This window comes from Candidatus Halobonum tyrrellensis G22 (assembly GCF_000495475.1).
Taxonomy (GTDB): Archaea; Halobacteriota; Halobacteria; order Halobacteriales; family Haloferacaceae; genus Halobonum; species Halobonum tyrrellense.
The window spans coordinates 1-56,339 of sequence record NZ_ASGZ01000020.1; the positions used below are offsets into that span (position 1 = coordinate 1).

53 protein-coding genes are annotated in these 56,339 nt (G+C 71.6%); 21 read left to right on the top strand and 32 right to left on the bottom strand.

Going from position 1 to position 56,339, the window contains the following annotated elements; translation table 11 throughout:
• Positions 1-148 precede the first annotated feature (148 nt).
• Together K933_RS05870 and K933_RS05875 are read right to left on the bottom strand one after the other, a co-directional pair.
• Entirely contained in the window at positions 149-1,372 is a 1,224-nt protein-coding gene (locus K933_RS05870; RefSeq protein ID WP_049947649.1) for a GAF domain-containing protein, read from the bottom strand.
• 176 nt (positions 1,373-1,548) lie between these two features.
• Positions 1,549-3,384 (bottom strand): S9 family peptidase, encoded by a 1,836-nt coding sequence (locus K933_RS05875; RefSeq protein WP_023393777.1) that lies wholly within the window; start codon positions 3,382-3,384, stop codon positions 1,549-1,551.
• A 95-nt stretch (positions 3,385-3,479) separates the two neighbouring features.
• Here K933_RS05875 and K933_RS05880 point away from each other — a divergent pair, with 95 nt between their 5' ends.
• Positions 3,480-4,526, top strand: a complete 1,047-nt coding sequence (locus tag K933_RS05880) for a glycosyltransferase family 4 protein (RefSeq protein ID WP_023393778.1) — start codon at positions 3,480-3,482, stop codon at positions 4,524-4,526.
• 402 nt (positions 4,527-4,928) lie between these two features.
• On the opposite strand, the gene K933_RS19470 is transcribed toward K933_RS05880, so the two are convergent.
• Together K933_RS19470 and K933_RS05890 are read right to left on the bottom strand one after the other, a co-directional pair.
• Positions 4,929-5,222: a hypothetical protein gene (locus K933_RS19470; RefSeq protein ID WP_080509205.1), complete on the bottom strand. Its 294-nt coding sequence runs from the start codon at positions 5,220-5,222 to the stop codon at positions 4,929-4,931.
• A gap of 88 nt (positions 5,223-5,310) precedes the next feature.
• Complete coding sequence (locus K933_RS05890) at positions 5,311-6,396, bottom strand: M42 family metallopeptidase (protein ID WP_023393780.1); 1,086 nt, start codon at positions 6,394-6,396, stop codon at positions 5,311-5,313.
• Positions 6,397-6,581: 185 nt separating this feature from the next.
• On the opposite strand from K933_RS05890, the gene K933_RS05895 reads away from it, so the two are divergent.
• A complete protein-coding gene (locus tag K933_RS05895) occupies positions 6,582-6,842 on the top strand; it encodes an MTH865 family protein (RefSeq protein ID WP_023393781.1) in 261 nt (86 codons plus the stop codon).
• A gap of 268 nt (positions 6,843-7,110) precedes the next feature.
• On the top strand, positions 7,111-7,740 hold the full coding sequence (locus K933_RS05900; RefSeq protein WP_049947654.1) for a J domain-containing protein: 630 nt from the start codon (positions 7,111-7,113) through the stop codon (positions 7,738-7,740).
• 194 nt (positions 7,741-7,934) lie between these two features.
• On the opposite strand, the gene kdgK1 is transcribed toward K933_RS05900, so the two are convergent.
• The 4 genes from kdgK1 to mutS all read right to left on the bottom strand — a co-directional run bounded on the left by kdgK1 (position 7,935) and on the right by mutS (position 14,719).
• Complete coding sequence (gene kdgK1 / locus K933_RS05905) at positions 7,935-8,894, bottom strand: bifunctional 2-dehydro-3-deoxygluconokinase/2-dehydro-3-deoxygalactonokinase (RefSeq protein WP_023393783.1); 960 nt, start codon at positions 8,892-8,894, stop codon at positions 7,935-7,937.
• Positions 8,895-8,998: 104 nt separating this feature from the next.
• A complete protein-coding gene (mutL, locus tag K933_RS05910; protein WP_023393784.1) occupies positions 8,999-11,359 on the bottom strand; it encodes a DNA mismatch repair endonuclease MutL in 2,361 nt (786 codons plus the stop codon).
• Between the two features lie 100 nt (positions 11,360-11,459).
• Complete coding sequence (locus K933_RS05915; RefSeq protein ID WP_023393785.1) at positions 11,460-11,873, bottom strand: NUDIX hydrolase; 414 nt, start codon at positions 11,871-11,873, stop codon at positions 11,460-11,462.
• Positions 11,870-14,719, bottom strand: a complete 2,850-nt coding sequence (mutS, locus tag K933_RS05920) for a DNA mismatch repair protein MutS (RefSeq protein WP_023393786.1) — start codon at positions 14,717-14,719, stop codon at positions 11,870-11,872. The genes K933_RS05915 and mutS overlap by 4 nt, the downstream gene beginning before the upstream one ends.
• A 157-nt stretch (positions 14,720-14,876) precedes the next feature.
• On the opposite strand from mutS, the gene K933_RS05925 reads away from it, so the two are divergent.
• Positions 14,877-15,362, top strand: a complete 486-nt coding sequence (locus tag K933_RS05925) for a DUF6789 family protein (protein ID WP_023393787.1) — start codon at positions 14,877-14,879, stop codon at positions 15,360-15,362.
• Positions 15,359-17,200, top strand: coding sequence for a cbb3-type cytochrome c oxidase subunit I (locus K933_RS05930; protein ID WP_023393788.1), 1,842 nt, complete (start codon positions 15,359-15,361; stop codon positions 17,198-17,200). Before K933_RS05925 ends, K933_RS05930 begins: the two co-directional genes overlap by 4 nt.
• Positions 17,201-17,277: 77 nt before the next feature.
• On the opposite strand, the gene K933_RS05935 is transcribed toward K933_RS05930, so the two are convergent.
• The 3 genes from K933_RS05935 to K933_RS05945 all read right to left on the bottom strand — a co-directional run bounded on the left by K933_RS05935 (position 17,278) and on the right by K933_RS05945 (position 18,997).
• Positions 17,278-17,721, bottom strand: a complete 444-nt coding sequence (locus tag K933_RS05935) for a zinc ribbon domain-containing protein (RefSeq protein ID WP_023393789.1) — start codon at positions 17,719-17,721, stop codon at positions 17,278-17,280.
• 111 nt (positions 17,722-17,832) lie between these two features.
• Positions 17,833-18,486 carry a DsbA family oxidoreductase gene (locus K933_RS05940; protein ID WP_023393790.1) on the bottom strand — a complete coding sequence of 218 codons (654 nt, stop codon included), beginning with the start codon at positions 18,484-18,486 and terminating at the stop codon, positions 17,833-17,835.
• Positions 18,487-18,553: 67 nt separating this feature from the next.
• Positions 18,554-18,997, bottom strand: a complete 444-nt coding sequence (locus tag K933_RS05945) for a response regulator (RefSeq protein WP_161631405.1) — start codon at positions 18,995-18,997, stop codon at positions 18,554-18,556.
• 211 nt (positions 18,998-19,208) lie between these two features.
• Here K933_RS05945 and K933_RS05950 point away from each other — a divergent pair, with 211 nt between their 5' ends.
• A complete protein-coding gene (locus K933_RS05950; protein WP_023393792.1) occupies positions 19,209-20,033 on the top strand; it encodes a DUF7839 domain-containing protein in 825 nt (274 codons plus the stop codon).
• Between the two features lie 235 nt (positions 20,034-20,268).
• On the opposite strand, the gene K933_RS05955 is transcribed toward K933_RS05950, so the two are convergent.
• Positions 20,269-21,072, bottom strand: a complete 804-nt coding sequence (locus K933_RS05955; RefSeq protein ID WP_023393793.1) for an SDR family NAD(P)-dependent oxidoreductase — start codon at positions 21,070-21,072, stop codon at positions 20,269-20,271.
• 115 nt (positions 21,073-21,187) lie between these two features.
• Here K933_RS05955 and K933_RS05960 point away from each other — a divergent pair, with 115 nt between their 5' ends.
• A complete protein-coding gene (locus tag K933_RS05960; RefSeq protein WP_023393794.1) occupies positions 21,188-21,673 on the top strand; it encodes a DUF4112 domain-containing protein in 486 nt (161 codons plus the stop codon).
• A gap of 89 nt (positions 21,674-21,762) precedes the next feature.
• Here K933_RS05960 and K933_RS05965 read toward each other — a convergent pair whose 3' ends face one another.
• A complete protein-coding gene (locus K933_RS05965) occupies positions 21,763-22,608 on the bottom strand; it encodes an alpha/beta fold hydrolase (RefSeq protein WP_023393795.1) in 846 nt (281 codons plus the stop codon).
• 221 nt (positions 22,609-22,829) lie between these two features.
• Between K933_RS05965 and K933_RS05970 the strand changes: the two genes are divergently transcribed.
• From K933_RS05970 to K933_RS06000, 7 genes are all read left to right on the top strand, one after another.
• Positions 22,830-23,333, top strand: a complete 504-nt coding sequence (locus tag K933_RS05970) for a hypothetical protein (protein WP_023393796.1) — start codon at positions 22,830-22,832, stop codon at positions 23,331-23,333.
• 94 nt (positions 23,334-23,427) lie between these two features.
• On the top strand, positions 23,428-24,711 hold the full coding sequence (locus tag K933_RS05975; RefSeq protein WP_023393797.1) for a Single-stranded DNA binding protein: 1,284 nt from the start codon (positions 23,428-23,430) through the stop codon (positions 24,709-24,711).
• A 71-nt stretch (positions 24,712-24,782) separates the two neighbouring features.
• Positions 24,783-26,846, top strand: a complete 2,064-nt coding sequence (locus tag K933_RS05980) for a hypothetical protein (RefSeq protein WP_152529756.1) — start codon at positions 24,783-24,785, stop codon at positions 26,844-26,846.
• A 1-nt stretch (position 26,847) separates the two neighbouring features.
• Entirely contained in the window at positions 26,848-27,624 is a 777-nt protein-coding gene (locus K933_RS05985; protein ID WP_023393799.1) for a metallophosphoesterase, read from the top strand.
• Between the two features lie 257 nt (positions 27,625-27,881).
• A complete protein-coding gene (locus K933_RS05990) occupies positions 27,882-28,805 on the top strand; it encodes a coiled-coil protein (protein WP_049947651.1) in 924 nt (307 codons plus the stop codon).
• Between the two features lie 169 nt (positions 28,806-28,974).
• Positions 28,975-29,985 carry a S49 family peptidase gene (locus K933_RS05995; protein WP_023393801.1) on the top strand — a complete coding sequence of 337 codons (1,011 nt, stop codon included), beginning with the start codon at positions 28,975-28,977 and terminating at the stop codon, positions 29,983-29,985.
• Between the two features lie 55 nt (positions 29,986-30,040).
• Positions 30,041-31,192: a DUF373 family protein gene (locus K933_RS06000; protein ID WP_023393802.1), complete on the top strand. Its 1,152-nt coding sequence runs from the start codon at positions 30,041-30,043 to the stop codon at positions 31,190-31,192.
• A gap of 115 nt (positions 31,193-31,307) precedes the next feature.
• On the opposite strand, the gene K933_RS06005 is transcribed toward K933_RS06000, so the two are convergent.
• The 9 genes from K933_RS06005 to K933_RS06045 all read right to left on the bottom strand — a co-directional run bounded on the left by K933_RS06005 (position 31,308) and on the right by K933_RS06045 (position 37,573).
• Positions 31,308-32,069 carry a hypothetical protein gene (locus tag K933_RS06005; protein ID WP_023393803.1) on the bottom strand — a complete coding sequence of 254 codons (762 nt, stop codon included), beginning with the start codon at positions 32,067-32,069 and terminating at the stop codon, positions 31,308-31,310.
• A 130-nt stretch (positions 32,070-32,199) separates the two neighbouring features.
• Entirely contained in the window at positions 32,200-33,036 is an 837-nt protein-coding gene (locus K933_RS06010; RefSeq protein ID WP_049947652.1) for an aldo/keto reductase, read from the bottom strand.
• A 206-nt stretch (positions 33,037-33,242) separates the two neighbouring features.
• Positions 33,243-34,010, bottom strand: a complete 768-nt coding sequence (locus K933_RS06015; protein ID WP_023393805.1) for a proteasome assembly chaperone family protein — start codon at positions 34,008-34,010, stop codon at positions 33,243-33,245.
• Between the two features lie 98 nt (positions 34,011-34,108).
• Complete coding sequence (locus tag K933_RS06020; protein WP_023393806.1) at positions 34,109-34,303, bottom strand: RNA-protein complex protein Nop10; 195 nt, start codon at positions 34,301-34,303, stop codon at positions 34,109-34,111.
• Positions 34,304-34,357: 54 nt separating this feature from the next.
• A complete protein-coding gene (locus K933_RS06025) occupies positions 34,358-35,158 on the bottom strand; it encodes a translation initiation factor IF-2 subunit alpha (RefSeq protein ID WP_023393807.1) in 801 nt (266 codons plus the stop codon).
• 382 nt (positions 35,159-35,540) lie between these two features.
• Positions 35,541-35,717 (bottom strand): 30S ribosomal protein S27e, encoded by a 177-nt coding sequence (locus K933_RS06030; protein WP_023393808.1) that lies wholly within the window; start codon positions 35,715-35,717, stop codon positions 35,541-35,543.
• Between the two features lie 2 nt (positions 35,718-35,719).
• Complete coding sequence (locus tag K933_RS06035; RefSeq protein WP_023393809.1) at positions 35,720-36,001, bottom strand: 50S ribosomal protein L44e; 282 nt, start codon at positions 35,999-36,001, stop codon at positions 35,720-35,722.
• 123 nt (positions 36,002-36,124) lie between these two features.
• Positions 36,125-37,120, bottom strand: coding sequence for a radical SAM protein (locus K933_RS06040; protein ID WP_023393810.1), 996 nt, complete (start codon positions 37,118-37,120; stop codon positions 36,125-36,127).
• A 108-nt stretch (positions 37,121-37,228) separates the two neighbouring features.
• Positions 37,229-37,573: a hypothetical protein gene (locus K933_RS06045; RefSeq protein ID WP_023393811.1), complete on the bottom strand. Its 345-nt coding sequence runs from the start codon at positions 37,571-37,573 to the stop codon at positions 37,229-37,231.
• Between the two features lie 114 nt (positions 37,574-37,687).
• Here K933_RS06045 and K933_RS06050 point away from each other — a divergent pair, with 114 nt between their 5' ends.
• The 3 genes from K933_RS06050 (at position 37,688) to K933_RS06060 (ending at position 41,082) form a co-directional block, all read left to right on the top strand.
• Positions 37,688-38,359 carry a DUF6517 family protein gene (locus K933_RS06050; protein WP_023393812.1) on the top strand — a complete coding sequence of 224 codons (672 nt, stop codon included), beginning with the start codon at positions 37,688-37,690 and terminating at the stop codon, positions 38,357-38,359.
• A 147-nt stretch (positions 38,360-38,506) separates the two neighbouring features.
• Positions 38,507-39,628, top strand: a complete 1,122-nt coding sequence (locus K933_RS06055; protein ID WP_023393813.1) for a DUF373 family protein — start codon at positions 38,507-38,509, stop codon at positions 39,626-39,628.
• 77 nt (positions 39,629-39,705) lie between these two features.
• Positions 39,706-41,082, top strand: a complete 1,377-nt coding sequence (locus K933_RS06060; protein WP_049947653.1) for a geranylgeranyl reductase family protein — start codon at positions 39,706-39,708, stop codon at positions 41,080-41,082.
• 1 nt (position 41,083) lies between these two features.
• On the opposite strand, the gene K933_RS06065 is transcribed toward K933_RS06060, so the two are convergent.
• A complete protein-coding gene (locus K933_RS06065; RefSeq protein WP_023393815.1) occupies positions 41,084-41,548 on the bottom strand; it encodes an NYN domain-containing protein in 465 nt (154 codons plus the stop codon).
• Positions 41,549-41,757: 209 nt separating this feature from the next.
• On the opposite strand from K933_RS06065, the gene K933_RS06070 reads away from it, so the two are divergent.
• From K933_RS06070 to K933_RS06085, 4 genes are all read left to right on the top strand, one after another.
• Complete coding sequence (locus K933_RS06070) at positions 41,758-41,976, top strand: hypothetical protein (protein WP_023393816.1); 219 nt, start codon at positions 41,758-41,760, stop codon at positions 41,974-41,976.
• A gap of 244 nt (positions 41,977-42,220) precedes the next feature.
• A complete protein-coding gene (locus K933_RS06075; protein ID WP_080509207.1) occupies positions 42,221-44,749 on the top strand; it encodes an amino acid permease in 2,529 nt (842 codons plus the stop codon).
• A 160-nt stretch (positions 44,750-44,909) separates the two neighbouring features.
• The gene (locus K933_RS06080) at positions 44,910-46,694 is read left to right on the top strand and encodes a Na+/H+ antiporter (protein WP_023393818.1); all 1,785 of its coding nucleotides are present in this window, start codon (positions 44,910-44,912) and stop codon (positions 46,692-46,694) included.
• A 55-nt stretch (positions 46,695-46,749) separates the two neighbouring features.
• A complete protein-coding gene (locus K933_RS06085; protein ID WP_023393819.1) occupies positions 46,750-47,208 on the top strand; it encodes a DUF5799 family protein in 459 nt (152 codons plus the stop codon).
• Positions 47,209-47,293: 85 nt separating this feature from the next.
• Here the strand turns inward: K933_RS06085 and K933_RS18625 are convergent, their stop codons facing one another.
• The 9 genes from K933_RS18625 to K933_RS06125 form a co-directional block, all read right to left on the bottom strand.
• Positions 47,294-47,443 carry a DUF7557 family protein gene (locus tag K933_RS18625; RefSeq protein ID WP_023393820.1) on the bottom strand — a complete coding sequence of 50 codons (150 nt, stop codon included), beginning with the start codon at positions 47,441-47,443 and terminating at the stop codon, positions 47,294-47,296.
• A 70-nt stretch (positions 47,444-47,513) separates the two neighbouring features.
• Entirely contained in the window at positions 47,514-48,524 is a 1,011-nt protein-coding gene (locus K933_RS06090) for an isocitrate/isopropylmalate family dehydrogenase (protein ID WP_023393821.1), read from the bottom strand.
• Complete coding sequence (gene leuD / locus K933_RS06095; protein ID WP_023393822.1) at positions 48,521-49,192, bottom strand: 3-isopropylmalate dehydratase small subunit; 672 nt, start codon at positions 49,190-49,192, stop codon at positions 48,521-48,523. Before leuD ends, K933_RS06090 begins: the two co-directional genes overlap by 4 nt.
• Positions 49,189-50,616, bottom strand: a complete 1,428-nt coding sequence (gene leuC, locus K933_RS06100; protein WP_023393823.1) for a 3-isopropylmalate dehydratase large subunit — start codon at positions 50,614-50,616, stop codon at positions 49,189-49,191. The genes leuD and leuC overlap by 4 nt, the downstream gene beginning before the upstream one ends.
• Entirely contained in the window at positions 50,613-50,876 is a 264-nt protein-coding gene (locus tag K933_RS06105; protein ID WP_023393824.1) for a hypothetical protein, read from the bottom strand. Before K933_RS06105 ends, leuC begins: the two co-directional genes overlap by 4 nt.
• Positions 50,869-51,963 carry a ketol-acid reductoisomerase gene (gene ilvC / locus K933_RS06110; protein WP_023393825.1) on the bottom strand — a complete coding sequence of 365 codons (1,095 nt, stop codon included), beginning with the start codon at positions 51,961-51,963 and terminating at the stop codon, positions 50,869-50,871. The genes K933_RS06105 and ilvC overlap by 8 nt, the downstream gene beginning before the upstream one ends.
• On the bottom strand, positions 51,956-52,621 hold the full coding sequence (gene ilvN / locus K933_RS06115) for an acetolactate synthase small subunit (protein ID WP_049947657.1): 666 nt from the start codon (positions 52,619-52,621) through the stop codon (positions 51,956-51,958). Before ilvN ends, ilvC begins: the two co-directional genes overlap by 8 nt.
• A 107-nt stretch (positions 52,622-52,728) precedes the next feature.
• Positions 52,729-54,579 carry a biosynthetic-type acetolactate synthase large subunit gene (ilvB, locus tag K933_RS06120; protein ID WP_023393827.1) on the bottom strand — a complete coding sequence of 617 codons (1,851 nt, stop codon included), beginning with the start codon at positions 54,577-54,579 and terminating at the stop codon, positions 52,729-52,731.
• A 379-nt stretch (positions 54,580-54,958) separates the two neighbouring features.
• Positions 54,959-56,131 (bottom strand): LeuA family protein, encoded by a 1,173-nt coding sequence (locus tag K933_RS06125; protein WP_080509208.1) that lies wholly within the window; start codon positions 56,129-56,131, stop codon positions 54,959-54,961.
• Positions 56,132-56,339: the final 208 nt, after the last annotated feature.

Genomic DNA, 56,339 nt, shown 5'->3' on the forward strand with positions numbered 1-56,339 from the left:
CGCGCCCGCGCCCGACGCCGAAGTTGCCCCCGCCGCCGACCCGGTGGTCGGTCCCGAGGAGTCGCCGCCGTAGCCGCCCCGCCCGCGGGTCGTGTCCGCCCACGCGTCGAGCGCCGGCGCCGTGGACGCGCCGGGAGCCGACCGCCGGCTACGGCAGCGCGACCTCGTCGACGTAGACGCCGAACCCGGCGGCCTCGACCCCCGTGGTCCGGACGGGGACGAGCGTCACGGTCAGTTCCGCGTCGGCCGCGTCGGCGGTCGGCCGGCGGACGGTGGCGCTGACCGGGTCGTCCGCCCGGATCGACTCGCCGAACAGCCGGCGTTCGACGTCGGTGGGGAACGCCTCGTCGACGGGGACGCCGACGGGCGCGTCGGGGAACGACCGCTCGTAGGCCGCGTTCGCCTCGCGCACCACCGGCGGCTCGCCGCACGCCGACTCGACGTACACCGTCGGCGCGGGGAGCCGCTCGAAGAACGCGTACAGGCGGTCGCGCTCGCTCCGGAGCGCGGTCTCGCGTTCGAGTCGCGCGAGCGCCTCGGCCGCGTGGGCGGCGACGATCTCGAGGAACTCCACGTCGCGCTCGTCGAACGCCGCCTCGTCGGGGGTGGTCACCTGTAACACGCCGTACTCGCCGACGGCGACGCTCGCGACCGACGTGATGTACGGCGACTCCCGGTGGTGGGCGGGGTGGCTGTCGTAGTCGTCGACGACCATCGACTCGCCCGTCACGTAGGTTCGCCCCGCGACCCCCTCGCCGACGTCGAGCCGCACCGCCTCCTCGTCGGGGAGGAGGTTGCCGTACGGGACGAGTTCGCCGCCCTCGACGAACGCCAGCACGCACCGGTCGTACGCGAGCGCCTCGGTCACCGCGCCGACGACCCGGTCGACCACCTCCTCGCGCGACTCGCAGGCGGTTATCGCGCGGGTGTACGTGTTGAGCGCGGTGAGCTTGGTGTTCGCCTCGTCGAGGCGGTTCCGCTCGCGGTTGCGCTCGATCCGGTCGGCGACGCGCGCGACCAGCGCGTCGATTCCGTCGTCGGGCCGCACCACGCTGCTCACCGGCGAGACGGACGTCGCCTCGCCGTACGCCACCAGCGGTAGCTGCGGGTCGAGGTCGGCGAACGACGCGAGCGCGTCCGTGTCGTCGGCGAGACACACCACGCAGTCCAGTAGGGGCGCCAACTCCGCGACGTATTCGCGCGCCGTGATCCCGTGTTTCACCACGGTGTCCGCCCCGAGCGCCGCGCCGATATCGTCGGCGACCCGGTGTACCGCCTCGGGGGTGGGTGCGCCTCCCGCGTCGTCCGCGTCGCCGTCCGACTCGGAGGCGGCCGTCACGAGCACGCGGGCGTCCGGGAAACGATCCGGCATCCTCACGCTTCTCCCGCTACACGTGTATAGTTCATACGGCACCTCCCTTTTTTACACCGTTCGTCAACCGAGTTGGCTATAGTGAAACAACCCGACTCGGACGGGTCGAGGGGTGACCCGCGGCCGAGCGAGTCGGGTCGCCGCCCCGCGGCGGTCCAGGTCGCCCCGGACGCGGCTCAGACGTGTTCGTCGAGGAACTCGACGACCGCGCGGTACGCCTCGATCCGGTTTTCGAGCTTCGAGAAGCCGTGGCCCTCGTCGTCGAAGATCAGCTTCCGCGTCGGGACGTGTTCGCTCGCCTCCTCGGCGACCTGTTCGGCCTCGCCCACCGGCACCCGCGGGTCGTTCGCGCCGTGGAGGACGAACAGCGGCGCCGCGATCCGGTCGACGCTGTTGATCGGCGAGACGGATTCGAGGAACTCCCTGTCCTCCTCGAGCGAGCCGTACTCGGCCTCGCGGAGTTCCCTGCGCCAGTCGCCCGTGTTCTCGAGGAACGTGACGAAGTTGGCGATGCCGACGATGTCGACGCCCGCGGCCCACAGGTCGGGGTACTCGGTCATCGCCGCGAGCACCATGAACCCGCCGTACGACCCGCCCATGGCGACGACCCGGTCGGGGTCGACCACGGGGTGGTCGTGGAGCCACTCGACGCCCGCCTCGACGTCGGCGACCGAGTCCATCCGCTTTTCGACGTCGTCGAGGTGGCTGTACGCCTTGCCGTACCCCGCCGACCCGCGGACGTTCGGCTCGAACACCGCGTAGCCGTGCGAGAGGAGGAACTGTTTCACCCCGTTGAACGACGGGCGGCGCTGGCCCTCGGGCCCGCCGTGGATGTCGACCACCACGGGGGTTTCGCCCTCGGGCGCGTCGTCGGGCGTCGAGAAGAACGCGGGAATGTCGCGGCCGTCGAACGTCGGGTAGTGGACCAACTCGGGTTCGACGAACGTGTCGGCGGGGATGCCCGCGGTGGCGGCGTACGTCCACCGCTCGCTGTCGCCCGTCTCCGCGTCGACGACGTACACGTTGGTGTTGACCGTGCTCCCCGTCACCGTCACCGCGTAGCGGTCGCCGTCGTCGTCGAAGGAGACGCCGCCGGCGACGCCCCCGGGCAGGTCGGGGTCGGGGAACGCCTCGACCCGGTCGGCCGCCGCCAACTCCCCGGCGGTGAACTCCGTGTAGCCGTCGACGTTCCGCGAGTAGACCAGCCGCTCGGTCTCCTCGTCTATCGCCACGCCGTCGACGTTCCACTCGCCGCCGCCTTCGACCACCCAGAACTCGCCCGAGTCGAGATCCAGCCGTTCGAGTTGGAGGGTGTCGGCGTCGTGGTCGGTACAGACGTACACCCCCTCGCCGTCGGGACCCCACTGGGGGCTCGAAAAGCGGGCGGTCCCCTCGTGTGGGGTGAGGTGGTCGAACGCGCCCGACTTCAGGTCGAGCGCGTACAGGTCGTGGTCGAAGCTCGAACTCGCCCGGTGGACGAGGAGGCGGTCGTCGTCCGGGCTCCAGCCGGCGACGCTGAGCCAGCCGTCGCCCTCGTGGACGAGTTCGGCGTCGTCGCCCGTCGCGTCCCGCCGCTGGACGTACACGTCGAACACCGACTCGTCGCGGCGGTTGGAGGCGAACGCGAACCGGCTCCCGTCGTGGCTCCAGCCGCCCCAGCGGTGTTTGAACTCGGGCATCGCCGTCCACTCGGTGATCCGGCCCGAGTCGGGGTTGAGGCGGTACAGTTGCGCGCGCTCGTTGCCGCCCTCGTCCATCCCGAACGCGAGTTCGCGCCGCTCGGGCGACCAGTCGACGAACGTCACCCGCTCGTCGTAGAAGGTGTGCTGTTCGGGCCACGCGCCCGGCTCCGAGAGGCTCCACACCTGCGGCGTGCCGGTCGTGTCCATCAGGAACGCGAGCGTCCCGTCGGGCGCGAAGTCCGCCGTGTGCGCGCTCCGGATGTTGAGGTAGCGCTCGACGTCGTACCCCCGCGCTCGCTGGTCGTCGGTCGGGTCGTCCGGTTCTGGCATGCGTGAACACGCGTCCCGGGTCGGCGTAAAGCGTTCGGGTGGCCGCGCCCCGCACCACCCGGGTTTTTGTCGCCGCCACGCGACCGGGCGCACAGATGCGCGTCGCGTTCGTCTCGATGTACACCACCGACCGTCGGGACACGCCCGCGCTCCGGCGGGCCGAACGGGTCGCGGCGGGGCTGTCGGCGCGGGGCCACGAGGTGGTCTGGCTGTGCGCGCGGTGGTGGGACGGCGACGCCGACGCGTTCGACCGCGACGGGGTCACCTACCGGGCGGTGACCGACGCGGCCTCGTCGGGGTCGTTCCGGTCGAAGCTCCCGTTCGCGCTCCGGAGCGTCTCGCCGGACGTGGTGCAGGCGGTCTGCGCCCCGCCGGCGCACGCCTCGACGGCCGCCACCGTCTGTCGACTCCTCCGGACGCCGACGCTCGTCGACTGGTGGGGGGCCGACCCCGACCTCGGCACGGCGAAGGGGTACCGGAGGGCGGCGACGAAGCCCGACGCGGTGCTCGTCCCCTCGGAGGCGGTGCGGACCGACGTGCGCGAACGCGGCGCGGCCGCCGACGACGTCCACGTCGTCCCTGAGAGCGTCGACTTCGACCTGGTGCGGTCGGCCGACGCCGCGGGCGACGCCGACGTGGTGTACGCCCGCCGACTCGACGCGAACGCGAACGTGGAGACGCTCCTGCTCGCGCTCGCGGAGCTGCGCGACCGGGAGTGGCGGGCGGCGGTCGTCGGCGACGGACCCGCCCGCGCGGCCGCCGAGCGGACGGCGCGCGACCTCAGGATCGACGACCGGGTGACGTTCCGGGGCGACCTCCCGCCCGCGGAACTCGTCCCGCTGTTGAAGGGGGCACACGCGTTCGCCCAGACGGCGACCGACGAGCCGTTCGCCACGGGGTTGCTGTGGGCGCTCGCGTGCGGCTGTGTCGGCATCGTCGAGTACCAGGCCGGGTCGAGCGCGCACGAACTCGTCGAGGGGTTCGACCGCGGCAGGCTGGTCACCAGTCCGGGCGAACTCGCCGACGAGATAGCGGCCTGCGGCGGCCTCGAGCGGCGGACCGTCGACGAACGGTTCGCCGACTTCGACCACGACGCGGTCCTCGCCGAGTACGAACGGCGCTACCGCGAGACGCTCGAGTAGGCCGGCTTCGGCGGACCCCGGGGAGAGCGACGCGGCGGTCGGCCGACCGGACCGATGTCCCCTCGTTCAGTCGCAAGGATGAGCCTTATCGGAGTCTCTCCCCCCGCTTCAACCGGGTCGATACGCACGTGGACGCCCACGGCCTTTGACATGGATCGACCCTCCCCGGCGGTCCTACCCCGGGGTTCTCGTGTGACGCCCGCTCCCGAGGAGCGAAGCGGCCGTCGCCGCCCGACTCCCGGGACCTGCGTACCTCTCGAACCCGACGGCGACTGGCGGTCGGGATGGTGACGACGGCGCCACGGCTCGGCGTTCGGTCGAACGGGTAGGAAGGGTCGAGCCATCGGGACCGGGAGGTGCGGCTCCGAGCGTGCGACCGGACGCCCGGGCGGGCGGGTCGGGTTACTCCTCTTCGGGCGGTTCGTAGTCGCCGCCGTACTTGGTGAAGAAGAACGCCAGCCCGAGCGTCGCGCACATGGCGATGAACGACGCGACCCCCAGGCTCTTGGCGGAGTCGGGCACCCCGGTCGACTGGGTGGGCGCGGGCGTCGAAGCCGCGGTTTCCTCGCCGCCTTCACCGCCGCCGCTCGCGGTGCCGGTGCTCTCCTGGGCGGCCGCCGCGCCCGCGCTCCCGCTCAGCGCCGCCGCGCCGGCCGCGCCGCGGAGGAACGCCCGGCGACTCATGGCATCGCTCATGGGACGCGCTTCGAGACCCCCGAAGGTGAATCCGTCGATCGGTAATGGCGCCCCCGTCACGCGGTCTCGGCGCCGCGACCCCGGCGGCCTACAGCGTGTAGTCGTGCTCGCCCGTCTCCGTGTCGAGGAACGCGGTCAGGAGGTCGACCGTCGCGTCGACGTCGTCGCCGTTGGCCGTCTCGGTGACGGTGTGGAGGTAGCGCGTCGGGACGGAGATGGCGCCGACGGGCGTCGCGCCGTGGCTGTTCTGAAAGCCCGCGGTGTCGGTGCCGCCGGCGGGCAGCACCTCGAACTGGTGGGCGATCCCCTCGTCTTCAGCGACCGCGCGCATCCGCCGGTGGACCTTCGGGTTCGTGATCACCGACGAGTCCTTCAGCTTGATCGCCGTCCCCTCGCCCAGCCGCGTCACCTGTCGGTCGTCGTCGACGTCGGGCACGTCGCTCGCGACGGTCACGTCGAGCGCCACCGCCAGGTCCGGGTCGACGTCGCCCCCGAGCGCCGTCGCGCCGCGCAGGCCCACCTCCTCTTGGGTGGTCGCACAGAACTGGACCGTCACCGCGGGGTCGTCGAGCCGTCGGGCGGTCTCCAGCATCGCGAGCACGCACACCCGGTCGTCGAGCGCCTTCCCCGTCACCGCGTCGCCCATCCGCACCGTCGACTGCTCCATCGTCACCAGGTCGCCCACGGAGACGCGGTCGGCGACCGCCTCGGGGTCCGTCGTCCCGAGGTCGACGAACACCCGTTCGACGCTGTCGTCCTTCTCGCGGTCCTCCGCCGAGAGCGTGTGCGGCGGCACCGACCCGATGACGCCCGTCAGGTCGCCGTCGGCGGCGTGGACGCGCACCCGCTGGGCGCGCAGCACCCGCGGGTCCCACCCGCCAAGCGCGTCCAGTCTGAGGAACCCGTCGTCGTCGACGTGTTTCACCATGAACCCGATCTCGTCCATGTGGGCCGCGACGGCGACCGTGTAGTCGGAGTCGCCCTCGACGGTGCCGACGACGTTGCCCATCGCGTCGGTCCGCACGCGGTCGGTCGCGGCCTCCAGCTCCCGGCGGACCACCTCGCGCACCTGGTCTTCGTACCCGGGCACGCCGCTGGCCTCGGTGAGTTCACACAACAGGTCGAAGTCGAAGTCGAAATCGGAGTCGGAGCCGGGGTCGGACGCTTCGGTCACGCCCGCCCGTTCGGTCGCCCGGCGATTAACTCCCCGCTTCGCGGCCGTCCGCGCCGCCGGACAGTGCGGGGGCGCCCCGCACGCGCCGGCGACGCGCCGCCGGCCGGAGTCGGCGGGACGGCAACTCCGCCGGCGTTTTCCGCCGTTCCGGAACGCTTTTGCGACCGAGGGCCGGGGGAAGGCACATGACCGACGACGTGGAAGCCGACCTCCGCGCGCAGTTCACCGAGGCGTTCTCCGCCGCCGACTACCCCGTCACGAGCCAGATGGACCTCGTCCCGGCGCTCCCGAACGGGCCGGGCACGCGGTTCGAGGCGGGCGACACCTCCTTCACCGCGATGGAGATGGCGGCCAAACTCGGCTCCCACCAGGAGTTCCCCTACGAGGACGTGGAGTCGCTGGTCGACGACGTCATCGCCGGGCTGAAAGCCGAGGACATGATCTGAGCGCCGAGCCGCGACTCCCTTCTCCCGACCGTCCCCTCCCCGACGCGGACGGTGACGGCTCCGACGGCGACGACGCGACTACGGGGCGGACCGGCCGGCCCGGCGGGCGAACCGGGTGAGACCCTCGCCGACGGGGGTCGAGTCGTCGGTGTCTGCGGCTTCGACCCGGACGACGGGCACACCCGAGGCTGGGACGCCGACGGGGGTGAGCGGGTCGGTGCGGCGGGGCGGCGAGGGGTTCAAGACCACCGACCGCCAACCCCGGTTCGTGTTCGAGGAGTGGTTCGTCGGTCTCCCCGGATGGCTCACGCTCGGCGTCGCGGTCGGTCTCACCGCCTCGTTCGGGCTGGCGCTCGTCTTCCTCGCGGCCAACCGGTGGTTCCCCGACCCGCCCGCCGAGACGGGGGCGACGGTCGACGGCACGGTCCGCCGGAAGGCGGAGATCCGCGACTACCTCCGCCGGATCGACGAGCGCTACGCCGAGGAGTACGAACTCGACGGCGTCCGCGTCGCCTTCTACCTCCCCGAGCGGAGCGTCGCCATCACGTTCGACGCGCGGGCGTACTTCCGACTGAAGCGCGCGAGCGACGCCGGCGACGTCGACCCCGACCTGTTCGTCGTCCTCTGTGAACACGAGATGCCCGGCCACCAACTCGGGCGGCGACTCCCGTTCGAGGTGCCCGACGTGTTCCTCGGCGCGGACGTCGAACCGGACCCGACGACCGCCGCCTTCGAGGCGCTCGGTCTCCCCCCGGGCGCCGACGAGGACGACGTCCAGCGGGCGTACCGCGAGCAGGTGAAGGACGTCCACCCGGACCAGGGCGGGAGCCGCGAGGAGTTCACCCGCGTCCGCGAGGCGTACACGACCGCGCTCGACCACGTCGGCGACGGGACGTAGCGGCCGGTCGCGACCCCGGTTCGCTCGCGCGCCCGCGTCCGGTCCCGCTACTCCGCCGCGCCGTCCCCCGCTCCCGTTCCGTCAGCCACGCCTCCGTGTAGTCGCCGTCGCGGAACGCGGGGATGCGGATCGTTCCCGACCGGTCGGCCCGCGCCGGCGGTCGTCCGACGCCGGCGGCTCCGGCCCGCCGCGCCCTACCGCGCGATGCCGCCGCCGCGTTCGGCGACGACGCGTTCGACTTCCTCGGGCGTCACGACCGCGAGGTCGCCCGCGGTGGTGCGCTTGAACGCGGCGGTCGCCGCGCCCCACGACAGCGCCTCGGCGACGTCGCCGCCCCGGCACCGCTTGGCGAGGAAGCCGCCGACGAACGCGTCGCCGGTGCCGATGGGGTCGAGCGTGTCGGCCTCGTACGCCGGCTGGTCGTACGCCTCGCCGTCGTGGACCGCCACGGCGCCCTTCGCGCCGCGGGTGACCACGACCGTCTCGAAGTCGAACTCGTCGGCCAGTTCCCGCGCCACGTCCGTGGGGTCGCCGTCGCGGCCGAGCACCGTCTCCGCGTCCCGGCGGGCGGTGACGAGCACGTCCACCTCGGGAAACAGCGACTCGAACGCGGAGCGCGCTTCGTCGGGCGACCACAGCTTCGACCGGTAGTTGAGGTCGAGCGCGGTCCGCGCGCCCGCCTCGCGCGCCCGCTCCAACAGCGCCGCGGTCGTCTCGGCGGCGGCGTCCGACAGCGCGGGCGTGATGCCGCTGGTGTAGAGGTACTCCGCCTCCGCGAGCGCGTCGGTCGGGAGTTCGTCGACGTCGACCGTGGTGATGGCGGCGTCCGCGCGGTCGTACACCACCTTCGTCCCGCGCGGGCGCCCGCCGGGTTCGAGGTAGTAGGTGCCGACGCGGGCGTCGTCGCCGTCGTCCCACGCCACCCGGGTGTCGACGCCGTGGCCGCGCAGGCCGCGGACCACCCGGCGGCCGAGCGGCGAGCGCGCGAGTTTCGACAGCCAGACGGCGTCGAGTCCGAGCGAGGCGGCGGCGACGGCGACGTTGCTCTCCGCGCCGCCCAGTCGGACGTCGAACTCGTCGGCCGTCTCCAGGCGCGTCCCCTCCGGCGGCGAGAACCGGATCATCGTCTCGCCGAACGTGACGAGGTCGGTCATAGTATACCCCGCTCTGTGGCGGGCGAGCACAAGTAAGCCGCGGAAATCTCCCGCCCGTCTCCCCGGTCGGCTCTCCGCCGTTCGCCCCGCTCCGTCGCCCGCTGTCACTCCCGCTCGCGCCGGCCGGCGTGGCCGGGGTAGTCGCGCTCGAACCGCGCTTCGACCTCCTCGCGGCCGAACTCCACGAGCACGGGCCGGCCGTGCGGGCAGGCGTAGGGGTTCTCGCAGGCGTCGAGCGCGTCGAGCAGGTCGGTGACGCTCCCCGCGGTCAGCGCCGTGTTGCCGGTGACCGAGGGGTAGCAGGCGAGGTCGGCGAGCAGCGCGTCGACCACCTCCGCGACCGGGCGGTCGCCCGCGGCCACGTCGTCCGCGAGCGCCGCCAGCACGTCCCGGAGCAGGTCAGGGTCGAGCGTCGCGTCGAACACCGCCGGCACCGCCGTCACCGCGACGCTTCTGTCGCCGCTCCGCTCGGCGCGGAAGCCGGCGTCCGCGAGCGCCGCCTCGAACGAGTCGAACAGCGCGTCCTCCCGTGCGGTGAGTTCGAGTTCGACCGGCTCCGCGAGCGTCTGGACCGGCGCCTCTCGCCCCACCGCCTCCCGGAGGCGCTCGTAGTTCACCCGCTCGTCGGCCGCGTGCTGGTCGACCAACACCAGCCCCGCGTCCGTCTCGCAGACCAGGTACGTGCCGTCGTACTGGCCGAGCACGCGCATCGCGGGCAGCGACTCGTGGTCGGTCCGCTCGTCGGTCGTCCCGCCCGCGAGCGTCGACTGGGCGGGGGCGCTCCAGCGCTCCCCGCCCTCGCCGTGTCCTCCCTCCCCGCCGTCACCCTGTTCTCCGCCCTCGCCGTCGTTCCCGTCGGAGTCGTCGCCGGCCTGCCACCCGCGGGGCGACGGCCGGCCGTTCCACCCCCCGGCGCCCCCGCCCCGAGGGGGGTGGTCCGTCGGGCGGCCCCCGGCGCCGTCCCCGTCGCTCCCCCCGGCGGCGTCGGCCGCTCCGGCGGTCTCCGCGGTCACACCCGCCGAGCCGTCCGCGCCGTCGCTCCCGGCCGACTCGTCCGACCCGCGGGACCCGCTCGGGTCGCTCGGGCCGTCCGAACCGCTCGACTCGCCGGGGCGGCCCGGACCCCCCGACCCGCTCGGACCGCCCGGATCCGACGCCGCGGACCCGCTCCACGCGTCGAGCACCGACGTGGTCGCCCCGTCGTCGCCCCCGCCGTCGTCGCCTCCACCCCCGCCGTCGCCGTCGGTCCCCCCGTCTCCGCCGGCCGACGGCGGCTCCCGTCGGGCCTCGGCCGCCCGCTCGTGGTCCGTGCCGGCGCCGCCCACCACCTCGGGGTCCACGGCGGTCTCGTCGGGCGCCGAGCGGCCGCGGGGCGCCGACGAGCGGACCAGCCCGTGGTCGAGCAGCGCCTCGCGGACGGCGGTCTCGACCCGGTCGGTCACGCCCGCGTCGTCGTCGAACCGGACCTCGGTCTTCCGGGGGTGGACGTTCACGTCGACCGCCGCGGGCGGCACGTCGACGAACAGGGTCGCGAACGGGTAGCGGTCGGACGCGAGCTGCCCGCCGTACGCCGAGACGACCGCCGAGCGGAGGGCGCCGTCGCGCACCCACCGGCCGTTGACGAACGTCGTGAGGTACTCCCTGCCCGCCCGCGTCGTCTCGGGGTGCGAGACGAGTCCCGAGACGCGCACCTCGCTTTCGGCCTCGCCGCCGGCTCCCGACTCGGCGTCCGCACCGCTCTCGACGGGGTCCGCGCCGCCGACCGGCACCATCGCCTCGGCCACCTCGCGGCCGTACACCGCGAGCACCGCCGACCGCAGGTCGCCGTCGCCGGTCGAGGCGAACACCTCGCGGCCGTCGTGTTCGAGCGAGACGGCCACGTCGGGGTTGGCGAGCGCGTACGCCGAGACGGTCGCGTTCACCCGGTCGAACTCGGTCGCGGGCGTCTTGAGGAACTTCCGGCGCGCGGGCGTCTCGCCGAACAGGTCGCGGACCACCACCGTCGTCCCCGCGGGACAGCCGACCCGCCGCACGTCGCCCGTCTCGCCGTGGGCCACCGTCAGCTCCGCGCCCGTCTCGGCGTCCGGCGGGCGCGAGCGGAGCGTGAGTTCCGCGACGGCGCCGACGGTGTGGAGCGCCTCGCCGCGGAAGCCGAGCGTCCCGACGCCCGCGTCGAGGTCGGCGGTGTCGTCGAGTTTGCTCGTGGCGTGTCGCGCCACCGCGTCGGGCAACTGGTCGGGGCGCATCCCGTGGCCGTCGTCGCGCACCCGTACCCCCTCGACCCCGCCCGCCTCGACGGCGACGGCGACGCGGGAGGCGCCGGCGTCGAGGGCGTTCTCGACGAGTTCCTTCACGACGCTCGCGGGCCGTTCGACCACCTCGCCCGCGGCTATCTCGCGGACGGTGCGGTCGTCGAGCGGGCTGATCTCGCGGCGTTCGGGCGGGTCGCGGCGGCCGTCGCTCATCGGTCGCAGGTGGGCGCCGAGTCGTATGAATGTACCACTCCCGCGTCGCGTCCGGGTTCTGAGCCGCCGCGCTCGGGTGCGCGCTCCCCCGCCCGGCGGCTCAGAACCCGGGCGCGGGGTCGTCGTCGAGCGCGCGCTCGACCGCGTTGCCCTGCGGGCCGCTCAGCCGCTCGACGGCGGCGTCGGCGGGGAGCCACTCGTGGTCGGTGTGCTCGTGGCTCAAGCGCACCTCGCGCTCGCCGGCCGAACACGAGTAGTACACCGCGAACCGGCCGTCGTCGTCGTCGTTGCGCCACGCGAACGCGTGGACGGCGCCGGTCACTTCCGGGTTCAGCCCGGTCTCCTCCTCGATCTCGCGTCTGACGCCGGCCAGCGCGCCCTCCTCGGCGCCGAGGCGGCCGCCGGGGAGTTCCCAGCCGCCGTCGCTCGCCCGCCGGACGACGAGTATCTCGCCGCGCGGGCCGAACAGGACGCCACGCTGGCTCACCGTCGCGTGTAGGGGGTGTTCCGTCATCGGTCGGTCTCCGTGTCCGCGTTCGTCTCGGCCGCCGCCTCCGCGCTCGCGTCCGCGTTCGGGGTCGACTCCGACGCCGACTCCAGCCGCCGTTGCCACTCGCTGACCCGTCCCGCCAGTTCCAGCGGCGACGTGTCGTTCACGTCCGCCGACCGGAGTTCCGACACCACTGCGCGCACGTCGGGCGGGAGCGTCGCATCTGCCGTGTCCTCGGCCCGCCGGGGTTTCACTGTTGCGGCGCGCCCCCCGCCCTCCCCGTTCCCCCCCGCGGCGCGCCCGTCGTCGGCCGGGTTCGCGTCGGCCGCTCGCTCCTCCCGGTCGGTCCCGTTCGCCGTCGTCGTCGGTCCCGCGGACTCCCGTCCGTCCGCGCCGCCGACGAACTCGCCGGCCGAGAGGTCGAAGACGGCCTGTTTCGTCCCGGCGTCGCTGTCGGAGCCGCGCGCCTCGATGGCCTTCTCGGCTCGCAGGCGGTCCAACACCTCGTCCGCGCGGTCCACCACGGGCGCGGGGACGCCCGCCAGGTCCGCGACGTGGACGCCGTACGAGCGGTCGGTCGGGCCGTCCCGAACCCGCCGGAGGAACGTCACCTCGCCGTCGCGCTCCTCGGCCGCGACGTGGACGTTCGCCACCCGGGGGAGGTGGTCGGCGAGCGACGTGAGTTCGTGGTAGTGCGTGGCGAACAGCGTCCGCGCGCGCACCTCGTTGTGGAGGTACTCCGTCGCCGCCCACGCGATGGAGATGCCGTCGTACGTCGCCGTCCCCCGCCCCACCTCGTCGAGGATGACGAGCGACTCGTCGGTGGCGCTGTGGAGGATGTTGCTCAACTCCTGCATCTCCACCATGAACGTCGAGCGCCCCTGCGCGAGTTCGTCGAGCGCGCCGACCCGGGTGTAGATGCCATCCACCAGCGGCACCGTCGCGGCGTCGGCGGGGACGAAACTCCCCGCCTGCGCGAGCAGGACGACCAGCGCACACTGGCGCATGTAGGTGGACTTCCCGCTCATGTTCGGTCCCGTCACGAGCAGGAACCCCCGCTCGTCGTCCATCCGGAGGTCGTTCGGCACGAAGTCGGTGGTCCGCTCGACCACCGGGTGCCGGCCCGCGTCGACGGTCAAGTCGCCCTCGCCCGGCGCCACCACGTCCGGGCGGGTCCAGTCGTTGCCGGCGGCGTGCTCCGCCAGCGAGGCGAGCGCGTCGAGTTCCGCGAGCGCGCGCCCAACGTCTTGGAGCAGTTCCGCGCGGTCGGCGACCGTCCCGCGCAGGTCGGCGAACAGGTCGCGTTCGAGTTCGCCCCGCGACTCTTCGAGCCGCAGTACCGTGCGCTCGCGCTCCTCCAACTCGTCGGTGACGAACCGCTTGGAGTTCTTCAGCGTCTTGATCTCGCGGTAGTGCTCGGGCACGCCGTCGGCGGCCGACTTCCCGACCTGGACGTAGTAGCCGTCGGTCTTGTTGCGGTCGACCGTGACGTGACTGAGGCCGTGCCGGCGTTTCTCGCGGTCGGCGAGTCCGTCGAGCCACTCGCGCGCCTCCTCGTACTCCGCGACGAGTTCGTCGAGTTCGTCGTCGTGCCCGCGGGCGATGACACCGCCCTCGCCGGGCGACCCGGGCGGGTCGTCGACCAGCGCGTCGTCGAGTTCGTCGTGGAGCGCGCGCGCGGCCGCCTGGTCGGGCCGCGCGAGCGCGTCCGCGACCGGCGACTCCGCCAGCGGCGTCCCCTCGACGGCGGACGCGAGCGCCGGCAGCGTCGCCAGAGCCGCCCGGACCGCCGCGAGGTCGCGCGGACCGGCGCTGCCGCTGGTGGCGCGCGCCGCCAGTCGTTCGAGGTCCGCGGTGCCGTCTAAGTGATCGAGCAGGCGGTCGCGCGCGAGCGCCGCCGACGCGAGCGCCTCGACCGCGTCGTGGCGGCGTTCGAGTTCCGCGCGGTCGCGGCGCGGCCGGGTGACCCACTCGCGGAGCAGCCGCGACCCCGCGGCGGTCTCCGTGTGGTCGAGCGTCGACAGCAGCGTGCCGTCGCGCTCCCCCTGCATCGTCTCGGTGAGTTCGAGGTTGCGCTGGGTGGTGGCGTCGAGCGCGACCCGGCCGCCGGGGTCGAGCGTGCCCAGCCGCGTCATCGACGCGAGCACGCCCGCGCCCGTCTCGTCGACGTAGCGGAGGACGGCGCCCGCGGCGGCGACGGCGGCGTCGGCGTCAAGCCCCACCGCGTCGAGCGTCTCGCGGCCGAACTGCTCGCGGAGGCGGTGGCGCGCCCGGCCGGGCGCGAACGCCTCCGGGTCGCGGCGGGTGAGGCGCGCGTCGGTGTCGTCGCGCACCGCGGGCCAGGCGTCGTCGTCGCGCAGCCCCAGCCCGGGGAGGAGTTCGACCGGGTCGAACCGGTGGAGTTCCGCGCGCACGTCGTCGACGTCGTCGACCGCGGCCGCGCGGAACCGGCCGGTGGTCACGTCCGCGAACGCCAGCCCGTAGCCGTCGCCGTCGCGTTCGACCGCCGCGAGGTAGCGCGCGGCGGCGTCGCCCGGGTCGAGTACCGTCCCCGGCGACACCACCCGTTCTATCTCGCGGGCGTGGCCGTCGGCGGTCTCGTACTGGTCGGCGACGGCGACCCGGTAGCCCCGCTCGACCAGCGCCGTGAGGTACGGTGTCAGCTCCGACAGCGGCACGCCCGCCATCGGGTACGAGGAGCCGTGGCTGGACTTCTGTGACACCTTGAGGTCCAACTCGGCGGCAACGAGTTCGGCGTCGTCGGCGAAGAACTCGTAGAAGTCCCCACACTGCATCGCGAGCACGTCCGCGTCCGTCGACGCCTTCAGCGAGAGGAACTCCCCGACGATGCCGCCGGCCTCGTTCGACATACCACCCACTGGGCGGGTCGACCGGTAAAGCCCTGCGGGTCGACGCGGCGAGCGGCGGTCGCGGGACGTACCTGGGGATCGATACACATGTCCTAACCGCGACAGGGCTAGGGAACTGGTGTGTAGATTTTTGAACGGCGCCCCTGTGGTACGCGACATGAACAAGCCGGCGAGCGCGGTGATCGGTGGGGGGGTCGCCGCGGCGGTGCTGTCGGTGATCCTCCTCGTCGTCGACGTCGAAACCCGCTCACAGATCGGCATCTTCGAGGTGGTCGCGCGGTTCGTGGGGATGCCGGGCAGTCTCGTCTTCGGGTTCGTCCTGTTCTTCGCCGCCGGCACGTTCCTCTGGCCGCTGGTGTTCGTGGCGCTCGAATCCTACCTCCCGATCGGGCCGGACCCGGCGATCCGCGGTATGGGGTTCGGGGTCCCGCTGTGGGTCGCGTTCGTCGTCCTCGGCCGGGGTGACCTCACGGGGGCGATCCTCGTCGTGTACGCCGTGTTGACGCTGTTCGCTCACCTCGTGTACGGGTTCGTCCTCGGGGCGGTGTACGGCCACTACTCCGGCGAGACCGCCGCCCGGATGGAGCCGTTCCCCGGCGAGAAGCGTGCCGGCGAGAGCGGGGGGAGCGGGGGGAGCCGATGAGCGTCGACGCGGGCGGCGCCGTCGCGGGCGGGGTCGCGGCGCTCGTCGTCGGCGCGCTGTTGTTCGCGGGCTGGCGGTTCTCCCGCGGCCGCGTCCGCGCCGACGGGGGGACGCGCTCGCTGCCGGGCCGGCGGGTCCGCGCGGCGCTGCCGTTCGACCCGCTGCGGTGGCTCACCACCGTCAACCACCGCGACATCGGGGTCCTCTACATCTCCTTTGCGTTCGTCGCCGCGATGTGGGGCGGGACGGACGCGATGATGATCCGGACGGAACTGCTCACGCCCGGCGCGACCGTCTGGTCGGAGCAGACGTACAACGCGCTGTTCACCACCCACGGGCTGACGATGCTGTTCTTCTTCGTCACGCCCGCGTTCACCGGGATGGCGAACTACTTCGTCCCGATCCTCGTCGGCGCCGACGACATGGCGTTCCCGCGGGCGAACGCGCTGGGGTTCTGGCTGCTCCCGCCGGCGCTCGTGTTGGTGCGGGCGGGGCTGATAACCGAGGTGGCCGCGAAGGTGCTCGCGGCCGTCCAGACGTACGCCGGCCTCCAGTCGGCGGCGCTGGCTCGGCTCACGGCGGTGCTGTTCGCGCTCGAACCGCCGGCGACCGGGTGGACCATCTACACGCCGCTCGCGACCACGCTGGAGAACCCGCAGGTCGACCTGATGCTGTTGGGGCTACACCTGTCTGGGATCGCCACCGTGGTCGGCGCGGTCAACATCATCGTCACCGTGTTCGAAGAGCGCGCCCCCGAGGTGTCGTGGGCCGACCTCGACATCCTGACGTGGACGCTCGTCACGATGGCGGGCATCATCCTGTTCGCGTTCCCGCTTTTGGGCAGCGCGCTGGTGATGCTGCTGATGGACCGCAACTTCGGCACCACGTTCTTCGCGGTGGAGGGCGGCGGCCCGATCCTCTGGCAACACCTGTTTTGGTTCTTCGGCCACCCCGAGGTGTACATCCTCGTGTTGCCGGCGTTCGGCCTCGTGAGCTACATCCTCCCCAAGTTCTCCGGCCGGAAGCTGTTCGGCTTCCGGTTCATCGTCTACTCGACGCTCGCGCTCGGGGTGCTCTCGTTCGGCGTCTGGGCGCACCACATGTTCGCGACGGGGATCGACCCGCGACTGCGCGCGAGTTTCATGGCCGTCTCCATCGCCATCGCGGTGCCCTCGGCGGTCAAGACGTTCAACTGGATGACGACGATGTGGCGCGGGCGGGTCCGACTCACGGCGCCGATGATCCTCTGTATCGGCGGCGTCGGCCTGTTCGTCATCGGCGGGGTGACGGGCGTGTTCCTCGCGTCCATCCCCGTCGACTTGGTGCTTCACGACACCTACTACGTGGTCGGCCACTTCCACTTCATCGTCATGGGGGTGATCACGATGGCGGCCTTCGCGGCCTGTTACTTCTGGTTCCCGCTGATCACGGGGCGGCGGTTCGACAGGCGGCTGGCGCGGGTGCAGGCGTACACGCTCATCGTCGGCGTGTTCGTGACGTTCTTCCCGATGCTGCTGCTCGGCTACGACGGCATGCCGCGGCGGTACGCCTCGTACGCGCCGTACGTCGACGTCAACCCCGAGTGGCTCCCGCTCCAGTGGATCGCCACGTTCGGCGCGGCGATCATCGGCGTCAGCGTCGCGCTGTGGCTGCTCAACATGGTCCGGTCGCTCCGGATGGGGCCGTACGTCACCGACGCCGACGTGTGGGACCTCAAGCGCTCGGGACAGTTCACCCGCGAGTGGGCGTGGTTCGAGCGGAAACTGGACGACCGGCTGGACGAACCCACCGCGCAACTCCGCGAGGACGACGACGGCGACCACCCGGCCGACGAGTAGCCGCTCCCGTCTCGTCGGCGGTCGGCCCGCCGATCCGCCCGGCCGTCGGCGGTCAGTCGGGTCGTTCCGCCCGGCCGTCAGCGGTCGTCGGCGTCGGCGCGCGGCCCGAGTTCGGCCGAACACCACGGACAGAAGTCGAACTCCATGTCGGCGTCGATGTCGTGTCCGCAGTTCGGACACCGGCCGCCCTCCTCCCGCCCGGTCACGGCGGCCGCCGCCGCGTTCGGGTCGCCCGTGACGGGTCTCCCGCGGGCCCGCCGGGCGAGCAGGTAGGCGTCGGCCGCGCTGGCGAACACGACCAGCGCCGGCGGCGCGAGCGCGAGCGGGTCGGCGGGGGTCCCGCCCGAGAACGTCGCCTGGATCGCCTCCTCGGGGACGAACGTGGCGACGGCCGCGAACGTGAACAGGAACCACCCCAGCGCGCGCGCCCACCGGCGGAGGTAGGCGTGGCCGGCGCCCGTGACCACGAGCGCGAGCAGCGCCGCCAGCCACGGCCGGGGACCGGTACGGCTTCGGCTCATGCACGAACCGGTGTGGCGGGCGGCAAAAGACCGTCGGTCCCGGCGGCCGCCCACCCCGCGGGCGCTCGCGGCGCCGACCGGGCCGGTGCGCCGACGCGGCTCCGGGCCGCGTTACTCGCCGGCGACGAGCCGTTCGAGTTGTTCGGGCGGCACCGCGCCGCGGGCGGCGTGTCCGCGGTACGCGAACGTCGGGACGCCCGTGACGCCCATCTCCTTGGCGTCCCGGAACCGGGCTTCGAGCCGGGACTCCCACTCGTCGCTCGCGAGGGCGGTCCGGACCGCCTCGGGGTCGAGCCCCGCGTCGGCCGCGAGCTCCGCGAGGACGTCCGGGTCGCCGACGTCGCGGTGGTCGGTCCAGTACGCCTCGAACACGGCGTCGTCGAACGCCTCGAACCGGTCGGGCCGCTCGTCGCGGACGTACAGCGCGGCCTGCTGGGCGTTCCACGAGTCGATATCGGGCACCGCCTCGAGGTCAAGTTCGACGCCGTACTCCTCGGAGAGCCGCGCGACGTTCTCGCGCACCTGCGCGAAGTAGTCGTCGTCCTTGCCGTCGTCGACCGACTCGTCTATCTCGCCGTCCGCGCCGCGCTTGTGTCCCCGGAGGTCGAACGGGTGCCACTCGGTCGCGGGCGGGTCGTCGCGACGCTCGCGGAACGCGGCGAGCGACGCCCGGCCCAGGTAGCAGAACGGACAGACGTAGTCGGAGAAGACGGTGATCGGCTCCGCCGTGGCGCTGTCGTCGGCGCGTCGGTCGGGCTGGCTCACGCGCGTCAGTCGGGGCCTCGGACACAAAAGCGGGGCGGCACCGGCGGGTCGACCCGGCGACGCCGCCTCACCGCGCGCTCGGGTCGGACCGCCCCGTCCGGCGGCGCCCGCGGCCGTCACGCGCGAGGAGTCGGTCGACGGTCCCGGCCAACTGCTCGCGGGAGACGGGCTTGGTGAGGTAGTCGTCGATGGGGGCGTCGGCGACGTCGGCGTCGAACGGGAGCGCCGACACCATCGCCACCCGGCAGTCGAACCCGCGGTCGCGGATCCGGTCGAGGACCTCCCGCCCGGTCGACCGTCCGAGCTGTCGGTCGAGGAGGACCACGTCGACCGTCGCGTCGAACAGGTCGAGCGCCCGGTCGCCCGTGTCGGCGGTCACCACCCGGTAGTCGGGGTCGAGAAACGCCGCGTGCAGGTCGCGAACGCCGGGGTCGTCGTCGACTATCAACACGACCGGGTCGGCTGATCGGGACCGAGCGTCGGTGGCGGTTGGGTGGTGGTGGGTTGACATCTGGGTTCTCCGTCGGGCCGCGGTGCGGGCCGGTCGGACCCGTCCCGCCCGCATCTATCACGAACTATGTAGGTGTATACTGGTAAGTGTTTGGTATGATTCGTCCCGTCGGTCGGCACGAACACAACCGCAGTTGTCGGCGCGCCCGCGAGCGGGCCGGAGCGGCGGGTGGTCCACAAAGCTACTTGTGTTCGGTCGCCTACCGGCGCCCATGAGCGACTCACGGACCGGGTCGGCGGTGCTCCGGAACAAGCGGGACGCGACCCGCTACCGGATCCTCGTCGAGGTCGCCGAGCGGCAGCCGGCGGTGAGCCAGCGGGAGATCGCCGACGCGGTCGGCGTGACCGCACAGGCGGTCTCCGAGCACCTGAGCGACCTGGTCGACGAGGGCGCGGTCAGCCGCGGGGGCCGCGGCCGCTACGAGGTGACGAAGGAGGGGGTCGACTGGCTCACCGGCCAGACCGACGCGCTCCGCGAGTACGTCGACCACGTCTCGACGGACGTTCTCGGCGACGTCGCGGTGGAGACGGCGCTGGCGACCGCCGAGGTGACCGCGGGCCAGCGGGTGACGCTGTCGATGCGCGGCGGCGTGCTCCGCGCGACGCCGACCGACGGCGGCGCGGGCGACGGCGGCGCGACGGCGGCGGCGGTCACGGACGCCGCCGCCGACGAGGACGTGGGCGTCACCGACTTCGAGGGGCTGATCGACTACGACCTCGGCACGGTGACGGCGGTGGTGTTCCCGCCGGTCGCCGAGGGGGGGAGCCGCGCGCTCGACCCTCAGCGGGTCCGCGCGCTCGCCGCCGACCACCCGGTGGTCGCCGTCGCCGGAACCGAGGCGCTCGCGGCCGCCCGCGCCGCGGACGTGACGCCCGACGTGCGCTTCGGCACCGTCGCGGCCGTCGAGGAGGCGACGACCAAGGGACTGGACGTCCTCCTCTTGACCGTCGCCGCGGACCTGTCGGCGCACACCGACCGCCTCCGCGAGACCGGCGTCGCCTACGAGGTGGTCGACGCGACCACCACCGACCGGTGAGTATCCGATCCGATACCGCGGGGCGAAGGTATTTGCCACGCGACCGTCCCCGTCCGGTATGGAAACGACGACGGGCGCCCGGATCCGGCTGGGACTCGCCGGCGCGGGCGTGCTCGCGCTCACCGGTTTCGCGGCGCTCGGTCTCACTAGCCTCTCGCTGTAACCGCCCCGGACCCGGCGGTCGGGTCGGTGCGGTCGCCTCGGACCCACGATCGGAGCGGGTCGGGACCCGAACTCAGGCCATCTCGGGGAGATCCTCAGCCGACGGCACGCCCTGCGCTTCGACCGTCTCGCCGGTGACGAACGAGGCGGCGTCGCTGACCAGGAACCGGGTCACGTCGGCTATCTCCGCGGTCGTCCCGATGCGGCGGTCCACGTCGCTCCGGTCGACGTCGTCGGCCGAGATGCCCATCTGTTCTTCGATGCCGGCCGTCGCCACGTAGCCGGGGGCGACGCAGTTGACGCGGACGCCCCGGGAGGCCCACTCGACGGCGAGCGTCTCGGTGAGGTTGATCAGGCCGGCCTTCGCCGCCCCGTAGTGGCTCATGTAGCGGGCGGCGCGCGTGCCGGCGACGCTCGCGACGTTGACGACGACGCCGTCGGTGGCGGCGAGGCGTTCGCCCGCCGCCTGCGTGCAGTGGTACGCGCCGTGGAGGTTGATGTCGACCACCCGCTTCCAGCCGTTCTCGGAGATGTCCTCGAACGGGCTGGTGAACGACGCGCCCGCGTTGTTGACGAGCGCGTCGATCCGGCCGAACTCGTCGACGGTCGCCTCCACGAGCGCCTCCACCGCGTCGCGGTCGGTCACGTCGCACTCGACGGCGAGACACCGCCCCCCGTCGCTCCCGCCGCCCCTGCCGTCGTCGGGGTCGTTGATCGCCTCCGCGACCGGGTCGACGTGCTCCTGTTCGCGCGAGCAGACCACCACGTCCGCCCCGTCGGCGGCGAACTGCTCGGCTATCTCCCGTCCGATACCGCTCGACGCCCCCGTCACGATCGTCGTCCGACCGGCGACGGAGAAGCGGTCCGCGAGGCTCATACCTCCCCTCTCCGCCGGACGCCGTAAATCTCTGCGGGCCGGTGCGGGCGGGCGGGCCGCGGCGACCGGCGACTGCGGCCCCAGCCTCTATGCGGCTGGGCGGCGAGAGGCGGGTGTGATCGACACACTCCGCGAGACTGCGGGTTCGCTGTCGGAGTCGGTGGATACGCGACTCGGGTCGGACGGGACCGACGGGACCGGGCGGCGGTCGCCGGTCGGCTGGGTGCGCGACGAGAGCGCGTCGCTCTCGCGGGTCCGGACGGTCGGCTACCTGCTGGACGACTCGCTGCCGATCCCGGGCACTGACCGCCGGATCGGACTCGACCCGCTCATCGGGCTGTTGCCCGTGGCCGGCGACACCATCACGGGGCTGCTGTCGCTGTACATCGTCGCCGAGGGGGCGAACATGGGCGTCCCGCGCAACGTGATCGGGCGGATGCTGTTCAACGTGGTCGTCGACACCCTCCTCGGGTTCGTCCCCGTCGTCGGCGACATCTTCGACGCGACGTGGAAGTCGAACCAGCGGAACGTCGACCTGATCGAGCGGTACGCCGAGAGCAACGAGATCGAGGCCGGCGACACGCTGTTCGACCGCGAGTAGAGCAGGACTAGAGAGGAGAGGGGGGAGAGAGCGCGAGAGGGAGGGAGCCAGAGAGCGAGAAGAAGGGGGGACGGCGACCCGCGTGCGACTCACGCGAGGAAGTCGAGCAGGCTATCGCGGTAGGCGTCCGGCCGGTCGTGGGTCACCCAGTGTGCCGCCTCGTCGAGACGGACCACCCGCCCGTCGCCCGCCGTCTCGCTGACGAGTCGCTGTGCGTTCTCGACCGGTTGGAGACCGTCCTCCGCGCCCCACAGACACAGCAGGTCCGCGGTGATGTCGCCGTACGCGATCTCGGTGGTGTGGTTGGTGTTCGTCGCCACCGCCGCCCGCGCGAGGTCCGTCCGCCCGCCGCGGACGGTCCACGGCGACTTCATGCCCGCGACCCACGAGGGGTCGGCCTCGTCGTACGCGCCGTCGACGAACAGGTACTCCAGTCGGTCGTCGAGTTCCTCGTCGGTCCAGCCGGCGGTCACGCCCGGCGCGCCGAGGTCGTTTATCACCTCGACCGGCCACGAGTCGAAACACGCCGCGTTCGACAGCACCAGCCGGCCCACCGCGTCGGGTCGGGCCGCCGCGTAGCGGAGCGCGACCGCCCCGCCGATGTCGTGACCCACCAGGTCGACCGTCCGGTGAGCGGTCGCGCTCGCGAGGAAGTCCGCGAGCGCCGCGGTGGCGGCGCGGACCGACCGGTCGAACCCCTCGCCCCGTTCGGAGTTGCCGTACCCCGGGAGGTTCGGCGCGAACACGTGCCGGTGCTCGCCGAGCGCGGGCGCGGCGTCCCGCCAGAGGTACGACCACGTCGGGATGCCGTGGAGCAACACCACCGGCGGCCCGTCGCGGTCCGCTCCCGCCTCGTAGTAGGCGAACTCCACGTCGTGGCCGTCGACGGTGACGCTCGTGTGCCGTTGTCTCTCGCTCCAGTCGGGATAGTTCATGGTCGACCGTATCGCACGCTGTCAGTATATGTCACACGGGCCCGAACGGGACCGCCGCCGACCCCGCGGACGCCCGCGGCGTTTTTGTGACCCCCGGCGGTACTGGCGGGCGTGACCGACGACCACCCACGCCCGACGACGGACGCCGGCTTGCCGACCCGCGAGCGGGGTCGCCGACCCCGGACCGCCGGGGCGACCCGCGGCGTCGAGGGGGACCGTTCGTGAACGCGCTCCGGGTCGTCGCCGGGACGCGCCCCGAGCGCCGCCGCTACCTGGCGCTGGGGTGGGTGCTCGGCGTCGGCGCGTTCGCGCTCGGGCTGTCGCTCGCGGAGCCGTTCGTCGCCGCGACCGGCCCGTGGCTCCCGGTCGCCGCCGTCGCGCTGCTCCTCCTCGCGGCGGTGGCGGCGTACGACGGCGCCGGCCTGCCCGCGACGGCGGGACTCGTCGCGCTCGCAGCGGCGGGGATGGTCCCGTTCGTCGCCACCGTCGCGATAGCGCGGATGGTTCCGCCGACGAGCGCGCTCGCGGTCCAGGTGACGTTCTCGGCGGCCGTCGCGCTGCTGGCGGGCGTCACCGTCGGGCTGGTGGGGTTCGCGGTCGGCGCCGCCGCCCGCTGGGTCCGCGAGCGGCGAGCGAACGGGTCGCGCGACCCGACCCCGCCCGCCGCGCCCGCGTCGGCCGACGCGGCCGACGACGGCTCGCGCCCCCGGGGCGGGTCGGACTGACGGGGGCGGAGTCGGGCGACCGAGTCGCGTCGAGGGACCAGCCGAGCACGCGCGCGCGGAGAGTTTAACAGTCCGCGCGGGGTAGGTCGGCGTGATGGACATCGACCAGCACGCCGAGGAGCTCGCCTCCGCTCTCGGCCAAGACAAAGAGGAGGTACGGCAGGACCTGGAGAACCTTCTGGAGTACAGCGTCCCCATCGACGAGGCCAAGCAGTCCGTCCGCCGGAAGTACGGCGGCGGGGGCGGCGACGGCGGCACGCCCGAGTCGAAGGCCATCGCGGACCTCACCCCCGACGGGGGGAACGTCACGGTCACTGCCCGCGTGTTGAGCGTCGGCCGGCGGCGCATCCGGTATCAGGGCGACGAGACGGTGATCCGCGAGGGCGAACTCGCCGACGAGTCGGGCGTGGTGTCGTACACCGCGTGGACCGACTTCGGCTTCGAGCCCGGCGACACCGTCACCGTCGGCAACGCGGGCGTCCGCGAGTGGGAGGGCGAGCCGGAACTCAACATGGGCGAGTCGTCGACGGTCGCGCTCGAATCCGAGACGCTCGACGTGCCCCAGCGGGTGGGCGGCGAGCGCGACCTGGTCGACCTCGCGGCCGGCGACCGCGGGCGGACCGTCGAGGCGCGCGTGCTCGAAGTCGAACAGCGGGTCATCGACGGCCGCGACGGCGAGACCACCATCCTCTCGGGCGTGCTCGGCGACGAGACGGCGCGGCTCCCGTTCACCGACTGGGACCCGACGCCCGAACTGGAGGAGGGCGCGGAGCTCCGGTTCGAGGACGTGTACGTCCGCGAGTTCCGCGGCGTCCCCTCGGTCAACCTCACGGAGTTCACGGAGGTGTCGCCGGCGAGCGTCGAGGTGTCCGACGAGGCGCCCGAGGTCGACGTCGCCGAGGCGGTCGAGTCGGGCGGCATGTACGACGTGGCGGTCGTCGGCAACGTCATCGAGGTGCGCGACGGCTCCGGGCTGATAGAGCGGTGTCCGGAGTGCGGCCGGCTGGTCCAGAACGGTCAGTGTCGGAGCCACGGCCAGGTCGACCCCGACGACGACCTCCGGATCAAGGCCATCGTCGACGACGGCACCGCCACCGTCACCGCCATCCTCGGCCGCGAGATAACCGAGGACGTGTACGGCGGCACGCTGGAGGACGCCCTCTCGGCCGCCCGCGACGCGATGAGCCGCGAGGTGGTCGCCGAGGACGTCCGCGGGAAACTGGTGGGCCGGGAGTACCGCGTCCGCGGGCACCTCTCGGTCGACGAGTACGGCGCCAACCTCGACGCGAGCGCGTTCGACGAGACGGACGACGACGCCGCGGCCCGCGCCCGCGCGGCGCTCGAGGAACTCGGCGGCGACGCGGAGGTGGGCGCGTGAGCTCCTCCGACGGCTCCAACTCGACCTCGAACGGCGACGACGGCGGCGACTCCGGACCGGGCGCCCGCGAGGTGGCCCACCGGCTGTTCGCCGCCGAGTTCGACGACGCCGACCTCGACTACTCCGAGAGCGACGAGGAGCGCGCGCCCAACTACGTGGTGACGCCGACCGGCCTCCGGGTCAACCGGCTGTTCGCGGTGGGCGTGTTGACCGAAGTCGAGAGCGTCAACGACGAGACCCTGCGGGGCCGCGTGGTCGACCCCACGGGCGCGTTCGTCACCTACGCGGGCCAGTACCAGCCCGACGCGCTGGCGTTCCTCGACCGGGCGGAGCCGCCGGCGTTCGTCGCGCTCACGGGGAAGGCGCGGACGTTCCAGCCCGAGGACTCCGACCGGGTGTTCACGTCCGTCCGCCCGGAGAGTCTCGCCGAGGTGGACGCGGGCACGCGCGACCGCTGGACCGTCTCGGCGGCGCGCGCGACGCTCCGACGGCTCGCGGTGTTCGCTGCGTCCCTCGAGATGGACGAACGCGGCGACGACCTCCGGGCGCGCTTGGAGGCGGCGGGCGTGCCGACCGCGCTCGCGTCGGGGGTGCCGCTCGCCATCGACCACTACGGGACGACCGAACGCTACCTCGAAGCCGTCCGAGCGGTCGCGGTCGACGCGCTCGAACTCGTCGCGGGCGAGGTGGACGAGGTCCGCCCGCTCGACGTCGACCCCGACGAGACCGGCCCGGGCGAACTGGGTGCGCTCCCGGCGGTCGACTACGAGTTCGACACCCCGACCGCGAGCGCCGGAACCGGAGCCGACGCCCGCTCGGAGGGAGCAACGATGGCGGACGTCGACCCCGACGCCGACGCGCCCGGGACCGACGAGGGTGCGACCGCCGACTCGTCGGTGGGCGAGACGACGACCGAGGCGGAGCCCGTGACCGCCGACGGCGGCGACGACGACCGCGAGACGGAGACGGAGACGACGCCCGGGGCGGCCGCCGAGGACGACACCGCCGCCGAAGACGACACCGCCGCCGGGGCGGATACGACTGCGAGTGCGACCCCCGACGAGGCCGACGAAAGTCTCGACGAGGAGACCGACGCGGTGCCCGACGCGGACGTGGCCAGTCCCGACCCGGACGGGCGGGCGGAGGTCGACGCCGCCGAGGCGGCCGAGAGCGAGGCCGAATCCGGGACGGCGAGCGACGCCGGGACCGCCGACACCGACGCCGCCGCCGGCCTCGACGACTTCGAGGAGACGGGCGGGGACGCCGACGACGCCGAGGGCGGCCTCGGCGACTTCGAGGGGTCGGACCCGACGCCCGACGAGGTGGAGTCGACGCCGCGCGGCGAGACGGACGCCGCCGAACCCGGCGACTTCGACGAGGCCGACCCGGGCGAGGGGAGTCCGAACGACTTCGGCGACGTGGGGCCGAACGACCCGGACGACGAGTCGGACCCCGGCGACCTCGAGGAGGCGAACGCCCGCGAGTTCGACGCGCCCGGCGCCGACCCGGAGGCGGACGCCGACGCGGACGCCGCCGACCCCGACGACTTCGAGGACGCGCTCAGCGACGAGGAGCGCCGCGAGGCCGAAGCGGAACACGGCGTCGAGTTCTCCTCGGGGGCGGACGTGCCCGACCCGGGCGACGCGGACATCGAGACGCCCGACCCCGACAGCGGGATGGCCGACGGGATGGACGAGGAGATCGCGGACCAACACCAGCCCGAACCCGAACCCGGCGCGGGCGCGACCGAACCCGCGAGCGAGGGGACGGTCGGGACGACCCCCGCGGGCGAGGAGGCGGCGCCGCCGGAGGGCGAGAACGCCGAACCCGCCGCGGTCGAAGACCCCGCCGAGACCGCGACCATGGACGACCCGGCGGACGCCAGCACGCCGGCGGAGGACCCCGCGGAGGCGGCGACGACGGACGACGACGCCGTCGACGTCGACCTGGAGGAGGCCGCGGTCGAGTTGATGGACGAACTCGACGACGGCGACGGCGCCGACCGCGACGAGGTGGTGGCGGCGGCGGTCGACCGCTACGGCGCCGACGAGAGCGACATCGAGGAGGCGATCCAGGACGCGCTGATGGGCGGGAAGTGCTACGAACCCGACGACGGCGTGCTCAAACCCATCTGACGTGGCCGACGCGGATGGGGACGCGCAGCCGCTCGTCGAGCCCGTCCCGGGAGCGCCCGCGGCGACCGCCGACCTGGGCGGCGAGACGGGGCTACTGATCGCGGACTACCACGCCGGCATCGAGGCGGGCCTGCGCTACGAGCGCGGGGTCGAACTCGACAGCGCGGCAGACGAGCGGCGCGAGCGGCTGCTCTCGCTGCTCGCGCGGACGGGCGCCGACCGGCTGGTCGTCCTCGGCGACCTGGGTCACCGGATCGGGTCGACCGGCGACGCCGAGCGCGCGGAACTCGCCGCCCTCCTCGACGCGGTGGGCGTCCCGGTGACGCTCGCGCTCGGCAACCACGACCCCGGCGTCGCTGAGGCGTTCGGCGACCGACTCCGCGTGACCGACGCCGCGGGCGCGCGCCTCGGCGACGTGGGTATCGTCCACGGTCACACCTGGCCAGCCCCGGACGTGCTCGCGGCGGACGTGGTCTGTACGGGCCACGAACACCCGCGCGTGAAACTCTCCGACGAGGTGGGCGGCGGGCGCGCGGAGAAGGCGTGGCTCCGCGGGCCGCTCGCGTACGGCCCGTTCGCGGACCGTAACGCCGACCTGCCCGACTGGGGGGAGGAGCCGCCGGAACTCGTGGTGTTCCCCGCGTTCAACGACCGCTCGGGCGGGACGTGGGTCAACGTCGAAGGGCAGTTCCTCGCGCCGTACCTCCCCGACGGGCTGGCGTCCGGCGAGGCGTACCTCCTCGACGGGACGCGGCTCGGCGACTACCGGCGGGTCTGACGTTCGATCGGGCTGACATATCCCTGAGAGCGTATCACACGTTCCCGGCGGGTAGACGGCGTGTGCCACCGCTTTTCACCCTCGTTTCACCGGAGCATTTATGTGTCGCAACCGTGTAGCTGTGCGTACCAGAACGCCTTCGGGCGTGGTGGCATCGTACGCTAAATGACACGGCGTTCTTACACCCATCCGGACGCGCGCACTCCCCGTGTAGCGTCCGCCACCCCCGAAGCAGTATGGTGTCGAGGTAACGAACCATGGTAACGCAAGAGGAAGTTCTCGAAGAGTACGGTCTCGAAAGTATGGACGAACAGCGAAACGTCGGGCTCACCGACGACGAAATCGACAACGGCTCCAAGGGCCAACTGATCAAGAAGGCGGGTCAGCTCCGCGACCGCCGGAACGAACTGAACCAGATGGCCTCCGAGCGCGCTTCCAAGCGCGACGACCTGAACGCGAAGACGCGCGAGAAGGTCGACGAGGCGCAGGAACACCGCGAGAAGCGCGACGAGCTCAACGAACAGGTTCAAGAGCACAAGAACAGCCGCAACGAACTCAACGCCGAGGCGAACGAGCTGTTCGACGAGGTCGAGTCGAAAAAGCAGGACCTCGAACTCGGCTCGGGCAAGTCCATCGAGGAGCTCAAAGAGGAGATCGAGGACCTCGAGTTCAAACAGCAGACCGAGGTGCTCTCGACCGAGGACGAGCGCGAACTCATCGAGAAGATCGAGGACAAGCGCGAGCAGCTCGCCGAGAAGAAGGAGAAGGTCGACAACAGCGGCGACCTCGAAGAGCTGGTGGAGGAGGCCGAGGAGGTCCGCTCGGAGGCCTCGAAGCACCACCAGAAGGTGACCGAACTGGCCGACGAGGCGCAGGAACACCACAACCGGATGATCGAGGCGTACCGCGAGGCCGACGACATCCGCGACGAGGCCGACGCGATGCACGAACTGTTCGTGGAGGCCCAGGAGATGGCCGACCGCCACCACGAGGACTTCGTCACCGTCCAGAAGCGCCTGCGCGAACTGGACAAGGAGGAGGAGCAGGAGAAGAAGGCCGAACGCGAGGAGAAGCAGGAGGCCGAACGCGAGGAGGCCGAGGAGATCTATCAGAAGTTCAAGGAAGGCGAGACCCTCGACACCGAGGACCTGATGAAGCTCCAGAAGACGGGGCTGCTCTAAATCTAACCCCGAATTCGACCGCGATTTCTACGCCGTTCTTCCGACGCCGCCCACAGAGCGACGGCCACCCGCCGCCGGGATCGTGCCGACCCGGGACCGCTCCGCCCACCCCGTCGACGGACGACCGCGGACACCCGGCTTTAGGTTCACCCCCGCCGCACGTGGCTGCATGACAGACTCATCGGAGTCGGGCGCCCCGACGCCGGTTCGCGTCGTCGCGCTCCTCCTGGCGGTGGTCGTGGCCGGGGCCGTCGGCGTCGCGGCCTTCGTCGTCCTCCCGGTCGGTCTCGCAGACCTGCTGGGCGTCCTGCTCACTATCGCGCTCGTGGTCGTCGTCGCCCGACTCGTCGGCCGCGCGCTCGCCGAGCGGTACGCCGACTACACCGTCGCGGAGGTCGAGGTGTCGGGTCCGATCACCCGCGACGGCGGCGGCAGTTCGCTCCCCCGGTCGCCGACGACGCCCGGCGCCGACGAGGTGGTCGACCAGATCGAACGCGCGGACGACGACCCCAAGGTGGAGGCGCTGATGCTGAAGCTGAACACGCCCGGCGGCGAGGTGGTGCCGAGCGACGACATCCGGCTGGCCGCCGCCGAGTTCGACGGGCCGACCGTCGCGTACACCACCGACCTCTGTGCGTCCGGGGGGATGTGGATCGCGTCGGGCTGTGACGAACTGTGGGCGCGGGACGCCAGCCTCGTCGGCAGCATCGGGGTGCGGTTCTCCCAGACCCGGTTCGACGAGTTCGCCGACCGCTACGGGGTCAGCTACGAACGCATCGTCTCGGGGGCGTACAAGGACGCGACCGGCGCGCCGTTCAAGCGGATGGAGGCGCACGAACGGGAGTACCTCCAGGGGCTGTCGGACGCCTGGTACGACAACTTCGTCGAACGCGTCGCCGAGTCGTTCGAGATAGACGAGCAGACGGTCCGTCAGACGGAAGCGCGCGTGTTCCTCGGCGAGGACGCCGTCGAGTTCGGGCTGGTGACCGCGCTCGGCACCGACGACGACGCCGAGGCGCGGGTGGGCGAACGCATCGAGGGGGAGCCGGTCCGGCGGGCGTTCGAACCCGAACGCGGCCTCTCCGACCGGTTCGGGATGGGCGTCTCGCGGGTCGCGTACGCGCTCGGGGCGGGCGTCGCCGCGGCGTTCGGCGCCGACGAGGGCGGTCTCGAACTGTGAGGCCGGGCGAGCACCGGGTGATGGGTTTTTCACCGGGGCACGCCTCCGAGAGACCGTGACGACGCTGGTCCTCTGTGTGGACCGCTCGAACGACGTGGGTCGGAAGGCGGGCGTCGCGACCCCCGTCGTCGGCTGGGAGGCGGTCCGCTCGCTCGTGACCGACCTCGGTCTCGCGGACCCGGAGGACGCGGGCGTCAACTGCCTGCTCGAATCGCTCCACGTCGCGCGGCAACTCTCCGACGGCGGCGAGGAGGCCGTGGTCGCGGTGGTGTCGGGCGACGGCGACTCGCCCGTCCGCGCCGACCGCGCGCTCGCGGCCCAACTCGACGAGGTGTGTGCGGCCCACGAGGTGGAGTCGGCCATCGTGGTGATCGACTCCGCCGGCGACGAGCGGGCGGTCCCCATCGTCGAGTCGCGGCTGCCCGTCGACTCGGTCGACCGCGTGGTGGTGCGGCAGGCGCGCGACCTCGAGTCCACCTACTACCTGCTCAAGCAGTTCATGGCCGACGAGGAACTCCGCGAGACCGTTCTCGTCCCGGTCGGCATCGGGCTGATCATCCTCCCGGTGTTGCTGTTGCAGTTCTCGACGACCGTCGCGCTCGCGGGCGTCGCCTCGCTTCTGGGCGCGACGCTGCTCTACTACGGGCTCGGCGTCGACGAGGTGGTCGAACGCACCCCCGAGCGGGCCCGCGAGGCGCTCTACTCCGGGCAGGTCGCGGTCGTCACGTACGTCGTGGCGCTGGGGCTGACGCTCGTCGGCGTCTTCCTCGGCGGTCTCGGGGCGTCGGCGTCGACCGAAGGGGAGTTCGTCGCCGCCATGCGGTTCGTCTACGACAGCGTCCCCTGGCTCGCCGTCGCGGCGCTCACCGCGTCGCTCGGACGCCTGCTCGACGAACTCATCCGCGACGAGGGGGTGCGCACGTCGTACCTCAACCTCCCGTTCGGCGCGCTCGCGGTCGGGCTGGTCGTCCGCGGCTTCGCGGGCTACTTCCTCGAACGCGAGGCGGGCTGGGGCGCGCTCGAACTACTCGGCGTCCCGCTCTCGCCCGTCCAGCGGCTCGCGCTGTTCATCGCGGGTGGGTTGGTGCTCGCGCTGGTGGGCGTGCGCGTCGCCACCAGCGTCTCCGACGAGACGCTCGACGAGGTCATCGACGACGAGGCCGAGACGAACCCGGGCGCGGGCAACCGCCGCGGCGGCGGCGACTAGCGGTCGCGGCAACCGGTGGGCCGCCGGAGGGGGGACCGTCCCGCTCGCGGGGTTGCGGGTCCCGCGGGTCCTGCAGGTCTTACGCACTCTCTCTCGGAGCAGTTCGACTCGCCCGCTACCCCCCACCGTCGCTCGCGGCGGCGGCGGTCGGCCGGACCACGTCCGCGAGCGCGACCAGCAGGCCGAACAGCCAGCCGACCGGGACCGCGATGGCGAACCACATCGCCACGTACGCCAGCCCCCGGAGGTCGAACCGCGCGCGGATCAGCGCGTTCAGCCCGCCGTAGTCGAGGAGGGTGTCGAGCAGCCACACCGCGAGCGTCCGGCTGTTGGCGAACACCACGTCCGCGAGCGCCGGCGAGTACAGCGCCGCGACCACCGGCGGGAGCAGGAACGCGGTCACGCCCGCGGGGTAGGCGACGAGGACGCTCGTCGCCCGACCGCCGGCGCGCGAACACACCACCGCGAGCGCCGCGGCGACGGTCGCGACGGCGCCCGCGGCGCCGACGGCGACCAGTCCGCCGACGGGGAACCGTCTGAGCCACGCCGCGACGGTGAGCAGCCCCCACGCGGCGAGCGACGTGACCACCACGCCGACGACGCCCAGCCGGGTCGCCGCCGAGTCGGCGCGGCCGGCGTAAAACCGCGTCGCGAACCCGAACAGCAGCAGCGGGTAGAGGAGAACGAGCAGCGGGACGCCGAGCACGCTCCACGCCAGATAGGCGGCTCGCTGGGGACCGGTCTCGGGCCGCCACCGGCCGACCACCCGACCGGGGTCGAGTTGCCGCGGGAACAGCAGTTCCATCCACGTGGCGTGGAGCCGTCGCAGGTCGATACGGACGGCGTCGGCCAGCCCCGGCGATGCGCGTCGTTCCATCGCTCGGGGAGAGCGGGAGGGCCCGATTTAACGTTTCGTCCCGGCGGTCGATTCTGATAACGGGAGCCGACCGCGGGGCCGGGTCGCCGCCGTCTCGGGGTGGCTTCCCGATGGCCGGTTCGGACGCGGCTCAGTTCCAGGGGGCGAAGTCGGGGTCGACCATCCGCTCCTCGCGGTCGATGTTGTCGATGGCGGCGACGTCCTCGTCGTCGAGGTCGAGGTCGAGGCTACCCCAGTTGTCGCGGATGTGCTCCTCGCTGGTCGCCTTGGGGATGGTCGTGACGCCCTTCTCGCGGAGCCACGCCAGACTGACCTGCCCCTCGTTGGTGTCGTACGTCTCCGCGATCTCGGTGAGTTCGTCCACCTCGAACACCTCGCCGCGCGCGAGCGGCGAGTACGCCACCGGCTGGATGTCGTGCGCCTCGGTTATCTCGCGGAGCGCCTTCTGGGGGAGCAGCGGGTGACACTCGAACTGGTGGGCGAAGATCGGCACGTCGGCGACGTCGAGCGCCTCCTTGAGGTCCTCGGTTCGGAAGTTGGAGACCCCGACGCGGTGGATCAGCCCGTCGTTGTACAGTTGTTCGAACGCGCCGAACGTCTCCTCGACGTCGTACGTCCCGGTCGGCCAGTGCATGTACAGCAGGTCGACCGAGTCGACGCCGAGTCGGTCGAGGCTCTCCTCGGTCGTCTCGCGGACGTCGTCGGCCGCGAGGTTCTTCCGCCACACCTTCGTCGCGAGGAACACGTCCTCGCGGTCGACGTCGGCGCGTTCGATGCCGTCGCCGACCTCCGCCTCGTTGCCGTACGCCTGTGCGGTGTCGATGTGGCGGTACCCCGTCTCCAGCGCCGTCTCGACCGCCGTCCGACACTCCTCGGGGTCGTCGTTCTCCCACGTCCCGAGACCCAGCATCGGCATTCCCTCGGCGGTCGGCGCGTCCGCGGCCGACGGTGTCGCGTCCTGTGACATCGTATCCGAACGGTGGGGCGCGACGGGAAAATGGGTTGTGGCAGCCGAACGCATCTCCGGTGTGTGAACCGCTCGCAGTCCCGATCCGGGGCGATTCGGGGTAGAAGGCCCCACCGGTCGTCCGCCGGGGTCGGGCCGGACCCTCTCCGGTCGGTCGCGGCCGGGGCGGCCGGTCGTCCGACCGCCGCGGCGCTCCCCCGGTCGGATCAGCCGATGTAGCGGAGTTCGTCCTCGCTGGGCATCCCGCCGCCGCCGCCGCCCTGCATCTCGCGGATCTTGCCGACGACCTCCTCCATCTCCTCGGCGCGGTCTTCCAGGTCCGAGAAGTCCACTTCGAAGCCGAGCACCTCCTGGAGCACTTCCAGAACCGCCTGCGCGCTCTTGGGGTCGACGAGGTAGCCCGACGTCTCGCCCATCAGGCAGGCCGCGTTCAGCCCCCGGCGCGCGCCCAGTCCGAGCACCAGCCCCGAGACGCCGACGATCCCGCCCGCGGGTTCGTCCTCGCGGAACTCGACGCCCGCCTCCGCCAGTTCCTCGCGGTCGGCGTCGCCGGTCCGCGCGCCGAGTACGCCGTACTCGTCGTCCTCGATCAGTTCCCCGGTGGGGACGCCCCCGAGTGCGAACGCGCGCTCGCAGCCGAACTCCTCGGCCACATCGAGAAAGGAGGTGGTGAGTCGGTAGTGGCCCTCGTTGCTCGCCGCCTGGTGGTCGCCCGTGAGCACGAGCAGGTCGGTGCCGTCGGCGTCGACGTGGTGGAACTCGGCGTGGGTCAACTCCGCGACGCCGTCGTCGTCGACGGTGACCTGCGGGGGGAAGTCGGTGGTGTACACCCGGCGGACCACGTCGCCGTCGAACTCCTCGACGAGGTGTTCGGCCACCAGTTTCCCCACGTGGCCGACGCCCGGGAGTCCCTCGATCAGCGTCGGGTCGTCGAGACCGGGCTCCGCGACCGTCTCGATGTCGATGTCGTCCATACGTGGCCTCGCGGGTCGCTCGTGGTAAAGGGCGTCGGCTTCCGCTCGCCCCCGCGTCGCTCTCGGGGTCGGGGCGGCCGGACCGACCGGGTGTCGGGTCAGTCGGCGTCACCGCGGCGGTCGCGCCGCCGCGCGCGCCTGCGGTACTCGCCGTACGGGTCCTCGGGGTTGAACGGCGCGGGCGCGGAGTTGACCGCGTCGGCGCCACACCGGGGGCAGGCGTCGCCGAGCGTGTACACCGGCCGCTCGTGCTCCGTCTCCCACGCCGAACAGACCCTGATGTCGGACTTCACTGGTTCACTGGGTGTCGAGTGTCCGGACGGCCGCCGGCGGCCCGCCCGACGCCGTTACTCGTCGTCGCTCTCGCGCTCGCGGTGGAACGACCCCGTGCCGCCCGCGGTCTCGATCGACTCGCGCGCGCGGTCGGCGCTGGCCTCCAACTCGTCTTCGGCGGTCTTGTAGTCGGGCGCCTGCACCCGGATGCGGTACTCGGGCGAGCCGACGTACGAGACGTCGAGTTCGGCCTCGCCGGGTACCTCGCCGTTCCCCTCGGCGGCCCCGAGCGCCTCCCTGATCGAGTCGACGCCGTCGGGGGTGGGACACGAGAGGTCGACGTAGCCCGTCACCGTCACGTACGGGACGGAGACGTTCTCGCGGGCGGTCGAGACGATCGCCTCGACGTCCGACTCGGGGAGGTCGGTGTCCTCCAGCGCCTCCTCGCCGTGGATCGCGGCCGCCTCGAACCCGTCGTACATCGAGCCGAACTCGGCGTACAGCGCCTCGGCGACCTGGATGTACTTGTCGTCGCTGACGTCCTCGCCGAACGCGAGCGTCATCCAGTTGTCCGCCTTGCGCTCGTTCTTCCACTCTTGGATCTTCTCCGAACGCTGGTGGTCGTTGACGTCCTTGATCGACAGGTCGATCTGTTGGGCGTCCTCGTCGACCTCAAGCACCTTCGCGACGACGCGGTCCTCGACGTCGACGTGGTCGCGGATGTTCTTGATCCACCCGCTCGCCACCTCGCTGACGTGGACCAGCCCGCGCTTGTTCTCGTACTCGTCGAGGTCGACGAAGACGCCGAAGTCGGCGATCTCGTCGATCTCCCCCACGACGAGTTCACCCTTCTCCGGCCAGCCGCTGAATTTCATACTTCACGATCACGACCGCAGGCTAATACCGTTTCGGAACTCCCGGTCGGCCGACGGCGCCGACACGCGCCCGGCGGAGACGAGTTAGTTACCGGTGGGGAGATACCGAGTTCCCACGATGAGAGAGGAGTGAGCAGACTTTTTACGCAGTTTACACTCCGAACGGATGGCGATCGGGAGTTCCTCGACCCCGAGGAGGTCGCCACGCTTCGTGGACACGCCCGCCCGGGAGGGCGGGCACGCGGATGCGGTTTCTCGGGCGGCGGACCGGGGCTGGATACCCCGGCCGTCGCCCGTCCGACACCACGCGCTCGGAGCGACCGGTGGGGCGGTCGCTCCGGGTCGACGGGCATCGCGAAGGAGAAGGCGGAGGGTGGCCGACTCAGGCCCGCTGTTCGACCGTCTCGACGACCTCGCCCGCGAACTCGGCGTCGCCGCCGGTCGGACGCGCGAGCGTCGTCCCGCAGACGGCGCAGTTGACGACCGAGGAGGCCTTCCCGAAGACGACCTGTTCGTTCTCGCAGTCCGGACACTGGACGCGGTAGAAGTTACCCGCCATCGTTACTCCTGGAAGACGAGGCGGCCGGCGCGCCAGCCCTCGCGCATGTGGGCCTTGCCGCAGTCGGCGCAGCGGTACTTGAGGTGGGTCTTCTTCGTGGGCTTGTCCCCGCCGGGCACCTTCGAGAACTTGCCGGCGTTCCCGATGACGGCCGTGCCGCGCTTCTGCTGGCGGTCGGTCCACTTCATGCCGGTCTCGCGGCCGCGGCGGACCTTCTCGACCTCGTGCTCTTCGTGGGCTTTACAGAACGGACAGTACGTGTTCATCCGTCGCGGCATCTCCATAGCGAAATCTCCTCTTGCGCCTGCTACCGTCCCAGCGGTTAAAAGGAATGTGGTCCGCGGCCGGCCTGTGTCACGTTCGCACGCGCGGGTCGGGCGACGGGGGTCGACCGACCGCTCCCCGACTCACGCCAGCGGCGTCCGCTCGACGACGGTGCCGTTGACGGTGGGGTACTGCTCGACCACCTCGCCGTCGGAGAGGTCGCCGTCGTCGACCATCTCCTCTAGGAGCCACCACGCCACCTCGACGTGGTCCGTCTTGGCGGTGTAGAACTCCTCGGGGACGCCGAGCGCTTCCAACTCCCCGGGGTCGGCGTACGTCTTGCCGTACACCAGCGTGCCGTCGTCGGTCACCTCGTCGAACGGCCGCCGGAGGTTCTTCGCCATCCGCTTGAGGCGGTTGCGGTGCTGGGCGGCGTCCTTGAACACGGAGGTGCAGAAGTACACCTTCTCGTGGCCGCCCATCGTCTCCAGGATGGCCTCCTTCGACCCGTCGACGGCGGACATGTGCCCCTCCTGGAGTTCGAACCCGGCCTCCTGCATCCGCCGGTAGTTGCCGTCGGACATCTCGAACTCGTTGACGTTACAGAACTCGGCGGCGCCCTCGTCGAGGAACTCGAGGAACTCCTCTTCGGCGCGGATACCCGGAATCTCGAACGCGGGCGTCAGCCCCTCCTCGCGGGCGACGTGGAGGATGTCCTCCCACTCGGTGCCGTGGAGGTCGCCCCACAGTTCCAGCGGCGGGTGGAAGCGTATCTCGTCGAGTCCCGCCTCCGAGAGTCGGCGCATGTTCTCGCGGCCGCCCGTGATGCCGGTGTAGAGGTGGGTGTGGTGGTCCTCGCCGAACTCGTCTTTGAGCAACGAGAGGTAGTGACAGGTCTTGTCCATCGCCTCCTGTGGCTCCCCGCCCGTGATGGAGGTGCCGAGCGCGTCCATCCGGTTCGCCTCCGCGAGCACGTCGTCGTCCGACTCGACGAGTCGCTCGTTGGCGTACACGTCGGTGACGTTCTTGCGGTTCTCGCCGAGCGGACAGTAGAAGCAGTCGCGCTGGTCGCAGTAGCCGTAGACGAAGAGGACCATCTTCCCCCCTTTGGCGCACTGTTCACAGCCCTTCGAGATCATTCGGTGCCCCCACTACTCGGTCGAACGGCAAAAGCGGTGCGTTCTCGCCCTCCGGGGTCGACACCCCCGAGTCGCGACGTCGACGCCCCGCCGGGCAGCGACCGACGCTCACGCGGGCGGCCGCTCGCGCCCCTCGGGCGGGCCGTCGAGGAGGACCAGGGCCGCGGTGACGAGGAGGACCAGCGACGTCGGGAGGACGACCCACCCGACCGTGAACTGCCAGAAGCCGAGGAGGAACAGCCCCACCGCGCCCGCGGTCAGGAGTCGCACCCGCGAGCGGACCGCGCCGGCGGCGCCGACCCAGCCGAACAGCGCGACCAGTCCGAACAGGAGCAGTCGCGACGGCCGCGAGCCGGGCGCCGGGAGGAGGGCGACGAGGACGACCGTGAGCGCACTCACGGCGACGACCGAGAGGCCGCGGAACGCGCGGGCGAGCGAGCGCCGTCGGTTCACAGCCGGCGTACGCCCGGGGAGACCCTAACGGTTGTCCCGGTCGGTCGCCCCGTCGGAACCAGCCGTGAGAATTCCACCACGAGACTCATGCGTCTCCGCGACAGTTACCCGCACATGGTACGCAGACGAGACGTCCTCCGCGCGGGGGGCGCGGCGGCGCTCGGGGGGCTCGCGGCGACGAGCGGCTGTTTAGGGTTCGTCACCGGGTCGGAACCGATCGAGGTGTCGGCGTCGCCGGCGACCGTCCCCGACGCGGCGCTCTCCGAGACGGGGTACGCGGAGTACCGGGTCGAACCGATGGAGATCGAACGGACGGTCGAGGTGGCGGGCCAGTCGCGCACGGTGGTGGCGCGCAACCAACTCGCGCAGTACGACCGCGCGGTCGAGGTGGCGGGCCAGCGCTACCAGGCGGCCGTCTTCACGGTGCTGTCGACGCCCGCGGTCGAGATCGCGGGCCAGACGCTCAACCCCGTCGGCGGGATGAGCGCGGCCGAACTCGCCCGGCGGACGATCGGACGCTACGAGGGGATCGGCGACGTCGAACAGCTCGACGACGAGACCGCGCAGGTGCTCGGCACCGAGACCACCGTCGGCGTGTTCGAGGCGGAGACGGAACTCACGGAGGGGGTCACCGTCGACACGCGGATCCACGTCGCGAACGCGGTGCGGGCGGGCGCGGACTTCGTCGTCGCGGTCGGGGCGTACCCGACGATCCTCTCGGGGGAGGACGACGCCGTCCGGACGCTGATGGGCGCCGTCGTCCACGAGGAGAGCGACGGCGGCTGAGCCGACGGGCCGGTCGCGTCCCTCCGGGTCGGTTCGTCGGGGTCCGTCGGCGTCCGCCGGGGGCGCGCCCGGTCGCCGACCGGCGGGTTCCCGCGTCGTGGGCCGCTCCCGAAAGCAGTTATACCTCCCACGACGTATCGGCTCACGATGCTGCTGGTCCTCCCGGTCGACCTCGACGACGACCTCGGGCGGAAGACCGGTCTCGACACGCCGGTCATCGGCCGCGACGCCGTCGAGGCGGCGGCGGTCGCGCTCGCCACCGCCGACCCGGAGGACTCCGACGTGAACGTGCTGTTTCAGGCGGTCCACGCGTACGACGACCTGCTCGCGGACGAGTCGGTCGACGAGGAGGTCGAGGTGGCCGCCGTCACGGGCGTCGAGGGGAGCGACGTGCAGGCGAACCGCGCGGTCGGCGCGGAGGTCGACGAGGTGCTCGCCGCGCTCACCACCGGCGAGGACGTCCGCGCCATCGTGATCACCGACGGCGCACAGGACGAGTCGGTGCTGCCGGTGATCCGCTCGCGGGTGCCGCTCGACGGCGTCCGTCGCGTCGTCGTCAGGCAGGCGCAGGACCTCGAGTCGATGTACTACACGATGAAGCAGGTGCTGTCGGACCCCGAGACCCGCGGGACGATCCTGATCCCGCTGGGCGTCCTGCTGTTGATCTACCCGCTGTCGATCGTCGCCAGCCGGTTCGACATCCCCGGCGCGGTGGTGCTCGGGGTGGTGTCGGCGCTGTTGGGGCTGTACACGCTGTTCCGCGGGCTGGGACTGGAGGAGACCGTCGACGCCACCGCCGAACGCGTGCGGACCGGGCTGTACGCGGGCCGCGTCACGCTGGTCACCTACCTGGTCGCGCTCGCACTCCTGGTCGTCGGCGTCGTCCAGGGGTTCGACGCGCTCGGGTCCGCCCGCAGCGTCGCCGACGCCGGACTCCCGCCCCAGCGCGCCGTCGCGGTGTTCGTCCACACCGCCGTCCAGTGGGCGGCGGTCGCGGGGGTCACCTCCTCGCTCGGACAGGTGACCGACGAGTACCTCGCCGACCGCTTCCGGTGGCGCTACCTCAACGCGCCGTTCTACGTGCTCGCGATCGCGGTGGTGCTGTACGGCGTCTCGGGCTACTTCCTCCCGTCCATCCCGGGGACGACGCCGCTGACGCTCTCGCGTCTCGCGCTCGCGCTGGCCGCGGGGACGCTGTTGGGCGTGCTCTCGACGCTCACGTTCGCGGTCGCCGAGTCGCGACTGCCCGGCGGACCCGAGGCGGCGTGAGACCGCGGCTCGCCGAACACGGAACACGGGCACCGGATACGCGCCTTTTTTGACGGGTGCTTGCCAACCGGAAGCGTATGTCTGCGGCATCTCACTCGTACGACGTGGTCGTCGTCGGCGGCGGCACGGCCGGCGCGTTCGCGGCGGCGACGACGGCGCAGGAGGGGTTGAACACGGTGATCCTCGAGCGGAAACCCGAGGAGGAGGCGGGCCACATCGCCTGTGGCGACGCCATCAAGGGGAAGTCGACGTTCCCCGACGTGGTCGACCTCGACTACCTGCGAGACGAGTCGTTCACCAACCAGAACATCAGCCGGGCGGTGTTCGAGAACCCGCGGACCGACGAGGAACTGTCGATCCCGCTGGGGCAGACCGGCTCGGTGATCGACCGGAAGCGCTACGGCGAGATCATCCTGGAGGAGGCCGAACGCGCGGGCGCCGAACTCCACTTCGATACGGTCGTCAAGGACGTGACGCAGGACGACGACGGCCGCGTCACCGGCGTGCGGGCGACCCGCGAGGGCGACGCCGTCTCGTACGACGCCGAGGTGACGGTCGACGCGGCGGGCGCGCTGTCGATCCTCCAAGACCGGGCGGACCTCTCGGGGGCGACGTTCGACACGAACGTCTCGTACTCGCAGTTCTGCTCGGCGTACCGCGAGGTGCTCGACGTGCCCGAACCGGTCGACTACGACGACGCCATCGTGTTCAAGCCGACCGAGGAACTCGGCTACCTCTGGTACTTCCCGCGGACGAGCACGGAGATCAACGCCGGACTGGGCTTTCAGATGACCGAGCCGCCGATGAAACTGGTCGACGCCCTGAAACGCGACCTCCACAGCCGCGCGGAGTTCCAGGGGGCGAAAGTTCGGGACAAACTCGGCGCGGCGCTGCCGACCCGCCGGCCGTACGACTCCGCCGTCGCCGACGGCTTCCTCGCGGTCGGCGACTCGGCGGGGCACGTCAACCCCACCACGGGCGGCGGCATCCCCGGCGCGGCCAAGTCGGCCCACTGGGCGGCCCAGCGCGCGGTCGCCGCAATCTCCGACGGCGACACGAGCGAGGAGGCGCTGTGGTCGTACAACCGCGACGTGTTGACCGACTTCGGCAAGCGGTTCGCCGCGATCGACCTGTACAACATCTGGGGGACCGCCCACGAGGTGGACGAACTCACCGACATCGTCACCGCCATCCCCGGCCAGCAGTTGGTCGACGCGCTGGGGAAGGGCGAGACGTCGATGGGGCTGGGACTCAAACTCCGGACCGTCGTCGAGACGGCCGGCCACTGGGACTCGCTGTACGAACTCTGGCAGGTCCGCGAGAAGGCGCGCGAGTTGAAGGCCCACTACGACCGTTACCCCGACTCGCCGGATGCGTTCGAGACGTGGCGGAGCTACCGCGACGACATCATGGACGAACTGTACGAGATAGCCGGCGCCGACCCGAAGTACTAGGTCACTCCCCGAGGGTCACGCTCGCGTCCGCGCTGTTCGGGAGCGCGTCCGACCGGCCGTACATCCCGGGCGCGATGGCGAGCGTCCGGAGACCGTACTCGTTTGCGGTCTCCAGCGCGGGTTTGAAGTCCGTATCGCGGGAGGCGACGGCTATCGTCGCCGCGCGCCGCTCGACGGCGAACCGCGTCACGTCGACCGCGAGTTTCACGTCCACGTCGCCGCTGGTCACGACGGTCTGGAAGCCGCGCGCCTCCGCCGCCTGGATCAGCCCCGGCGACGCGTGTTCGTCGAGGTAGAGCCGCGCGGTCACCAGTTCGCCCTCGCGGGCGGCGGCCGCGCGCACGTCGTCGAGGTCCACGTCGAACTCCTCGCGCAACACGTTCGGCCCGTCGACGAACAGCGCGACGCCGCGGGGCGTCCGCTCGTCCCCGCCGACCGCGTCGGACAGCCGTGCCAACAACCCCATACCCGTCCGAATTCCGCCCGCCCGAATACCGCTTCCGGTCCGCACCGCCCGCGATGGGTGGCCCTCGCCGCCGTGCGGGCGACCCGCCGGAACTCGGCCGCCCACCCGCGGGCTCGTTCCACGGCTACTCGGGGTGAGCTCTCTCCCCATTAAATACACATCGATGTCAAAAGAATTAACTCACTATGAAGGTGTTATCCGCTCGGGTCGTGGGAGACGACACCGACGGCGCCGACTTCGAGCGCTACGCCACTGACGGCACCGGGTCGTGCCCCACCACGTCCGAGTTCGGCTACCGGTCGTGGACGCCCAACAGCCGGGAGACTGTCACGATCGACGCCCCCGATGACGCGACGGCCCTCCGCCTCCTCGCCGACGCCTACGCCGACAGCGGGTCGTTCGAGGTGGCGATCACGGAGTACCAGTGAGAACGGCCGCCGCGCCGTCGTTGCGGACGGTTTGACACGTACGCGCCCACACAGATCCGGAACTGCGAGACTCACTCCGGTGTAATCTTGGAACTGGGGAGTCCCACGCCGATCTGACCGATTTTACGGCATCGATGCGCGTTCTAGAGACGCGTACGCCGGCCATGCGGCTTTTGTCGACACGTCGTGAGGTGGTGGACATGTACTTCTCGATGCGGTTCACAGCAGTCGCCGAGGTGACAGGATGGTAGAGCGAACCCGTACCCTCAGTTTCCGGGTCGCGTTCGCGCTCGGGTTGGGGACGATGATCGCGGCAGGTATCTTCTCGTTGTCGGGGACGGCTGTCAACCAGATCGGGTCGAGCGCGGTCATCGCGTTCGTGATCGCGGCGCTGGTGGCGAGCATCACGGCGGCGACCTACTCGGAGTTCGCCTCGATCTACTCCGAGAACGGCGGCGGCTACCTGTTCACTTCCGAGACGTTCGAGGGGAACGGACTCCTCACGTACGCGGTCGGCGCGTCGCTGTTCCTCGGTTACACCGGGACGACCGCGTTCTACCTCGCGACGATGGACGAGTGGTTCTTCATGTTCATCTTCCCCGAGTCGCTCCACGTCCTCCCGCGGGGGACGGTCGGCATCGCGGCCGCGCTCCTCCTCGGCTACCTTAACGCCCGCGGGACGGAGGAGTCGGGGACGTTCCAGGTGGTCGTCACGGCCGCGAAGGTGGCCATCCTGTTCGTGTTCATCGGCGGCGCCGTCGCGTACGCCGGGCCGAGTCAGGCGGCGACCACGTTCGCGAGCGACTTCTCGACGGACGCCGGCGGCATCGTCTCCATCGCCGCGCTGGCGTTCATCACGTTCTTCGGCTTCTCCGCCATCGCGGCCTCCGCGGGCGAGATCATCGAACCGCGCAAGACGGTGCCGCGCGCCATCGCCGCCTCCATCGTGACCGTGACCGTGCTGTACACGTTCGTCATCATCGCGATGGTGAACGCGCCCGTCTCCGACTCCGTGCTCGCACAGGGGGAGACGGCGATGGGACAAGTCGCGGCGTCGTTCCTCGGGCCGGTCGGGCAGTACCTGATCGTCGCCGGCGCGGTCTTCTCGATGATCTCCGCGTCGAACGCGTCGGTGCTCGCCGCCTCGGGCATCGGCTCGCTCATGGGACAGAACGGCCACGCCCCCCGCGCGATGGGGCGGATCGACCCCGACTACGAGACGCCGACGTACAGCGTCGCCACCGCGACGGTGCTCATCGCCGTGCTCATCTTCGTGTTCATGACGCTGTTCGGCCAGCACGGCCTGTTGATGGGGTTCGTCCCCGGCGGCGAGGGTGGTATCTTCGGGTTCGGCCTGTTCGTCGGCGGCGAGGAGGGACTGTTCGGCCTTGAACCGCTGACCGGGTTCGCGACGTTCAACCTACTCATGCCGTTGGCCGTGGTGAACGCGGTGCTCATCTACTCCCGGCGGAACAAACCCGAGTTGGATCGCGGCTTCTCGATGCCGCTCGTCCCGTACCTCCCCGCGCTCGGGATCGTCGCCAACGTCGCGCTGGTGTACATGCTCCCCGTCATCGGAACCATCATCGGCGTCGCGCTGACCGTCGTGGTGGTCGCACTCTACGTGGGCTGGGGCGGCGCGCCCGCCGAGTCCGACCTGGTGCGGGAGGCGTCGCCCGAGCGCACCGTCGCGGTCGGCGGGAACGCCTCCCGGAGCGTCGGCGGGTCGGGGCCGAGCACGCCCGAGGCCGACGTCGAACCGGAACTCGACGAGGTGACCGGCGAGGGCGAGGAGGACCGCTTCCGCGTGCTCGTCCCCGTCCGCCGGATGCAGGACGCTCCGATGTACGCGCGACTCGCCGCGCGGATGGGCGAACTGTACGACGAGCCGACGGAGGTGTGGTTCCTCAACGTCACGGAGATCCCCGAACAGACGTACAGCGAGCAGGTGTTCGACGTGGCACAGGCGCGGGTCGACCGCCTCGAGGACGTGCTCGCGGGGGTCGACGACCTCGACGCCACGTTCGTCGTCGAGGGGCACGTCTCCCGCGACATCGCGTTCGACGTGCTCAAGACCACACGCGAGACGGAGGCCGACCGGATCCTGATGGGCTACCCGAGCCAGCACTACAAGCTCGCGCACGAACTGGAGTACGGCTCGCCGTGTGACGTGCTGTTCGTCCGCGGCCTCGGTGAGGGGGACGTGGAACTGTCGCCGCTCACGATCGGGACCGGCGGCGGCCCGCACCACCGGGCGCTCGCGGAGCTGGCCAGCCGGGTCGCTCGCGCCGGCGGCGACGTGACCGTCGTCGACGTTCAGCCGACCGGCACGTCCGGCACGTCCGAGGACACCGGCCCGACGCTCGACCCGTTCGACGACGGCTCCACCCCCGACGTGGTCGAGGTGACCTCCGACAGCATCGCGGACGCGCTCGTGGACGCGGCCGCCGACCGCGGCGGCCTGCTCGCCATCGGCGCCGCCCGCACCCGCGGGCTGAGCCGCCACGTCTTCGGGAGCACGCCCGACCGGGTCGTCGCGCGAGCGAGCGAGCGCGACGTGCCCGTCCTGGTGTACGCCTCCGCCTCCGGCGAGTTCTCCCGGCTGTCGGACCTGGTGTTCGCCCCGATCCGGGCGGTCGCCAAGCGCGTCGGCTGGTACGAGACCGCCGACCGCGACACCCGCGGGGGCGATCCCAGACCCGGCGCGAACCGCTCGGACCCCGGTGTCGACTCCGACCGATCCGGGTCGGACTCCGCCGGGCGGACCGACTGAGCGAGCGGTCCGACGGCCGGCCGGTTCCGGTCGTCCCCGGCCGTCTCCGCGGACCGTCGACCGGCCGTCCCGCCGGTCTCGCGCGCCGCGGACGTGAAAGCGTTTAGTCGCCCCCGGTCGGACGGGACGGTACCCGAATGTCACACACCCAACGATCCTCGTGTCGGAGGGGACGCTGACCGTGCTCGCGTCGGCCGTCCTGCTCCAGGAGGAAGCGACCGGCATCGTCGCGGAACTCATCCCGCTGTTGTCCGTGTTCCTGATCGCGGCGGGCGTCGGTACGATCGTCGCCAAGGTCGGTCGGTTCCCGTACACGATCGCGCTGTTACTCGCGGGGTTCGTCGTCTCGATCGCCGGGGTCGAGATCGGCGTGGCGAGCGAACTCTCACACGACCTCATCCTGTTGGTCATCCTGCCCGCCCTGCTGTTCGAGGGGGCGGCGACGACCGACCTCGAGGAGTTCCGGCGGAACCTGCTGCCGATCCTCCTGCTCGCGGTGCCGGGACTGATCGTGTCGGTGCTCCTCGTGGGGTTCGTCGGCTCGTACGCGCTGGGGTTCCCGCTGGTCGTCTCGCTTCTGTTCGCGGCGATGATCCTCCCCACCGACCCGGTGTCGGTGCTCGCGGTGTTCGACGAACTCGGCGCGCCCGACCGCCTCTCCGTCTTAGTCGAGGGGGAGTCGCTGATCAACGACGGCGTCGGCGTCGTCATCTTCACGACGCTGCTCACGCTGGTCCAACAGGGGATCGAGCCGTCGCGGCTGTTCACGCTGTCGGGCGCCGCGGACGTGCTCAGCGAACTCGTCGTCGTCTCGCTCGGGGGGATGCTGGTCGGGTTGGCGGCCGGCTACGCGGTGTACCAGGTGATGTACAACCTCGACGAGCACATGACCGAGATCGTCCTCACGCTCGTGTTGGCGTACGGGAGCTTCCTCCTCGCGGAGCACTACCTCCACGTCAGCGGCGTGATCGCCACCGTCGTCGCGGGGCTGTTCATCGGCAACCAGGGCGCCGAGTACGCGATGAGCCCGCGGACGAAGGTGTCGGTGTTCAACACCTGGGAGACCGCGGCGTTCATCGTCAACACGTTCGTCTTCGTCGCTATCGGCGTCCGGACGCCGATCGGCGACCTCGTGCGGTTCGCCGACCTGCTCGTGATCGGACTCGTGCTCACGCTCGCGGCGCGGGCGGTGGTCGTCTACGCGACGACCGCCGTCGTCAACCAGTGGCTGTCGAACGACATCCCGTTCTCCTACCAGCACGTCATGGTGTGGGGCGGACTCCACGGCTCGATCCCGATCGCGCTCGTGTTGGGGCTGCCCGCGCCCGGCACCACCGTCCCCGAGGCGTTCCCCCGCGCGCAGTTGACCGCGCTCGTGTTCGGCATCGCGGCGTTCTCGCTGGTCGTCCAGGGGCTGTCGATGGGGCGGCTACTCGATAGACTCGACATCGTCACCCGGTCGGACGCCGAGGAACTGTACGAACTGCTCACCGGCCGCGCCCGCGCGGTCGACCAGGCGCTCGAAGCCGCCGAGCGGCTCAACTCGCAGGGCGACATCCCCGGCGACGTGTACGAGGACTTCCAGGCGGAGTACGGCCGCGAGAAGGAGGACCTCGACCGCGCCATCTCGACGCTGTTGACCGACAACCCCGAACTCCGCCACGAGCGGGTGCTGATCGGCGAGCGGCAGGTGCTCCGTCGCGAGAAGAGCGCGATCCTCGACGCGGTCCGCTCGGGCGTCATCGCCGACGACGTGGGCGACAGGCTCACCGAGGAGGTCGACCTCAAACTCGACATGGTGCGCGGCGGGGAGTCGACCGCCCACGAGTACGGCGAGGGGTTCACCGAGTTCTGGCGCCAGCGCGCCGACGAGTTCGGTCTCGACGTCGACGTCCACATGGACGAACCGACCGGAGAGCGGAGCGGGGAGGAGCGGGCGGAGTAGCGTCGGATCCGTCCGGGAGGGAAATCCACATACCCGCTCGCGGTCATCGGAGGGTATGAGCGAGTGGACCGACGCCATCGTCGGCGAACGGATGACGGTCGACCGGGAGTTCTCCGAGCGGGTGCGCGACTCCCGCTTCTCCAATCAGGAGTGGGGACTGGTCATGACCGCCACCGAGTTCGAGATCGAAAACGCCGACGACCCCGAGACGGCGCGGGTGGTCGCCGACACCTCGAAGGTGCCGCAGATCCTCCCCGCCTTAGAGGAGATGTCCTCACAGACGGGTGCCGTCCCCGGCGCGGGCGGGGGCGACGCGGGCGGCCGCTCGTCCGGGTCGGGCGGCATCGTCTCGACTCTCAAGGAGGCGCTGTTCGGCGGCGGTGGCGGCGGCGGCGCCGACGACGAGAAACTCGACGCGGCCGAGGAACTCACCGCCGAGTACGCCGAGCGACTGCAGGAACGCCTCGAAGCCAACGGCAAGTGGGAGCAGGTCCGCATCGCCTACCAGGAGTAGCCGTCGCTCGGCCGGGCGCGGTACGCGAAGCGAGGGTCGTCGCGGGCCAGCGAACGCCCGCGACCGGCGGGACCGGACGCCTAGCCTACACCTCGTCGCCGCCGTGGAACATCGTCAACTCCTCGGCCTCGTAGATGTTGATGAGTTCCTCGACGAGTTCCTCGTAGCTCTCGTCCTCTTGGCGGAGCCCCTTCAGCCGTTCGAGCGTCTCCTCGCTCACGTGGATGTCCGGCATGCTCCCCAGTACTCCCCGCCGTCGCAAAAGAGTTTGTTCCGATTCGTCTCCGCCCGCGGCCCGCACCCGGCTACAGTCGCGCCAGTACCGCGTCGGTCACCTCGTCGGTGGTCGCCTCGCCGCCCAGGTCGGGCGTGCGCGGGCCGTCCGACAGCGTCGCCTCGACGGCGGCGCGCACGTCGGCGCCCGCCGCCTCGTCGTCGAGGTACTCGACGAGCATCGCGGCCGACAGCATCGCCGCCGCGGGGTTGGCGACCCCCTCGCCCGCGATGTCGGGCGCGGTGCCGTGGACGGGTTCGAACAGCGCGCGGTCGGGACCGACGTTCGCCGACGGCAACAGTCCCAGCCCGCCCACGAGACCGGCCGCCAGGTCCGAGAGCACGTCGCCCGCGAGGTTGGGACAGACCACCGTGTCGAACCGCTCGGGTTCGAGACACACCCGCGTGGCGAACGCGTCCATCAGCACCTCCTCGGTGTCGACGCCCGCCTCCCCGGCGGCGTCGACGACGGCGTCGCGGAACCGGCCGTCGGTCTCGCGCATCACGTTCGCCTTGTGGACCACCTGGAGCGTGTCGGTGTCGCGCCCCTCGACGTACTCGCAGGCGAACTCGGCGAGCCGTCGGGACGCCGAGTCGGTCACGACGCGCGTCAGCGTCGAGAGGTCGTCGGAGAGGCGGTCCTCGTGGCCGGCGTACACGCCCTCGGTGTTCTCCCGGAGGAACACGAGGTCGGTCTCGGGGCGGAGCGCGTCGACGCCCGGGAACGCCCGCGCGGGGCGGACGTTCACGAACGAGCCGACGGCCTCCCGGAGCGGGAGGATCACGTCGGCGGCCGTCTCGCCGGCGGCGCCGAACAGCGTGGCGTCCGCGCTCGCGGCCAACTCGTACGTCTCCTCGGGGAGCGCGCTCCCCGTCTCCTCGCGTACGGCGTCGCCCGCCTCGCCGGCGACGAACTCGAACTCGCCGACCGCATCGAGGACGCGCCGGGCCGCCGGGATCACTTCGGCGCCGATGCCGTCGCCGGCGATCACGGCGACCGTCGCCGGGTTCGCGGGGTCGCTCCCGCCTCCACCCGCGCTCATCGGTCGCCCGCGGGGATCTGGTCGTCGCGTACGTACGGCAGCGACTCGGCGGTCTCGCGGACCGCGCCCGCGTTCGACTTCATCAGCGCGGTGGTGTCCCACTCCCCTTCGACCAGCGCACGCCGTTGGGCGTCGTCGACGGAGACGCTCATCTCGTTGCCACCGTAGGTCACCGTCTCGGCCGCGACGTCGACGTCGATCTCGCCGTCGGGGTGGTCGTCGATCCACTGCTGGAGCGCGTTGATCGACTCGTGGTCGGCGGTCACGGTCGGCACGCCCAACGCGAGACAGTTGCCCGCGAAGATCTCCGCGAACGACTCGCCGACGATCGCGTCGATCCCCCAGCGCATCAGCGCCTGGGGAGCGTGTTCCCGGGAGGACCCGCAGCCGAAGTTGGCGTTGACCGCGAGCACGCTCGCGCCCTGGAACCGCTCCTCGTTGAACGGGTGGTCCTTCTCCTCGTCGTCGTCGGTGAACCGCTGGTCGAAGAAGGAGAACTGACCCAGGCCGTCGAACGTGACCACCTTCATGAACCGCGCCGGGATGATCTGGTCGGTGTCGATGTCGTTCCCCCGGACGGGGACGCCCGTCCCCGAAACCCGCAACACCGTCTCGGCGGGGCCGCCCGCACCGTCGTCCGCGTCGGGGTCGGAGCCGTCGGCGCTCACGCGCGGACCTCCTCGCGCTCTTCGATGTCGCGCACGTCGGTCACCTCGCCGGTGACCGCCGCGGCCGCGACCATCCGGGGGTTCATCAGGACCGTCCTGCCGTCCTTCGACCCCTGCCGGCCGACGAAGTTGCGGTTCGACGACGAGGCACAGGTCTCCGCGCCCTCCAACTGGTCTTCGTTCATGCCGAGACACATCGAACAGCCCGCGTTGCGCCACTCGAAGCCGGCCTCGCGGAACGTGTCCGCGAGCCCCTCCGCCTCGGCGGCCGCCTGGACCCGCTGGCTCCCGGGCACCACCATCGCACGCACGTCGTCGTGGACCGTCCGGCCGCGGACGACCCGCGCCGCGCGCCGGAGGTCCGTGAGCCGCGCGTTGGTGCACGACCCCAGGAACGCGACGTCCACCTGGTACCCCTCCATGGTCTCGCCGGGCGTGACGCCCATGTGCTCTTGGGCGCGCTCGGCGGTGTCGCGTTTGTCCTCGGGGAGGTCGTCCGGAGCGGGGATCGGTTGGGTGATCCCGACGCCCTGCCCCGGGGTCGTCCCCCACGTCACCATCGGTTCGAGCGAGTCGCCGTCGATCGTGACCACGTCGTCGTACTCCGCGTCGTCGTCCGAGCGCACCGACTCCCAGTAGGGTTTCAACTCCTCGAATCGCTCGGGGTCGTCGGCGAACTCGTCGGTGTCGGCGAGCCACTCGTAGGTGGTCTCGTCGGGGTTGACGTAGCCCGCGCGCGCGCCGCCCTCGATCGACATGTTGCAGATCGACATCCGCCCCTCCATGTCGAGCGACTCGATCGCCTCGCCGGCGTACTCGTAGACGTAGCCCACGCCGCCGTCGGTGCCGAGCGTCCGGATGATCTCCAAGATCACGTCCTTCGCCTCGACGCCGTCGCCGAGTTCGCCCGTGACCTCGATCCGACGGACGTCCTTCTTCTCCATCGCGACACAGCCCGTCGCGAGCACGTCGCGGATCTGGGAGGTACCGATCCCGAACGCGAGCGCGCCGAACGCGCCGTGAGTCGAGGTGTGCGAGTCGCCACACACCACGGTCTTGCCGGGCTGGGTCAGCCCCTGTTCGGGACCGACCACGTGGACGATGCCCTGATCCCCCGTGGAGGGGTCGGAGAACCGGATCCCCGCCTCGCGGACGTTCGTCTCGAGTTCGCTCATCATCTCCTCGGCCGCGTCGTCGCCGTACGGTCGGCTCTGGTCGGCGGTCGGGACGATGTGGTCGACCGTAGCGTGGGTCAACTCGGGGTACGCCACCTCCATCCCGCGCTCGTCGAGCATGCCGAACGCCTGCGGGCTCGTCACCTCGTGGATCAGGTGGAGGCCGACGAACAGTTGGGTCTGTCCCGTCGGGAGCTCCGTCACCTCGTGCCGGTCCCACACCTTGTCGTACAGCGTGCCTTCGCTCATGTGTCGTCCCCTCGGTCCGCGCCGCTCCGCTCGCCGCCCCGCGCCCACACGTCCGCGGGGTCGGGGTACGGCGGCTCGTGGTCGACGTCCGCGACGGTCCCGTCGCTCGCGCCGTCCGACCCGCGGTCACGCTCGCGGGTCGCCCCGCCGTCGGCCACCGCCGGCCCGCGGCGGTACACCGCGCCGAACGTCTCGCCGGTCTCGGGGTGGGTGTGACGGACGTCCGCCATCGTCGCCCCCTCGTCGCGCCCCTCAGTCATCGGCGCGCATTCCCGTTCGCTCCTGTTCCTCCTCGTCGGACTCCGACTCGCTCTCGCTCGCCTCGTCTTCGCCCCACGCGAACAGGCTCCGGAGGTCCTCGCCGACGTCCTCGATGTCGTGGTTCTTCTCCGCCGTCCGCAACTGGGTGTAGGAGGGTCGGCCCGCCTGGTTCTCGGCGATCCACTCGCGGGCGAACGTGCCGTTCTGGACCGCTTCGAGCACCTCCTCCATGTTCTCGCGGGCGTGTTCGTCGACGATCTCGTCGCCGCGGACCAGTCCGCCGTACTCGGCGGTGTCCGACACCGAGTCCCACATGCCGCCGAGCCCGCCCTCGTACATCAGGTCGACGATGAGTTTCAGTTCGTTGAGCACCTCGAAGTACGCCATCTCGCGGCTGTACCCCGCCTCGACCAGCGTCTCGTACCCCTGTTTCACCAGCGAGGTGACGCCGCCGCACAGCACCGCCTGCTCGCCGAACAGGTCCGTCTCCGTCTCCTCGCGGAACGTCGTCTCGATAACGCCCGCGCGCGTACAGCCGATCGCGTGGGCGTACGCCAGCCCCTCCTCGCGGGCGTCGCCGGAGGCGTCCTGGTACACCGCGAGCAGCCCCGGGGTGCCCTGGTCGGCCTCGTAGTTGCGCCGGACGAGGTGGCCCGGCGACTTCGGCGCGACCATCGTCACGTCGACGTCCTCGGGCGGGCGGATCTGGTTGTAGTGGATGTTGAACCCGTGGGCGAACTGGAGCGTGTCGCCGGCGTCCAACTCCTCGCGTACCGCCTCGAACACGTCCGGCTGGACCGTGTCGGGGACGAGCATCGAGACGATGTCCGCCTCGCTCGCCGCCTCGACGGGCGTCGCGACGCGCAGGCCGTCCGCCTCCGCGGCGTCCCGCGAGGAGGAGCCCTCCCGCAGCCCGACCACCACGTCCACGCCGCTCTCGGAGAGGTTCTGCGCGTGGGCGTGCCCCTGGCTCCCGTAGCCGAGGACGGCCACCGTCTTGTCGTCGATGTACGAGCGGTCCGCGTCCTCGTCGTAGTGTACTGTCGTGTCGAATCCGTCGTCGGTGTCGTCCGTGTCGTCAGTCATCGTATTCTCCTGTCTTCTCCGCCGCCGTCTCCGTTTCGGTCTCGTCCGCGCCGGTCGCCGAGTGGCCCGGCTCCTCGCCGGGCGTCGTCGGCGAGTCGCCGCGTTCGAGCGCGGTCTGTCCCGTCCGTGCGATCTCGATGATGCCGAACTGCCGGAACGCGTCGATCGCGTCGTCGATCTTCCCCTGGTCGCCCGTGATCTGGGCGGTGATGGTGCGCGGTCCCGCGTCGAGCGTCTGGCCCTCGTACATCTCCGTGATCGCGTGGACCTTGTCGGGTTCCTCGCCGCGCACCTTCAGAAGCACCAGCTCCGCCCGCACCGCGTCGTCGCGGAGTTCGCCAACCGCGATGACGGGCGTGAGCTTCTTGAGCTGTTTCTTCGCCTGGTCGATCCCCGAGTCCGTCTCCTCGACCACCAGCGTGATCCGCGAGTGGCCGTCGACGGTCGTCGGACCGACCGTCAGGCTCTCGATGTTGAACTGCCGCCGGGAGAACAGCCCCGAGACGCGCGAGAGCACGCCCGGTTCGTTCTCGACGAGCGCCGAGACGGCGGCGGTCCGCTCGGCCTCCGCGGCCTCCACCTCGGGGTCGACCCGGACGCCGTGGCTGTTCCGCCGGCCCGCGGGCTGGGGGCGCTCCTCGGGGCGCGCGCCCGCCATCCCGCGGTTGGGGGTGTCCTCGCCCGGCCGGCGCGCGCTCTCGGCGTCCGGCGCGTCCGCGGGGTGGTCCGGGTCGGCGTCGCTCGCGTTCGCGTCGTCGCTTCCGCTCATAGCTGGTCCTCCGTCAGCGCGAACTCGCCGTTGGCGCCGCCGCTCGACACCATCGGGTAGACGTTCTCCTGGGGGTCGACCCGCGCGTCGACCACCGAGGGACCGTCGTACGACAGCGCCTCCTCGACGACGTCGCTCACCTCGTCGTACGACTCGATGGAGAAGCCGCGCGCGCCGAACGCCTCGGCCATCGTGTCGAACTCCGGCATCCAGTCGTACTCCGAGGCCATGTGCCGCCCCTCGAAGAACGCGTCCTGCCACTGTCTGACCATCCCGATGTACTCGTTGTTGAGCACCACGACGGTGATGTCGAGGTGTTCGCGGACGGCGACCGACAGCTCCTGTATCGTCATCAGGAACGAGCCGTCGCCGTCGAAACACACCACCGGGCGGTCGGTCTCGTCGCGTTCGTCGAGCGCGACCCGCGCGCCGATGGCGCCGGGCAGCCCGTACCCCATCGTCCCCAACCCGTGCGAGGAGACGAACGTCCGCGGCTGCGTGAACGTCCAGTACTGCGCCGCCCACATCTGGTGTTGGCCGACGCCCGTGGTCACGACGGCGTCGTCGGCGGTGGCGGCGTCGAACGCCTCGACGACGAACTGCGGTCGGACCGGCTCGTCGGGGTCGACCACGTAGTCCATCGGGAACGACTCGCGCCACCCCGTACACCGCTCGCGCCACGACTCGACGTCGGGCGACTCACCCATCGCGGCGCTCACTTGCTCGAGCGCGGTGCCCGCGTCGCCGACCACCGGGTAGTCGGCGTGGACGTTCTTCGATATCTCCGCGGGGTCGATATCGACGTGGACGACCTCCGCCTCGGGGGCGAACGTCTCGACGCCGCCCGTCAGGCGGTCGTCGAAGCGCGTCCCGACCGCGATCAGACAGTCGGTGTGGGTGATCGCCATGTTGGCGTAGCCGGTGCCGTGCATCCCCGCCCACGACAGACAGAGGTCGTCGTCCTCGGGGAAGCTCCCGATGCCGGGCATCGTCGTCACCACCGGAATGCCGTGTTCGCGCGCGAACGCGCGCGCCTCCTCGGTCGCGTTCCCCTTGATGACGCCGCCGCCGAACAGACACAGCGGCCGCTCCGCCGCCTCGATGGCGCGGGCGGCGGCCGCCACCTCCGCGGTGTCGGCCTCGGGGTCGGGCGTCGACCGCGCCGGCGCCTCCGCCGGCCCGGGTTCCCGGTCGGTGTCGTCGAGCGAGACGTCCTTCGGCAGGTCGACCAGCGTCGGCCCCGGGCGGCCGGTCCGCGCGAGCGCGAACGCCTCGCCGACGGTGTCGCCCACCGTGTCGGCGTCGCTCGCGAAGTAGTTGTGCTTCGTGATGGGCTTGGTGACGCCCGTCGTGTCGGTCTCTTGGAACGCGTCCGAGCCGACCATGTGGCTCGGCACCTGCCCCGTGAGCGCGAGCATCGCGTCCGAGTCCATCGACGCGTCCGCGATGCCGGTCACGAGGTTGGTCGCGCCCGGGCCAGAGGTGGCGAGACAGACGCCGGGGTCGCCGGCGACGACGCCGTACGCGTCGGCGGCGTGGGCGGCGCCCTGTTCGTGCGCCATCGTCAGGTGGGTGATCGACGAGTGGTACAGCGCGTCGTAGATGGGCATGATCGCGCCGCCCTGCACGCCGAACGCGCGGGTGACGTCCGCGCCTTCGAGCGCGGCGATCACCGACTCCGCGCCCGTGGTCGGCGTCCAGGTGTCCGGCCGCTCTGGCTCGCCGTCGTCGGCGTCCGGGCCGGCCTCCGGCGTGGCGTCGGTCTCGCGCTCGCGCGCGTCGGTTCCTCCTCGGTCGGTCGCGTCCGTCTCCTCGTCGTCGGCGAGTGGGTTCGTGGACTCGCTCATCGGGTGGCTCCTGTGTGCATCTGGGTCTGGGTCGTGGTGTCGGCGCGTCGGCCGGCCGACGGGCGGGTGCCCGTCGGTCGTCGGTACGGTCGGACGTGGTCGGAAGAAGGGGGGTGGTGAGGGGTGGCTATACCCCTACAATACGCGCGACCCCGACGACCGGCGCGGTCGCTCCGCGGTCGGAGCGGGCGCGTGCGGCGACGGTTCGGGGCATCTCGACCGACCGTATCGGGTGAACGTACAAAACGCTGTCCCGTCCGGCAAACGTTGCGCGGTCGCGGGTGGCCGGTGGCGCCGACGGGAGTAGCGTCGACGCCTCCCCCGCCGGCGGACCGGCGGACCCGCCGCTGGTCGGGCGCGTCGAACGCGGGGGGAGTCATCAGACCCTCGCCCCCCGCTCGCTCTCCTCGTCGGTCCGCTCGACGCCCGCCTCCTCGGCGAACGCTATCACGTCGTCCATCGTGACGCGGCCCTCGGCGCCGTGGTCCTTCACGCGCCGGGTCACCGTCCGGACCTGGTCGTCGGTCGGGTCGAACCCCGCCTCGGTCAGCCGCTGGCGCACCGAGTGGGTGCCGGTGTGCTTGCCCATCACCAACTCCCGCTCGGCGCCCACCATCTCGGGGGTCATCACGCCGGGTTCGAACGTGTCGCTGTTCTCGATGATCCCCGCGGCGTGGATGCCCGACTCGTGGCTGAACGCGTTCCGCCCCACGACGGGCTTGTTCGCGGGCACCGGCATGTCGCTGGCCTCCTCGACCAGCCGCGACAGCGCGGTTATCTCGCGGGTGTTCACGCCGGTGTCGGCGTCGTACAGCGACTCCGCGGCCATCACGACCTCCTCGAAGGCGGCGTTGCCCGCCCGCTCGCCGATGCCGTTGACCGACACCTGCACCTGCTCGGCGCCCGCCTCGACGCCCGTGAGCGCGTTGGCGGCGGCGAGTCCGAAGTCGTCGTGCGTGTGAACGTCCACGCGCGCGTCTGTGTGCGCACAGACCACCTCGATCAGGTCGGCGAACCGAGTGGGCGTGGCGACCCCGCACGTGTCGGGGATGTTGATCCAGTCGGCGCCCGCCTCGGTGGTCGCCTCGATCATCTCGATCAGGAACGGCTCGTCCGTCCGGGTGGCGTCCATCGGCGAGAACATCACCTCCGCGCCGGACTCGGCCGCCCGCTCGACCGCCGCGACCGACCGCTCCTTCACCTCCTCGCGCGTGGAGTGCATGGAGTCCTCTATCTGCACGTCGCTGGTCGACGCGAACGTGTGGATCATGTCCACGTCCGCGTCGATGGCGGCGTCCACGTCCTTCTCGACGACGCGGGCGAGCCCGCAGACCGTCGCGTCCACGTCGGCCGCGATGTCCGCGACCGCCTCGAACTCCGCGTCGGAGTTGACCGGGAACCCCGCCTCGATGACGGTCGTCCCCGCCTCGTCGAGCGCCGTGGCTATCTCCCGCTTCTGTTCGTAGTCGAACGACGTTCGCGGCGACTGCTCGCCGTCGCGCAGCGTCGTATCGAAGATCCGCACCGTCTCGAACTCGTCAGTGGCACTCAGTGTGCCCTGGAAGAACTCGTTCCGCCGGGCTGGTTACCGACGAGTCCTGGGTATGGGACATCGTCCACCCTGACGCCGACCTCGTTGTAAAGTGTTCCGGTCGGACAGACGCGCGCCGTGCCGAACAGTCACACGGTAGCACGCGCCGCGACGCGAAACCGCACGACGTCGACGGCTATCATCGATATATACTCCTAATACGCCCTGA

Bases quoted from the DNA above. Each gene is read 5' to 3' on its own strand.
- K933_RS06075 (WP_080509207.1), top strand. From the start codon at position 42,221: ATGGTAGAGCGAACCCGTACCCTCAGTTTCCGGGTCGCGTTCGCGCTC.
- ilvN (WP_049947657.1), bottom strand. From the start codon at position 52,621: ATGGCGGGCGCGCGCCCCGAGGAGCGCCCCCAGCCCGCGGGCCGGCGG.
- K933_RS06025 (WP_023393807.1), bottom strand. From the start codon at position 35,158: ATGAAATTCAGCGGCTGGCCGGAGAAGGGTGAACTCGTCGTGGGGGAG.
- K933_RS06085 (WP_023393819.1), top strand. From the start codon at position 46,750: ATGAGCGAGTGGACCGACGCCATCGTCGGCGAACGGATGACGGTCGAC.
- K933_RS06030 (WP_023393808.1), bottom strand. From the start codon at position 35,717: ATGGCGGGTAACTTCTACCGCGTCCAGTGTCCGGACTGCGAGAACGAA.
- kdgK1 (WP_023393783.1), bottom strand. From the start codon at position 8,894: ATGACCGACCTCGTCACGTTCGGCGAGACGATGATCCGGTTCTCGCCG.
- K933_RS06105 (WP_023393824.1), bottom strand. From the start codon at position 50,876: ATGACTGAGGGGCGCGACGAGGGGGCGACGATGGCGGACGTCCGTCAC.
- K933_RS05925 (WP_023393787.1), top strand. From the start codon at position 14,877: ATGAACAAGCCGGCGAGCGCGGTGATCGGTGGGGGGGTCGCCGCGGCG.
- K933_RS05995 (WP_023393801.1), top strand. From the start codon at position 28,975: ATGACAGACTCATCGGAGTCGGGCGCCCCGACGCCGGTTCGCGTCGTC.
- K933_RS18625 (WP_023393820.1), bottom strand. From the start codon at position 47,443: ATGCCGGACATCCACGTGAGCGAGGAGACGCTCGAACGGCTGAAGGGG.
- K933_RS06015 (WP_023393805.1), bottom strand. From the start codon at position 34,010: ATGGACGACATCGACATCGAGACGGTCGCGGAGCCCGGTCTCGACGAC.
- K933_RS06055 (WP_023393813.1), top strand. From the start codon at position 38,507: ATGCTGCTGGTCCTCCCGGTCGACCTCGACGACGACCTCGGGCGGAAG.
- K933_RS06040 (WP_023393810.1), bottom strand. From the start codon at position 37,120: ATGATCTCGAAGGGCTGTGAACAGTGCGCCAAAGGGGGGAAGATGGTC.
- ilvB (WP_023393827.1), bottom strand. From the start codon at position 54,579: ATGAGCGAGTCCACGAACCCACTCGCCGACGACGAGGAGACGGACGCG.
- K933_RS05945 (WP_161631405.1), bottom strand. From the start codon at position 18,997: ATGTCAACCCACCACCACCCAACCGCCACCGACGCTCGGTCCCGATCA.
- K933_RS06005 (WP_023393803.1), bottom strand. From the start codon at position 32,069: ATGGAACGACGCGCATCGCCGGGGCTGGCCGACGCCGTCCGTATCGAC.
- K933_RS05895 (WP_023393781.1), top strand. From the start codon at position 6,582: ATGACCGACGACGTGGAAGCCGACCTCCGCGCGCAGTTCACCGAGGCG.
- K933_RS05880 (WP_023393778.1), top strand. From the start codon at position 3,480: ATGCGCGTCGCGTTCGTCTCGATGTACACCACCGACCGTCGGGACACG.
- K933_RS06060 (WP_049947653.1), top strand. From the start codon at position 39,706: ATGTCTGCGGCATCTCACTCGTACGACGTGGTCGTCGTCGGCGGCGGC.
- K933_RS05975 (WP_023393797.1), top strand. From the start codon at position 23,428: ATGGACATCGACCAGCACGCCGAGGAGCTCGCCTCCGCTCTCGGCCAA.
- K933_RS05955 (WP_023393793.1), bottom strand. From the start codon at position 21,072: ATGAGCCTCGCGGACCGCTTCTCCGTCGCCGGTCGGACGACGATCGTG.
- K933_RS06035 (WP_023393809.1), bottom strand. From the start codon at position 36,001: ATGGAGATGCCGCGACGGATGAACACGTACTGTCCGTTCTGTAAAGCC.
- ilvC (WP_023393825.1), bottom strand. From the start codon at position 51,963: ATGACTGACGACACGGACGACACCGACGACGGATTCGACACGACAGTA.
- K933_RS06010 (WP_049947652.1), bottom strand. From the start codon at position 33,036: ATGTCACAGGACGCGACACCGTCGGCCGCGGACGCGCCGACCGCCGAG.
- K933_RS05930 (WP_023393788.1), top strand. From the start codon at position 15,359: ATGAGCGTCGACGCGGGCGGCGCCGTCGCGGGCGGGGTCGCGGCGCTC.
- K933_RS05870 (WP_049947649.1), bottom strand. From the start codon at position 1,372: ATGCCGGATCGTTTCCCGGACGCCCGCGTGCTCGTGACGGCCGCCTCC.
- K933_RS19470 (WP_080509205.1), bottom strand. From the start codon at position 5,222: ATGAGCGATGCCATGAGTCGCCGGGCGTTCCTCCGCGGCGCGGCCGGC.
- K933_RS06090 (WP_023393821.1), bottom strand. From the start codon at position 48,524: ATGAGCGCGGGTGGAGGCGGGAGCGACCCCGCGAACCCGGCGACGGTC.
- mutS (WP_023393786.1), bottom strand. From the start codon at position 14,719: ATGTCGAACGAGGCCGGCGGCATCGTCGGGGAGTTCCTCTCGCTGAAG.
- K933_RS05935 (WP_023393789.1), bottom strand. From the start codon at position 17,721: ATGAGCCGAAGCCGTACCGGTCCCCGGCCGTGGCTGGCGGCGCTGCTC.
- K933_RS05875 (WP_023393777.1), bottom strand. From the start codon at position 3,384: ATGCCAGAACCGGACGACCCGACCGACGACCAGCGAGCGCGGGGGTAC.
- K933_RS05950 (WP_023393792.1), top strand. From the start codon at position 19,209: ATGAGCGACTCACGGACCGGGTCGGCGGTGCTCCGGAACAAGCGGGAC.
- K933_RS05965 (WP_023393795.1), bottom strand. From the start codon at position 22,608: ATGAACTATCCCGACTGGAGCGAGAGACAACGGCACACGAGCGTCACC.
- K933_RS06065 (WP_023393815.1), bottom strand. From the start codon at position 41,548: ATGGGGTTGTTGGCACGGCTGTCCGACGCGGTCGGCGGGGACGAGCGG.
- leuC (WP_023393823.1), bottom strand. From the start codon at position 50,616: ATGAGCGAAGGCACGCTGTACGACAAGGTGTGGGACCGGCACGAGGTG.
- K933_RS05915 (WP_023393785.1), bottom strand. From the start codon at position 11,873: ATGACGGAACACCCCCTACACGCGACGGTGAGCCAGCGTGGCGTCCTG.
- mutL (WP_023393784.1), bottom strand. From the start codon at position 11,359: ATGAGCGACGGCCGCCGCGACCCGCCCGAACGCCGCGAGATCAGCCCG.
- K933_RS05990 (WP_049947651.1), top strand. From the start codon at position 27,882: ATGGTAACGCAAGAGGAAGTTCTCGAAGAGTACGGTCTCGAAAGTATG.
- K933_RS06050 (WP_023393812.1), top strand. From the start codon at position 37,688: ATGGTACGCAGACGAGACGTCCTCCGCGCGGGGGGCGCGGCGGCGCTC.